Here is a 56,567-nt window from a genome sequence, read left to right as displayed (position 1 = left end):
TCAGCGGCCTGATCATCAGCGGCTTCCTCGCCGGCGGCATCCTCGGCGCCTGGCTGTTCATGCGCTGGCAGTACGACGCCCTGCTCGCCCCCGCCCTGCTGACTGGCCTGACCGGGCTGGGTTATGTGCTGTACCAGCAGTGGGCGCGTTGGCGGCATTGAATCAAGGACATCCACGCATGGCGTGGATCTACCTTCCCCTGCGGGACCACGGCACAATCAACCGATGAGCCCGACCACTCCCGTTTCCGCCCTCACCATCGCCGGCTCCGACTCCGGCGGTGGCGCCGGCATCCAGGCTGACCTCAAGGCCTTCGCCGCACACCGCGTGCATGGCCTTTCCGCGATTGCGGCACTGACCGCGCAGAACACCCGCGGCGTCATCGCCGTGCACGTGCCACCCGTCGAGTTCCTGCGCGCGCAGCTGGATGCCTGCTTCGACGACTTCGACATCCACGCGGTGAAGCTGGGGATGCTGGCCAACGCCGAGGTGATCAATGCCGTCGCCGATGCATTGGAGCGCCATCGCCCGCCACACGTGGTACTGGACCCGGTGATGGTCGCCACCAGTGGGGCACGCCTGCTGGAAGACAGCGCATTGCAGGCCATGCGTGAACGCCTGATCCCGCTGGCCACGCTGATCACCCCCAATACGCCGGAAGCAGAACTGCTGGTCGGCCGGAAGATCAGCAACGGCGAAGACGCAGAACAGGCCGCCTCGGCCCTGCTCGACCTCGGTGCCGGCGCAGTGCTGCTCAAGGGTGGCCACCTGCATGAGGGCAATCGCGTGATCGATCGCTACTTCGACGGCGTCAGCAGCGAAGAATTCATCCACGCACGCCTGCCCCTCGATGCTCATGGCACCGGCTGCACGCTGGCCTCGGCCATCGCCGCGCAGTTGTGCAACGGCTTGAGCCTGGCCAATGCCTGCGAAGCCGGTATCGACTACGTTGCACGCGGCCTGCAGCAGGGCTATGCCCCCGGCCGCGGCGAGGTGCTGGTGCTGGATCACTTCGGCGCGGCACCACACGCATGAGCCTCACACCCGACATCCTTGCCGTGCAGTGCGCTGATGGCCATCGCTTCGAGGTGATCGCCTGCGTGCCCGCACAGCCCATCGCACGCCTGCTGTGGCTGCCGGCACTGGGCGTGGCGGCGCGCCACTACCTGCCACTGGCTTTGGCGCTGGCGGCGAAGGGCGTGGCGGTGTACCTGCACGAGTGGCGCGGCAACGGCAGCAGTTCGCTGCGCCCATCGCGCACGCAGGACTGGGGCTATCGCGAGGTACTCGAACAGGATCTGCCGACCAGCCAGGCCGTCCTGGCCGCAGCGGATGACGAAGGCGACGCCCTGCCCTGGATCATCGGCGGCCATAGCCTGGGCGGGCAGCTGGCCTGCGTGCATGCCGGCCGCAACCCGCAGCGCTTCAACCGGCTGTGGCTGGCCGCCAGCGGCTCACCGTTCTGGCGCGGATTCCCACCACCGCGTGGCTGGCTGCTGCCGCTGGTCTACCGCTTCCTGCCGTGGATCGCACAGCGCCAGGGCGTGCTGCATGGCCGTCGCCTCGGCTTCGGTGGCACCGAAGCGCGCGGGCTGATCGCCGACTGGGCGCGCGTCGGCCTGAACAACCATTACGCCGCCGTCAGCATGGACGAAGACCTCGATGCGCAGATGGCGCGTGTGCATGGCAGCGCACAGGCGGTGCTGATGGAGCACGACTGGTTGGCCCCCACCGGATCGATGCAGACGCTGCTGGCGAAGCTGCCGAATGTGGACGCGCAGCTGCGCGTGCTGTCCGCGCAGGAACTGGGCACGCGCGCCGATCATTTCGCGTGGCTGAAGGCCCCTGATGCCGTGGCTGACAGCTTTTTCATTCAGTTGGATGAAAATTTTCACAAAACTGTTGACGGTACGCGCCGACATCCGCATAATTCCGCTCCTGTCGCAGGGCGCCCGTAGCTCAGTTGGATAGAGTACCTGGCTACGAACCAGGCGGTCGGGAGTTCGAATCTCTCCGGGCGCACCACTCGACAGGTTTCCAGCATCCGCCGCTGGAAATGCAGTAAAATTTGATTGTGTACCGCGCGCCCGTAGCTCAGTTGGATAGAGTACCTGGCTACGAACCAGGCGGTCGGGAGTTCGAATCTCTCCGGGCGCACCATACACAGTCAGCACAACAAGTTCATGTAATTGGCGCCCGTAGCTCAGTTGGATAGAGTACCTGGCTACGAACCAGGCGGTCGGGAGTTCGAATCTCTCCGGGCGCACCATTACACCGAAACAGCAGGCCTCGGCCTGCTGTTTTTTTATGTGTGTTTTTCGGCAGGGCTGTGCCCTGCACCCTGGTAGTGCCGGCCGCTGGCCGGCAACCTCAACGGCAACGGCAACGGCAACGGCAAAAGCTGGCATTCCGTGGGCTGGCGGGGCGGTGTCGGAGTGCGGGGACGCCGCAAGTACGTCCATGTAGGCTTGGCAGCCGCATCCATGCGGCTGACACCCCGCACTCCGACACCGCCCCACCTCTGACAGATTTCCGCGATCTGATGGATCCACGCCATGCGTGGATGAATCTCCATCGAGTTCGAACATTTCGACAATTGATCGAAGAGCATCCACGCATGGCGTGGATCTACCGTGTCGACCAAGGTCGACACCTACCAGAGCAGTACGGCGTTCCGACAGATCGCGGAAACTGTCGAAGGCGGGGTGGGTCCGGTTGCGGGAGTGTCCGCGGCATGGATGCCGCGGCCAAGCCCCCAAGGACGGGTTTACGGCGTCTCCCGCAACCGGACCCACCCCGCCATCCCTCAGGAAACCAGCTTCTGCTGTTGCTGTTGCTCTGGATCGTAGCGGGTGCAGGGCGCAGCCCTGCCAAACCCTACCCCCTGGCCATTGCCTGCCACCACTGCGACAGCAGCTCCGGCCTGCGCAGGCGCTCGCGCCACCAGCGCAGTGCGGCGCCATCCTCTCCGGTGCGCCAGGCCAGCCAGAAGGTCTCTTCCGGCTTGTGTTCCTCCACCTCACGGATCACCAGCTGGCCGCGCGCCACCGCAGCGCGCGCACACGGTTCGGGCAGGAAACCGAATCCCACGCCTTCGCACTGCAGCTTCAGTTTGCTGGCCATGTCCGGCACCGTCAGCATCTCCTGCCCCATCAACAAGCCGACCGTGCGCGGCAGCAGCCTGCGCGCGGAATCAGAGACCGCGATCGCGCAGTGCTCGACCAGCTGCTCGCGACCCAGCACACCCGGCACTGCGGCCAACGGATGACCGGGCGCGACCGCGAACACGAACTCCACCGTGCCCAGCGGCTCGACCACGTAACCACCGCCACTGGGGCCCTCACCCGGCGCGCCGACCAGCAGGTCGGCACGGCGGTCCAGCAGGGCCTCCCAGGTGCCGGACAGGGCCTCGCCGATCAATCGCAGCCGGGTCGGTGCCTCGGCCTCACGAAACGCGGCGATATCCGGGCCGAGCAGCCAGGTCGGGAACACCGAATCCACCGCCAGCGTCAGTTCGGTCTCCCAGCCCGACGCCACCCGGCGCACCCGCAGTTCCAACTCGCGGGCGGCGCGCAGCAGGTGCCGGCCCTCGTCCAGCAGCGCGCGGCCGGCCTCGGTCGGTTCGGCGCGCGGGCCGACCCGGTCGAACAGCTGAACACCCAGGTCCTCCTCCAGCTTGGCCACGGTGTAGGAGATGGTCGAGGGCACTTTGTGCAGGGCCTTGCCGGCGCCGGCAAACGAGCCGCGGCGGTCGATGGCATCCAGGATCTGCAGGGCATCGAGGCTGAGCTTGAGCATTCGAATTTTTCGATGATGGACGTCAAAACTATCCGTTTTTCAAACCCCGGGCGCAAGCGGATACTTCTCTCCAACGGGGAAACACAGCGGCTACTGGCCCACCCCGCCCCATCGAAACCATCGAACAAGGAGATTCCATCATGCTGCAGATCCGCAAGAGCGCTACCCGTGGCCTGGCCGAGCATGGCTGGCTGTCCTCGCGCCATACCTTCTCCTTCGCCAACTACTACGACCCGCGCTACGTCAGCTTCGGCCCGCTGCGGGTGATCAACGAAGACAAGGTGATCGGCGGCCAGGGCTTCGGCACCCACGGCCACAGCAACATGGAAATCATCTCCTACGTGCTGGGCGGTGCGCTGGAACACAAGGACTCGATGGGCACCGGCTCGGTGCTGCGTTACGGCGACGTGCAGCGCATGAGCGCCGGCAGCGGCGTCACCCACAGCGAGTTCAACCATTCCGCCGACGATACCGTGCACTTCCTGCAGATCTGGATCTTCCCGGACACCGAGAACATCACGCCGTCGTACGAGGAGACCCACTTCGCACCGGAGACCAAGCGCGGCCAGCTGCGCCTGATCGCTTCGCCGGACGGTGCCGACGGTTCGCTGCGCATCCACCAGGATGCCCGCATCTTCGCCACCATCCTCGATGGCGGCCAGAAGCTGCACCATGCGCTTGGCAACGGTCGTGGCGCCTATGTGCAGGTGGCCCGTGGGCAGCTGCAGGTCAACGGCATCACCCTGGAAGCCGGTGATGCGCTGCAGGTCAGCGACGAAGCCCAGCTGACGCTGGAAAACGGCAACGATGCCGAAGTGCTGGTGTTCGACCTGCCGCTGTAACCACATCGCCCGCGATGCTGCAGAGCATCGCGGGCGCATCTGCGTCAGAACCTGTAATTCAAGCTCAACCGCACGTTGCGCGGCTCACCCCAGGTGTAGGTGCTGTACCAGTTGAAGATCGTGTAGTAACGCTTGTCGAGCAGGTTGTTGACGTTGACCGTGGCCGACAGGCGATCGTTGAACTGGTAGCGCGCCATCGCATCGAGCAACCAGTACGGCTGCGTGCGATGCACCACCTTGGCCCGCGTGGCCGGGTTGGTGATCTCGCCGAAAGTCGAATCCTGCCAGCGTGCGCCACCACCCAGCGTCAGCGCCTGCCAGGCGCCACGCAGACGGTAGCGGGTGTGCAGGCTGAACTGGTTCTCCGGTTCCAGCGTGGTCACCTTGGTGCCCGCCTGGCGGGCAATCTTGTGGGAGAACCCACCCTGCACCTGCCAGCCCTCGGCCAGCTGACCCGACATTTCAAGCTCGTAACCCTTGGTGCGCACGCCCATCAAGGCGCGGTAGGCATCCAGGCCATCCGGTGTCTTGCCGCCGGTGGGCTGGGCGAAGTTGTCCTGATCAAGCTGGAACAGCGCCGCACTGGCATTGAGGCGTCCATCGAAGAACTCGGCCTTCAGGCCAACCTCGTAGCTGCGGCCCTCCAGTGGATCCAGTGCCTTGCCCTGCTCGTCACGCTCGCCCTGCGGCTTGAAGATGGTGCTGTAGCTGGCATACACCGAATAATGCTCGCCGAGGTCGTAGACCACGCCGGCATAGGGCACATGGACACCGGTCTCTCGCGTGTCCGGCGAGCGGTAACTGGCCAGGCGGCTGCCGACGATCAGCTTCAACGGATCGGCCAGATCGAAGCGGCCAACCACGTACAGCCCATTGTCGCGGGTCACTTCATTGTTGTCATAGGTGCGCTGCCACTGCGGTTCGGCAATGTCGCCATTCCAGGTCCTGTAGTCCGGCACGGTATCCGGGAACCCCGCCTGCGGGCCGTAGCCGGTATTGGTCCAGCGCTTGCGCGAGGCACTGCCACCGACCACCAGCTCATGCTCTCGCCCGAACAGGCCGAAACGCCCGCTCACATAGAAGTCGGCGGCATTGCTGACGGTCTTGCCAACGTACTTGCCGAGCCACAGGCTGACGCCCTCGCCGGTCAACGGATCAGGATTGCCGGCAGCGGCACCGGCCAGTGCGGCGTCATAGCCGTTGACCTGGTGGTTGAGCTGCAGCTTGGCAATCCAATCGTTGGCGAACGTGTGCTCCAACGTGGTGAAACCGGTACGCACGTACTGGCGCCAGCCGGCCCATTGCGCACCATTGTTGAACGAGCGCGGCATGCGGTTGAAGTTGCCGGCGCTGTCCAGCAGCGGAATGCCGCCCCACGTCGACCCCTTCGGGTCGCTGTCCATCACGTCGCCACCGACCGACAGCAGCGTGCGATCGCCCAGATCGGCTTCCACCACGGCATAGCCGACCTTGCTGGTGCGCTGGTAGTTGTCCAGGTTGGAGTGCTTGTCTTCCCAGGCACCCACGGCACGGCCACGCACGCGGCCATCGGCAGTCAGCGGGCCACCCACATCGAGCTCGGCGCGGTAGTCGTCCCAGCGGCCGACACCCAGTGAGGCGCTGCCGGCGAAGTCCTTGCCCGGCTTCTTGCGCACCAGGTTGATGGTCGCACCCGGATCGCCCATGCCGGTCAACAGGCCGGTCGCGCCCTTGAGCACCTCGATGCGGTCGTAGATGGCGGTATCGCTGAGCGTGTTGCCGGCGGAGTACGCCGAATTGCGCGACATCGGAATGCCGTCGTACTGGAAGTTCTGGATCGCAAAGCCGCGCGCGTAGTACTCGGTGCGTTCGCTGTCGTAGGTGACGATGCTGATGCCGGGGGTCACCCGCATCACGTCGTCGATGCCGTGCAGGCCGAAGTCATCCATCTGTGCGCGGGTGATCACGCTGATGGTCTGCGGGGTCTGCCGTGGCGTCAGCACCAGGCGGGTCGCGGTGGCAATAGTGCCGGGCGTATAGGCGCCGCTGCCCTCGGTGATGGTACCGAGCAGGTTGGCCGTGACCTGCACGGTCTGCAGGGTCTGTGATGCAGGCGCCTGCGAATCCTTGGCTGGATCCGTACTGGACTGCGCAACAGCAATACCGCTGCTGCCCAGAGCAGCGATCAGCAAACCCCGGGCCAGCGCCTGCGGCAACGCGCGGCGACGCGGCAAGGGGGACGGCGTATGGACAACAGGCACAGACAGCACGGCGGGACCTCCACGATAGGGTGGGATCCTCTGGCGGCGGCTGGAGGGAAGAGAGGGACGCGGCCGGACAGCCGCGGCGCAGGAGTGTACTCCCCTGCGCCGCGGCTGTCGTGCGGAGTGCTGGCGCGGGATCAGCCGCCGATGGCGGCGCAGGCCTCCAGGATCAGCGCGGTCACTTCCTTCGGCTGCGAAGCCAGCGAGGCATGGCTGGCATCCAGCTCCAGCAGGCGCCTGGGCTGCATCCTTGCGGCCATGGCCTTCTGGTTTTCCGGCGCGATCATGCGGTCCTGGCGGGACAGCTGGTACCAGCTCGGCATGTGCTTCCACGCCGGGTCGCTGACCGCATCACCGAAGGTGCTGGCCAGCGGTGCCTTCTGGGTAACGGCCATCACCCGGCCTTCGTCCTCGCTCAGATCCTGGCAGAAGCTCTCATGGAACTTGTCCGCACGCAGCCACAGGTAGCCATCGCTGTCCGGCGCAAGGTTCGGCGCCGCCTCCGGCAGGTGCTGCTGGGTGATGCCACCGGGACTCTCGCCGGCATCGGGCGCGAACGCGGCGATGTAGACCAGGCCCTTCACGTTGGGTTCGTTACCGGCCTGGCTGATCACCGCGCCACCATAGGAGTGGCCGACCAGCAGCACCGGCCCGTCGATCTGCCGGATCATTTTCCGGGTGCGCCCTGCGTCGTCGGCCAGCGAGGTCAGCGGCAGTTCCACCGCCTGCACACGGTCGTGGCCGTTGCGATGCAGTTCCAGGATCACCTTGGCCCAGTGTGCGGCCCCGCCCCAGAATCCATGGACGAGGAGGATGGTCGGTGTCGTGCTCATGTACGGATCTCCGGCAGCGGCCGGCGGGATGCCGACCGTGCAGCCACTGTCCGCGCGTGGCGTTAATCGCTGGTGACGCAATCGGGTCACTGCAATCGTATGCGTCGCCCGATGTCACGCATGGCACTTGCCGAGCCGACCTGAAAACGTTTCCATAAACGTCCCTTGGAGCTTCGCATCGCGCATGACGCCTTCATCCCCACGTGCCCAGCAGCACGCCACCCGCGCCGCCTTCTTCATTCCCGGATTCGCCACCGCCGCGTGGGCGCCCATGGTGCCCTACGCCAAGGCCAAGGCCGGGCTGTCCGACGCCAGCCTCGGCGCCGTGCTGCTGTGCCTCGGGCTCGGCTCACTGCTGGCGATGCCGTTGGCGGGTGCGCTGACCGGGCGACTGGGCTGCCGCCGGGTGATGGTGATCACCTGCGCGATGATGCTGTGCGCCCTGCCCTTGCTGGTGCTGGCGCCCTCGCCGGTGGCGCTGGGTGCGGCGCTGTTCGTGTTCGGCGCCGGCGTCGGTGCGCTGGATTGTGCGATGAACATGCAGGCGGTCGCGGTCGAGCGCGACGCCGGGCGCGCGATGATGTCCGGCTTCCACGCCTTCTACAGCATCGGTGGCTTCGTCGGCGCAGGCTGCATGACCGGCCTGCTGATCCTGGGTACACCGCTGTGGCTGGCCGCGCTGGTTTCGGTGGCGGCACTGCTGCTGGTCGCGGTGCTGTCGGCGCCGCACTGGCGCCCGCAACGGATCCTGCACGACGGCCCACTGCTGGCGCTGCCGCACGGCGTGGTGCTGTTCATCGGCGTGCTGGCCTTCGTGGTGTTCCTCGCCGAAGGCTCGATGCTGGACTGGAGCGCGGTGTTCCTGGCCGAAGTGCGGCAAGTGCCGCGTGACCAGGCCGGCGCCGGCTTCGCGCTGTTCACCCTGGCGATGACCGCGATGCGCCTGTTCGGCGACGGCATCGTCGAGCGCCTCGGCCGCACCCGCACCCTGGTCTTCGGCGGCATCACCGCCGCAGCAGGCTTCACCCTGGCCACGTTGGTGCCCTCGTTTCCGGTGGCGCTGGCGGGGTATGTACTGGTCGGGCTGGGCTGCGCCAACATCGTGCCGGCACTGTTCTCAATGGCCGGCCAGCAGCGGGTGATGCCGGAGAGCATCGCAATCACCGCAGTCACCACGCTGGGTTACGCCGGCATCCTCGCCGGCCCGGCAGCGATCGGTGCACTGGCACACGCCACCAGCCTCGGCTTCGCCTTCCTGTGCGTGGCCGCGCTGCTGCTGGGCGTCGCAGCGTCTGCCCGCTCGCTGGCACGACGGGTGGCCTGACAGAAAAAGGGGACGGAGGGGATTAAGTCGTTTATGGCCCAGCTGTGCGGGAAACGACTTAATCCCCTCCGTCCCCTTTTTTCAGCGGTGGGCCAGCCACTCGGCCTGGGCCGGCAGCTGTGGGGCCGGGCAGGCGCTCTTCGGGTGGTGTTCGTCGCGCGCCATCCAGTCATCGACCACGCCGGCCAGCAGGTCCAGCCGCAGCGGCAGGGTGATGTGGTCCTCGCCGCGCATCTCGATGTAATGCGCGCGCGGATTGGCCTGGGCCAGTTCGCGGCCCTGGCTGACCGGAATGTGCTGGTCGCCCTGCCCGTGCAGCAGCAGCACGCAGGCGTGGGTATCGGCCAGCGCGCGCGCTACATCCACGCGGTCCAGATCGACGTCGATACGGCGGCTGGCGGCGGCGATCACCTGGTTGATGTCCTGGCCGCCGTAGCGCCAGCGCGCGTACGACGCCATCGCCTGCGCCTTCAGGCCTTCCGGCTGCAGTCCCATCAGGTGTGGAATCATCGTGCGGATCGCCACACCGGCATTGGCGAACGATTCCATCGCCACCACCCCTTCCACCTGGTCGCCGAGCTTGTCGGCGGTGAATACCGCTGTGGCGGCGCCATAGGACACGCCGAACAGGTACAGCGGGCCGGTGACTTCACCACGCGCGCGCAGCTCGCCGATCACATCCACCACATCGTCGGATTCATAGGTGCCATAGCCCGACGGCCCGGTACCGGACTGTCCATGGTTGCGCAGGTCGAGCGTGACCACGCGGTAGCCGGATTCGGCCAACTGCAACGACCACGGCAGCATCGAATCACCGTTCATCATCCAGCCGTGCAGCAGCACCACGGTACCGCGCGGTGCCTGCGCGCGGAACGGCTGCGGTACTGCCAGGCTCAGGCCGGTATCCAGCGGCAGGCCGTTCTCGTGGCGCTGCGGCAGGTAGTGGTAACGCGCGCCGTAATCGCCAGGATCGAACACACGCCAGAAGATCGGCACGCCATCGCGGCCCGGCGCGAAGCCGTGGCGATTGGGCAGTTCGGCAATGGCCGCGGCAATGCGCGGACGATCGAGCAGGGTCGATACGCCACCCGGCGCGATCAGCCGATCGGCAAGCGAGGTGGACGAGGCATTGATCGAGGACGAGCATGCAGCCAGCCACAGGCCGGCGCACGCCAGCAACAACAGCAGCAGGCGCTTCATGGGCAATCGGGGAAAAGGTGCGACAGCGTGGCAGGTTAGCGACGCGCGCGTGGGCCATCTATCGCGCATGGATGACGGCTTGATGACAGCGCAGGAACGATTCAGCTTGGTGTACAAGCTGTATCTGTTCAGTCATTGATCCGGATCAATGAACGCGCGCGCGGGATTGCCCACAGTGCCGCCATGCGCACCTCGTTCAAGCTCGCCATTGCCCTGGCCGCCACGCTGGCCGCCGCCTACGGCGTCGCCCGCACCACGCCCTACTGGTTCGCACCGCGACAGGCCGCGCAGGTCGACATCCACGATCCGGCATTGATCGCGCAGGGACAATACCTGTCGCGCGCGGCCGACTGCGCGGCCTGCCACACCGCGCCCGGCGGCAAGCCGTTCGCCGGTGGCCTCGGCATGCAGACGCCGATGGGCACGATCTACTCGACCAACATCACGCCCGATCCGGACACCGGCATTGGCGCCTACGACTACGCCGACTTCGAGCGTGCGGTACGTCGCGGCATCCGCCACGATGGGCAGCCGTTGTATCCGGCCATGCCGTACGCCTCGTACGTGATCGCCAGCGACGCCGAGATCAAGGCGCTGTACGCCTACTTCATGGGCTCGGTGCAACCGGTGAAGCAGGACAACGCCGACAGCACGATCCCGTGGCCGGCCAACATGCGCTGGCCACTGGCCTGGTGGCAGCTGCTGTTCGCACGCCCGCGCACGTTCAACCCGGATCCGTCGCTGGATGCCAGCCAGCAGCGCGGCGCCGAACTGGTGGAAGGCCTGGCCCACTGCGGCGCCTGCCACACGCCACGCGGGTTGGCGTTCCAGGAAAAGGCGATGGCCGATGATGGCAGCCGCCAGTTCCTGTCCGGCTCGGTGCTGGAAGGCTGGTATGCGAAGAACCTGCGCAATGAATCGACCGGCCTGGCCAGCTGGAGCGAGGGCGAGATCGTCGACTTCCTGCGTACCGGCCGCACCGATCGATCGGCGGCGTTCGGCGGCATGGCCGACGTGGTCGAGCACAGCACGCAGTACCTGTCCGACGCCGACCTGCTGGCGATGGCCCGCTACCTGAAGCAGCTGCCGGCGCGTGAGGGCCGCAGTACGCAGTGGTCCCCCGGTACCGACACCACCACCGCCGCACTGCGCAGCGGCGACTACCGCGTGGCCGGTTCGCTGGCCTATGCCGAGCACTGCCAAGCCTGCCACCGCGCCGACGGGCGCGGCATGCCGCGCGTCTATCCTGCCCTGGCCGGCAACTCGATCGTGTTCGCCGATGACCCCAGCTCGCTGGTGCAGGTGACCCTGATCGGAGGCCGCACGCCGCATACCCCGCATGACCGCATGGCCTTCACCATGCCCGGCTTCGAGCAGCTGCCGAATGCGCAGCTGGCACAGATCCTGACCTTCATCCGCAGCAGCTGGGGCAACCAGGCCAGTGCCGTGAGCGAGGTCGACGTGGCGCGCATGCGCCGGGTGGTGCGCGACAAGCCGGTGCACTACGTTCCGCAGGAGGCCGCACGATGAAACGTTCGCGCAAACGCTTCCGCCTGCTGATCGGCAGTGCGATCACCCTCGTGATGCTGGCCGGGGCCGGCACCCTCGCTTACCGTCATCTGTTCCCGGACCTGGATGCCGCCGTGGCCAGCACGATCGATATCCTCGATGCGCAGGGCAAGGTGGTCGGGCACTACCATGCGCCCAGCGCCGAAGAAATCACCGGGCTCGGCAATGCCGAATCGGTGATGCTCGGCCGCCGTATCCTCAACGAGACCGCACGGCTGCTGCCGGACAATGTCGGCAACGATCTGAACTGCAACTCGTGCCACATGGCCGAGGGCAAGCGGCCTTTCGGCAATCACTACTTCAATACCGGCGGCGGCGCCTATCCGCGCTACATGCCGCGCCCGGGCAAGGTGATCGGGCTGACCGAGCGCATCAACGGCTGCCTGCAGCGTTCGATGAACGGCAAGCCGCTGCCGAAGGACTCGCCGCAGATGCGCGCGATGCTCGATTACATGGCGTGGTTGAGCAGTCCTGTGCCAGAAGGTGCAAAGGTGGCCGCCCCCAGTGAGGGACCGATCGACAGCACGCTGACCCCGGACCCGATCCGCGGCCAGGCGCTGTACGCCGTGCAGTGCGCCGCCTGCCATGGCGACAACGGCGAAGGACGGCGCGACGCCAGCGGTGACATCGCCTTCCCGCCGCTATGGGGCGACCACAGCTTCAACATCGGCGCCGGCATGGCGCGCCTGTACAAGGCCGCCGGCTTCGTCAAGCACAACATGCCACCGGCGGTGACCCGCGAGCCCCCGCTTGGGCAGCAGATGATGCCCGACCAGGATGCGGTGGACATCGCCAGCTACTTCATCAACCAGCCGCGCCCGGACTTCGCCAACAAGGCCAAGGACTGGCCACGCGACCCGAAACCCAAGGACGCGCGGTACTGACAGGCAGGCGGCCGGGGGCGTCGGCCGTCACACAACACGGTTCCTGCATCTCTACGTCATGTCGATGTCATTGGTGCTGTCGACACTCGGGGGCTTCTCTCCCCCCAAGGTCCGGTATCGATGCGAACGATTGCGCGCTTTCCCCGTGTTTCGCTGCTTGCCCTGCTGATCGCCCCCACCCTGGACGCCCTCGCAGAAGCACCGCAGGGCGATACGGGCGAAGCGCGCAGCAGCGATGCGCGTACCCTCGACCAGGTACAGGTGATCGGCCAGGCCACCAGCTATGCGAAGACTTCGGTGCGTGCGGAAACGCTGAACCGGCAGACCGTGATGAGCAGCGTCAACGACGCGCTCAACGAGGTACCTGGCGTGGTGGTCAGCGAAGCCGATGCCACCGGCTCGTCGGTGTGGGGTACGCAGATCAGCATGCGCGGGTTCGTCACCAACCGCGACACCCAGCAGATCGGCACCACCATCGACGGCCTGCCCAACGGCGGCTCCGGCTACGGCGGCGGCTCGCTGGCCAACCGCTACATCGACACCCTCGACCTGGAGACGGTGGAAGTCAGCCAAGGCACCGCTGACATCTCCTCGCGCTCGAACGAAGCACTGGGCGGCACGCTCAACTTCCTCACCAGCGATCCGCTGCAGGACAGCCGCCTGCGCTTCGTGGTCGGCGCCGGTGACAACGATGCGCGCAAGTACTACGTGCGCTACGACACCGGCCTGCTCGGCGGCCACACCCGCGCGTGGATCAGCGCCTCCTCGTCGAAGGTGCACGACTGGATCGACGGCACCGGCCACGCCAGCAACGACCACATCGCCGGCAAGTTCATCACCGAACTGGATCGCTGGACCCTGACCGGCTACCTGTCCTACAACGATGCCGACGAGCCGGAATACACCAGCGTCTCACCGAAGGGCTTTGCCACCAATCCGGATCGCGACAACCTGGTCGGCACCCTCACCGGCATTCCGTATCTGGACCAGAACTACCGTTCCGGCTCGCGTGCGCTGCGCGAGAACACCTTTGGTTACCTGCGTGCGGCCTTCGACGGCGGCAACGGGTTCAAGGCCTCGGTGGCCGCCTACGGGCACCGCATGCAAGGTCGTGGCGACTGGCTTCCACCTTACCTGGCACAGGTCAGCGATGAGGGTGCGGGCCGCCCCGAATCGGAATATCTCGGTGGCAAAACCGTGTACGGCGGCAGCAACCGTGGCCAGATCTTCTTCGTCAATCCCGATGGCAGCGCCGCGCAGCGCCTGGCCAGCTGCACCCCGCGCCTGGGCTTCACCGCCGAGTACGATCCGAACTGCTACGCGGGCAACGTGCTGGGCGCGCAGTCCTACCGCCACACCCACTACGACAACGACCGCATGGGCGTGACCGCCGACGTCGAATGGCGGCAGACCTTCGGTGCGATCGACAACACCATCCGTGGCGGCCTGTGGGTGGAGAAGCTGGACCGTTCGGCACGCCGTGACTGGCACCGCCTGCTCAATGTCGGCCAGGACATCGCCTTCGACCATCAGCCGTACTGGGTGCAGTTCGAGGACAAGTACAAGGTTGACGAGCAGATGTACTACGTCGAGGACGTGGCCCGCTTCGGGCCGTTCAGTGCCCGCCTGGGCGTGAAGCAGTTCTTCGTCGACCAATCGCGCCGCCGCGTGATCGGTGCCAGCGAGCACGTGAAATCCGATTCCAGGTCCGATCCGCTGCTGTCCACCGGCTTCACCTGGGCACCGGGCGTGGAAGGCATGGAGCTGTTCGCCGGCTTCTCGCAGAATTTCGCCGCCATTCCTTCAGGCGTACTTGGCGAAACCGACCCGCAGCGCTTCCGCAATGTCGAACCGGAGACCGCCGACAACATCGAAGTGGGCATGCGCATCAGCCGCTGGCCGCTGACCGCCTCGGTGACCCTGTACAACATCAAGTTCGACAACCGCATCGTCTACCTGCCGGCGGGCTTCGTCAGCGGCATCGACTACCTGGGCGAGACCGACGGCGTCTACGAGAACTTCGGTGGCGTGGAAAGCAACGGCCTGGAAGCGGCGTTCGGCTATGGTTGGGACAATGGCTGGCGGATCAACGCGGCCTACACCTACAACCGCTCCAAATACCTGGGCAGTGGCAATGCCGCACGCGATACGCAGCTCGGCATCGTCGACGGTGCCAAGGTGATCGGCCAGCCGGAGAACACCCTGGTGCTGTCGGCCGACTGGCAGGGCGCCAACTGGAACTTCGGCCTCTCCGGACGGTACCTGGGCACGCGCTACCTTGATGCCGCCAACGTCAACAAGCTGCCCTCGGCCACCGTGTTCAATGCCAACATCGGTTTCGACCTGCAGGGCCTGTCGCCGCGCCTGAAGGGCATGGGTGCCAACCTGGTGGTGAGCAACCTCACCGATAAGCGGTATCTTGCGGGGGTGGACGGCCGCGACAACGCCTTCATCGGCGCCCCGCGCACCGTCGGCATCTCCTTCCGCGTGGACCTGTGAGTGAGCCCGTGACCGATATCGGCCGACGCCGGTTGTTGCAGGCCGGCGTTGCCGCCGGCCTTGCCCCGCTGCTGCCCAGCATCGCCCGGGCCGCAGCGATCGCCCCCGCCGCGCAGACGCGCAGCCTCGAAGACCTGCAGCACATCGTGGTGTTCATGCAGGAGAACCGTTCGTTCGACCACTACTTCGGCACGCTGCCGGGCGTACGTGGTTTCGGTGACCGCTTCGTGGCCCCGGCCGCCTCGCTGCAGGCCGGCGGCCGCGCGCGCAGCCTGTGGCTGCAGCCCGATGCCAGTGGCACGCGGGCGATCGCACCGTTCCCGCTGGATACCGCCGCGCACTTCGGCTACATGCGGGTGGAAGGCACGCCGCACACCTGGGCAGACGCCCAGCGTGCCTGGGACCACGGCCGCATGGGGCACTGGCCGAAGGCCAAGCAGAACCACTCCATGGGCTACTTCCAGCGCAGCGACATGCCGTTCCAGTTCGCGCTGGCCGATGCGTTCACGATCTGCGACGCCTACCACTGCGCGATGCAGGCCGGCACCAATCCGAACCGGGTGTTCCTGTGGACCGGCCACAACGATGCACGGGCCCGCGCCGGCGGCCCGGTGATCGCCAACTCGCATGACAACTTCCCCGAACACGGCGGGCATCCGGCGTCCTACCGCTGGACCAGCTATGTCGAGCGCCTGCAGAAGGCCGGCGTGTCCTGGCAGATCTACCAGGACATGGCGGACAACTTCACCGACAACCCGCTGGCCGGCTTCGAGGCGTTCCGTCGGGCGTACAGTGCTGCACCCGGGCATGACCCGCAACTGCGCGCACGCGGGGTCAGCACACGTGGCCTGCCACAGCTACGCCAGGACGTACTGGCCGGGCGCCTGCCGCAGGTCAGCTTCATCATCGCCGACGCGGCCGGCAGCGAGCACCCCGGACCCTCCAGTCCGGCGCAGGGCGCGGCCTATACCGCGCGCGTGCTGGATGCGCTGACTGCCGATCCGGAAGTCTGGAGCCGCACCGCCCTGCTGCTGATGTTCGATGAGAACGACGGCTTCTTCGACCACATGCCGCCACCGGCACCGCCTTCGCCGGTGGATGGCGGCTGGGCGGGTGCGTCCTCGGTCAGTACCGAGGGCGAGTACCACCGCCATCCCGCACCGGGCGACGAGAAGTACGATGCCGCCGAACTGCGCGGCCGCCCGTATGGACTGGGCCCGCGCGTGCCGCTGTATGTGATCTCGCCGTGGAGTCGGGGTGGCTGGGTCGACTCGCAGGTCTACGACCACACCTCGGTCATTCGACTGATCGAACGCCGCTTCGGTGTGGCGGCACCGGACATCTCGCCGTGGCGCCGCGCGGTCTGCGGTGACCTGACGGGTGCCTTCGACTTCGCCCAGCGCGATACCCGCCCGTTCGTACGCGGCCTGCCCGACGTGAGCGCGGTGGCCGCACGCGCCGCTGCGTTGCCAGGGCGAACCGTGCCGGCGCTGCCGGAGGGGCTGAAACCAGCGAAGCAGGAAGTCGGCGTACGCCCTGCACGCGCCCTGCCCTATCGGCCGCAGGCATCGATGGCTGCGGTCGACGCCTCGGGCGTGGATCTGGCGCTGGCCTGCGAAGGTGCGGCGGCGGTGCTGCATGTCTACGACCGGCTGCGGCTGGATGCGGTGCCACGCCGCTACACGCTGCTGCCGGGCATGGCGCTGCGCGAGCGCTGGCCGCTCGATGCCCAGGACCGCTATGACCTGTGGCTGCTGGGCCCGAACGGCTTCCACCGCCACTTCCAGGGGGCGGCCAAGGATCCTGCGCTGCAGGCTTCAATTGATCGCACGGATGGCCAACTGCGGCTGCGGCTGCGCAACCTGGGTGACGGCGCGCAGCAGGTGCGTGTGCAGCCTGGTGCCTATGCCGGGCACATGCCCGATCAGGCGCTGGTACTACCCGCACACGCAGAAACCGCGTTGGCGTGGGACGCAACGCCCACGGCGGGCTGGTATGACCTGCAGATCGGCGCGGGCGAGAGCATGCTGCGCCTGGCCGGTCGCGCCGAGGATGGGCGCCCCGGCACGAGTGACCCGGCGATGGGCAGCGAACCACTGCGGTTCGAGCAGGATTGAAGGATCTCTGTAGAGCGGTAGATTCAGGCCTCCTGCAGCCCCGGCCGGCCGTGCTCCACCGCATAGCGCTTCCAGCTCTGCACCGCGCCATTCGGCTGCATCACGGTATCCAGCGTCTTCATGTCGCCGATCCACGCATCGCGGGTGACATCGCACAGCACGTAGCCACGCTTGTCGGTGGTCGCCTTCAGATAGGGGCTGTGCGCAAGCTGGTTCCTGGCATACGCGTCCACACCCTGGCCATCGGCGCCGGAGGTGATCGACGTGGCGAGGAACTCGCTGGAGACCACGCCCGAGTCACGGTGGTCCTGTACCAGATCGCTGGCATAGTGGCGATGCGCGTCGCCGCAGGCGGTCACCACGTTGCCGAAGCCCACCTTCTGGATGTGGTCGAGCAGGCGCCGGCGGCTGTCCAGATAGCCCGACCACTGGTCGTCGGACGACTGCACCACCCCGTCCTTCTCGCGCATGTAGTTGCCCAGCGCCACCTGGTGGGCGATGGTGTGCCAGCGCGGTGCGGCATCGGCCAGGCCGTCGAACAGCCAGCGCTCCTGCTTCGCCCCCACAATGCTGCGCTTCGGCGATTCCACCTCGTCACGCAGCGCCATGTTCACCTGCTTGCTGCGGTACTGGCGGGTGTCGAGCAGGTGCAGGTCCATCAGCGTGCCGTAGCGTGCACGTCGGTACATCTGCATGTGGCCATCGCGCGGGAATGCCGAACGGCGCAACGGCATGTTCTCGTAGTAGGCCTGGAACGCCTGTGCGCGGCGCAGCAGGAATACTTCGCTGGGCGTGTCATCCTGGTCTTCGGCGCCGGCCCAGTTGTTGTCCACTTCGTGGTCGTCAAAGGTGACGAACCACGGTGCCGCCGCATGCGCGGCCTGCAGGTCGGCATCGCTCTTGTACTGGGCGTAGCGGCGGCGGTAATCATCCAGCGTGTAGATCTGCGGGCCGACGTGGTTGCGCAGGTTGGTGAACGGCTGGCCGTTCATCTTCCGCAGGCCCGGCTGGCTTTCGCCTTCGTAGATGTAATCACCATAGTGGAAGACGAAATCGAGCGGTTCCTCGGCAATGCGCCGCCACGCGGTGTAGTGGCCTTCTTCGTAGTGCTGGCAACCGGCCACCGCAAAGCGCACGCGATCCACCGCGGCCGTGGCTGCGGGCAGCGTGCGGGTGCAACCGACCGCGCTGGCGTGGCCACCGACGCTGAAGCGGTACCAGTAGGGCCGTCCGGGCGCCAACCCGTCCAGCTCCACGTGCACGGCGTGGCCGAGTTCGGGATGCGCCATCGCCGTCCCCTGGCGTACCACCCTGCGCATGCCTTCGTCTGCGGCCAGTTGCCACTCGACCAGCATCGGCCGGGTCGGCATGCCGCCGCCGAACACCAGCGGTTCGGTCGCCAGGCGCGTCCACAGCACCATGCCATCGGCCGAGGGATCACCCGAGGCCACGCCCAGGGTGAAGGGTGTGCTGGCAAAGCGCGGCTTGGCCAGCAGGTTGCGCGGGTTCAGCGCGGTGGCATCGGCCTGCGCGGCCAGCGCGTGTGCCGTGCCCATCCAGGCACCGGCAGCGGACAGGCCGGCCAGGGCCAGGAATCGCCTGCGATTGATCGTCTCCACGGCTGTGCCCTCAGTTGTAGATGATGTGGAAGTAGAAGAAGCGGCCGTAGTCGTCGATCTCGGTACGGAAGCGCCCGTTCGGGCCGGTGCTGTAGGTCGGCTGGGTGTTGAACAGGTTCTTGGCCTCGTACTTCAGCGTCACGTGCTTGCTGACCTTGTGGCTGAAGCCCATGTTGAAGGTCATGTACGGGTCGTAGTACGAATCCAGCCACCGGGTGTCGCCGAAGTCGACCAGCATCCGGCTGCGGTAGGTGCCGGACAGGCGCAGTTGCGCGCTCTTCCACGGCATGCGCCAGATCACCGAACCGTTGAGCGACCAGTCCGGCTGGTACAGCAGCCGGTCCAGGCGGCGCTCGGTGCCATCACTGATGCGGTAGTTGGTCTGGCCTTCCAGCCGCGTGGCGTTGAAGTACATGTCGAAGCGCTGGCGGCCCCACTGCAGGTTGCGGTTGGCCACCGCGAACTCGACACCGCGCAGCTTGGACTCATCGGTGTTCATCGGCTGGGTCACCCGGTAGCGGGTATCACCCACGTTCTCGAAGGTGGTCAGGGTGTAGATGTCGTCCTTGATCACCTTGTCGAACAGCGCCACCGAGACCAGGCCGTTGTTGCCGTTGAAATACAGGTCCCACGCCAGGTCGATGTTGGTGGAACGGCGCGGCTGCAGGTCGGCATTGCCCTGCTTGATGCTGCAGAAGCCCCTGCCCTCCTCGTCATCGCCACAGCTGGTGCTGGTGGCCTGGGCGATGTTGCTCGGCGTCGGCCGGCCCAGCGTGCGGCTGGCGGAGAAGCGCAGGCGCTGGTCCTCGGTGAGCTTGAACGTCGCATTCAACGAGGGCAGCAGGTTGTTGTAGCCACCACTCGTATTGCGGAAGGCGGAGGTATAGGTGGTGCCGCCATCATCGCTGAACGGACTGTAGGCATCGAAGCGGGTGTGGTCGTAGCGCAGGCCGCCGATCAGCAGCAGCCGATCCCAGGCGTAGTGCGCGGACACATAGGCATTGGTGATGTCCTCCACGTACTTGTAGTCGCTGGTGAAGTTGGCATTCGGATAGGCCTTGTTGTTGCTGCCCAGTTTCGGCAGCAGTTGCTCGTTCCACTTGCGGTTGTCGATCAGCGGGAAGCCCGGCACGCTGCCCAGCAGCGTCGAACCCGGGTACAGGTAGTCGTTGAGCGTGGCACTGCTCTTGAAATAGTCGAAGTCGATGTCCTGCCAGATCTTCAGGTGGCGGTACTCGGCGCCGGCGGCCAGGCCGAAACCTCTCGCATCGGCGTCGATGTTGTAGCTGAAGTCGGCGCGCAGGTTGTCGATGCTCTCCTTGGCATCGCGCGGGGAGACGTAGGCCTGCGCCGGATTGAGCTTGAATGCGGAACTGGTCAGCAGGCTGGAATCGGAAACGGCCACCGCGTTGGGGAATCCGTGGCTGTCGTTCTCGTAGTCGACGAACAGATTGCTTGGATAGGCGCGCACGCCCCAGTAGACCTGGCTGTTGTGGAAGGTCTCTTCGGTATGGCCACCGCGCAGGGTCAGCCGCGAACGGTCACCCATGTCCCAGTTGAAGCTGGCGATGGCGCCACGGTTGCTGCGGTCCCAGCGGTCGTGGCGGTTCTTGATGTAGATGCTGTTGATCTGGGTGGTGCCGCTGTCTTCGGTCTGGTTGCGGACCGGAAACTTGGCGTTGCCGTACAGATCCGTCTTGTTCATCGTCGAGTTCTCGTAGAACCGGTACGAATACAGCAGCAACGATGCGTAGAACGGATCATCCGAGGGCTTCCACTCAAGCTTGGCGGAGCCACCGAAGTTGGTGATGAAGTTGGTATAGGTGCCAGTGCTGAAGTTGCCAGGCGCACGCAGCCCGTTCCAGCCCTTGGCCTGGTCCGGGCCCGTGGTACCGTCGGTGAGGTATTTGCCAGCGTCGTTGTAGTAGTAGTTCGACTCCACCCAGCGCTTGACGCTGTTGCGCGAACGCTGCTCGTAGCGTGCCACCGCAACGATGCCAAACTCCTGGTCGACACCAAACTGGTTGGAGAACACCATCTTGGCGCTCTTGCCGAAGTGACCCAGGGTCTCGTGGTTGCCGCCTGCGCTGCGCTCGACGTTGGTCTCGGCGGTGGAATAGATGCCTGCCACATCGGCAAACACGTACTTGCCTGACCGGTCGAAGGCACTGCGGCTGATGATGTCGATCACGCCGCCGATCGCATCCGGTGCCTGCTCGGCACTGAAGCTCTTGTAGATGTCGGTACGGGTGCCGATGTCGCTGGGAATCAGCTGCAGGTTGTTCATGCGCTCGCCCGAGCCACTGCCCCCCACGCTGGCAATCGCGATGCCATCGATGGTGGTGTAGTTGAGGTTGGCCTGCACGCCGCGCACGGTCACGTAACGTGGCTCGCCAGCATCCTCCACCGCACTCAGCCCTGGAGCGGCCATCAGGCTCTCGGCCAGGGTCTCGTCGCCGTAGCTGTCCATCTCGTCATACACCACCGAATCCTTGATCACCGGCGACGACTTCTTCTGGTCGATGACCTCATGTGCGGCAATCACCTTCACCGTGTCCAGGGTCGGCGCCACCATTGCCTCGGCCTCGCGCGGCTTCGGCGCGGCCGGCTTCGGTTGGTTGCGAGCTGGCGCCGGATCGATGGCGATGACATTGCCATCCACCACGGTGTACCCCAGGCCGGTACCGGCCAGCAGCGCGTCCAGCGCCTGCCTGACGGTGGCACCGCGCGGCACCGCACCGGCCATGCGGGCATCACCGCCGGCCGAGTACAGGAACTGCACCCCGGAACCGCGCGACAGCTGCTCCAGCGCACGCGCCAACGGCTGCGCCGCGATCGGCGTGGATACACGCGCCTCCAGGCCATCGGCACCGGCGGCGAAGGCTAGCGGCACGCTGCAGGGAGACAGGGCGAGGATGATCGACAGGTAGAGCGTGTTGCGCATCACGGGTCCTTGGAAGAGAGAAGGCAGCAGGTGCCACTGCGCGGATCGGCAGCGGCTTCTCCCAAGTAAGAGCCGGCATCCACCGAAGTGGAGAACGCGGATTCGATGAATTTTTTCTGACAGTCCACGACCGCACGGGCCTCAGCGGCTGCCAACCCGCACGGTGTCGCCTTCGCGCCTCACCACGAAGCGCGGGTCGCGTTCGAGGAAGGCCTGCAGCGCACCGATGCGATGCGCATCGAGGCTGCCGGACAACCGTGCCGATGCCGCACCTTCGTCCAGCACGCGTACCTGCACCTGGTTGTGCCGGTTGAAGGCAGCGGCCACCTCGTCCAGCCGCTCGTCGAGGAAGGACACTTTGCGCTGCTGCCAGTCCAGCAGCATCGACAATGGCAGGTCCAATGACTCGACCGCATGGCTGCGCGCGTCGACCTGCACCACCCGGCCTTCGCCCAGTTGCGCAAGACGCCGGGGGTCCACACCCTGGCTCCATACCTCCACCTCGCCGGAGACCACGCCGACGCGCGTGCTCTGCAGCCGTCGCGATACATCGAACACCGTGCCGATGTCGCGGATCTCCAGGCCGTTCACCGCCACCTCGAACGGACGGCGGTCGCGGGCGATGTCGAACGTTGCCTCACCCTGCAGCAGCTCCACCTTGCGGCTGAACCAGCCCATGCGTACCCGCAGGCGGCTGTCCGCGTTGAGCCGCACCTGGGTCTGGTCGGGCAGCACCAGGTCGCGAAGTTCACCCTGTCCGGCACTGTAAAGCTGCTCGGTGGGCATCACCTGCGGAACCAGGCCCACGCCGAGCAGGGTGATACAGGCTGCGGCAGCCGCCACCCACCAGCGCGCACGACCGCGACGCGGCACAGCGCGCGGCGGCGCGTGCACGCTACCGAACAGCGGCACCACCTTGGCGGCGACCTGCCGCGGTGGAACCGCCGCGTCGTCAGGCAACGGCGATTGCAGCGCCTCGCCCACCTGCCGGTGCAACGCAAGGGCGTGCATGTAGGCGCGCACGTGCTCCGGCGAGCGCTTCATCCAGTCCAGGAACGCGAGGCGCCCGGCCTCATCCAATGGCCCCTCGCGATTGCGCAGGAACCAGGTCATGGCCTCGCAGGCGATCGTGTCGTCGGCCACGGGCGATGAGGTCCGGTTCATGTGAGCTCCCTGGCGCCCAGCGCCTTCCTGCAGGCCTCCAGCCCCTTGCCGATGTGCTTGCGCACCATGTGCACCGACACCTGCAGCTGCTGGCTGATTCGCGGGCAGTCCAGCCCGTCGCGGTAGTGCAGTTCCATCACCCGCCGCGTGGTCGCCGGCAGTCGTGCGATGGTGCTGCGGATATCATTCCAGCGCTGCGCTCGCTCGAATTCACCTTCGATGTCTTCTTCGCTTTTCAGCACTTCGGCCAGCAGGTCGACGTCTTCCAGCGGCGGCAGCGACGACCGCGCGCGCGCATGCTCGCGCGCCAGGTTGGCCGCCACGGTGAACAGGTAGGCTTCCGGGTTCTCGACCGCATCGGCATCCTCGCCGGTGCTGCGCAGCAGGCGCAGGTAGACCTCCTGCGCCAGGTCTTCGGCATCCTCGCTGGCCGAACCGCGACGCAGGAAGAAGCCACGCAGCAGCCGGCGCCGCAGCGCGTAGCTCTTCTCCCAGATCCTCACGCTGTTCACGGCCGGCCAACCACCCCGAGGCTGGAAAGCCCCGCAGGGTGACCGCCATCGATGACAGTGACGTTTCAACGACCGGCAGGCAGCCGCTAGAATGCGGCCCCTGCAATGTCCGGGCAGCCCGCACAAGGAGTGCTCCCATCAACGCACGCACCGCCATCAACACCCTCAGCAGCCTGCTGTTCCTGCTGCTGGTCGCCCACACCACCGCCTACCAGCAGCAGATGTGGCCGCCCAGCCGGGTCATCCATGTGCATCCGGTGATCGTCGTCCTCGCCTATGCGCTGGGTGTGCTCACGCTGCTGTTGTGGATCGGCGGTCGTCGTGCACCGGAACCCGCCCAACGCCTGGCGCGCTGGTTGCCCATCGTCGCCTGGTGCCTGCTGGGCGTCGGCGTGGCGATCATCCCGGTGTTCCTGCCGGGGCTGTCCCCGGCCTGATCAGCGGCCGCGCCCAGCGCATCGGCCCATGATACGGCGCGCGGCACCAACCCTTGCTTGCCAGAGACCCAAGCCCCGCCCGCCTACCGAAGCGTGGGGGGCAGGCCTACGCTTGTCTTCTCGGTGGCCGCCACGGTCGCCCTTCGCGTCACGGCGCCCGCCGTTGCGACCCCGCTCCAGTGCCGTGCGCCCTGCCGGTGTTGTCGCCCAGGCAGACGTCCGACCGGCGCCCTCTGGAGACAGCCATGAACCAAGCCCTCATTCCCTTCGATACCGATCCACTGGAAACCCAGGAGTGGCGTGAATCGCTGGAGGCGGTGATGCAGGCCGGCGGCCGGCCGCGCGCGCACTACCTGATCGACCAGCTCAGCGATCTGGACGCCCGGCAACACGGCGAACTGCATACCCGTGCCTGGACCGCCTACGTCAACACCATCCCGCCCGAGCGCCAGCCGGCCTACCCGGGTGACCTGGCCATCGAGCGCCGCCTGAACGCAATGATCCGCTGGAACGCGATGGTGATGGTGCTGCGTGCCGGCAAGCATTCCAACGTCGGCGGCCACATCGCCACCTACCAGTCGGCGGCAGTGCTGTACGACGTGGGCTTCGATCATTTCTTCCGTGGCCGTACTGACACCTTCGACGGCGACATGATCTACATCCAGGGCCACTCCGCGCCGGGGATCTACGGCCGCGCGTACGTGGAAGGCCGCATCGATCCGGCACGGATGGACAACTTCCGCCGCGAAGCCGGCCGCGAAGGCCTGTCCTCGTATCCGCACCCGCGCCTGATGCCGGAGTTCTGGCAGTTCCCCACCGTGTCGATGGGGCTGGGCCCGCTGACCGCCGCCTACCAGGCGCGCTACATGCGCTACCTGGAATACCGCGGCCTGAAAGAACACCAGGGCCGCAAGGTCTGGGCCTTCCTCGGCGACGGCGAGATGGACCAGCCCGAATCGCTGGCGGCAATTTCCCTGGCCGGCCGCGAGCGGCTGGACAACATCGTGTTCGTGGTCAACTGCAACCTGCAGCGCCTGGACGGGCCGGTACGCGGCAACGCCAAGGTCATCCAGGAACTGGAAGGCACCTTCCGCGCGGCCGGCTGGAACGTGATCAAGCTGATCTGGGGCAATGGCTGGGACGACCTGCTGGCCCGCGACCACAGCGGCCTGCTGCGCCAGCGCATGATGGAATGCGTGGATGGTGACTACCAGACCTTCAAGTCGCAGAGCGGCGCCTACGTGCGCGAGCATTTCTTCGGCCGCTACCCGGAGCTGCTGGAGCTGGTCGCGCACATGAGCGACGACGACATCTGGGCGCTGGCACGTGGTGGCCACGATCCGCAGAAGGTGTACGCCGCCTACCAGCAGGCGGTGAACACCAGCGGCCGGCCGACGGTGATCCTGGCCAAGACGGTCAAGGGTTTCGGCATGGGCGAAGCCGGCGAAGGCCAGAACATCAACCACCAGCTGAAGAAGATGAGCGCCGACGCGGTGCGCGCCTTCCGTGACCGCTTCAACCTGCCGGTCAGCGACGAGCAGCTGGAGGAGATGCCCTATCTGCGCCCGGAACCGGGCAGCGCCGAAGCGGTCTACTTCGCCGAGCGCCGCCGCATCCAGGGCGGGCAGCTGCCGGCGCGCCTGGCCAAGGTCGATCCGCTGCCGCTGCCGCCGCTGTCGATCTTCAACACCCAGCTGCAGGGCAGCGGCGATCGCGGTCAGTCCACCACCATGGGCTTCGTGCGCATCCTCACCAGCCTGCTGAAGGACCCGGAACTGGGCAAGCTGGTGATTCCGATCGTGCCCGATGAATCGCGCACCTTCGGCATGGAAGGCCTGTTCCGCCAGATCGGCATCCACTCCTACCTGGGCCAGCTGTACACCCCGCAGGACGCCGGCCAGCTGAGCTATTACAAGGAAGCCAAGGACGGCCAGATCCTGCAGGAAGGCATCAATGAATCCGGTGCGATCTGTTCGTGGATCGCCGCCGGTACCGCCTACAGCAACCACGGCCTGGCCACGATCCCGTTCTACATCTTCTATTCGATGTTCGGCCTGCAGCGCGTCGGAGACCTGGCCTGGGCCGCTGCCGATGCGCGTACCCGCGGCTTCCTGCTCGGTGCCACGTCGGGCCGCACCACGCTGATGGGCGAAGGCCTGCAGCACGATGACGGCCACAGCCACGTGCTGTCGTCGGTGATTCCCAGCTGCGTGTCCTACGACCCGACCTACAACTACGAGCTGGCGGTGATCATCCATGACGGCCTGCGCCGCATGTATGTCGACCAGGAAGACATCTACTACTACATCACCGTACTCAACGAGAACTACCCGCAGCCGGCACTGCCCGAAGGCGCCGAGGCCGGCATCCTGAAGGGCCTCTACCTGCTGCACCCGGCGGCCGCCGACAGCGACTCGCAGCCACGCGTGCAGCTGATGGGCAGCGGTTCGATCCTGCGCGAAGTGGAAGCCGCGGCAGAACTGCTGCAGCAGGACTTCGGCATCGCCAGCGATGTGTGGAGCGCGACCAGCCTGACCGAGCTGCGCCGCGATGGCCTGGCCGCCGAACGCTGGAACCTGCTGCACCCGGCTGAGGAACCGCGCGTACCCTACGTGCAGGAGTGCCTGCAGGGCCATGATGGCCCGGTGGTGGTGGCCACCGACTACATGAAGATCGTCGGCGACCAGATCCGTCCCTTCATCAACGACCGCCGCTTCATCGCACTCGGTACCGATGGCTTCGGCCGTTCCGACACGCGTGAGTCGCTGCGCACGTTCTTCGAAGTGGATCGCCACTTCATCGTGCTGGCCGCCCTGAAGTCGCTGGCCGACGAAGGCCGCATCGAGCGCTCGCGGATGCAGGAGGCCATCGACAAGTACGGCACCGACACCGGCAAGCGCGACCCGGCCTCGGTGTAAGGCTGCCGGTGCCATGCCCGCGGATTCCCTCCCCGTGGGCATGGCGCAGGCGGCGCCGCTACGGTATCCGCTTGAACAGGTTGGTCTGCAGGATCGGCGTGCCGTCGTGGCCGTAGAACGCCTTGGTCTCGGTCATCGTCGTACGGTCCGCCGCCACGGTATAGATGCGGGTGGAGGCCGGCGTGCCATGGTCCACCAGCTGCATCACCAGGGTATTCGGCGCCGGCAGTTTCAGGTTGGCCTTGTCCGCGCCGTAGGTGCCGGACAAGGGCCCGGGCGTACCGTCCAGCGCCAACGTGCCGTCGGATTTCATCGTCTTGCCGTCGTGCAGGACGATGTCAACGTGTGAACTCCACCGCCCCGCACCGGCGTCCTTGAACTCCAGCACCACCTGCTTCGGGCGCTGTGCTTCGGGTAACGCAGACGTGGCGATATCCAGCGACCAGCGCCCCAGCAACGGTGAGGGCCAAGCTTCCACCGCCAGCGCCGGAACGGCGGAGAGCGAAAGCGCAGACAACAACACAGCGGACAACAGCTTCATACGGGGCTCCGTTTGAATGAGGAAGCTCTGCGTGGGGCGTTGCGGGGCAGTGCCCAGATCGTGCCGGTCGCCAGCAGCACGCGCAAGGCGGTGCGCTGAACGAGGGAGACTCCGTCCCATCCCGAGAGGCCAAAGCACCCTGCCCCATTGAATCGAGGCGGTTTCCGCTCTTGTTGACCTGAACGGTTACGTTATAACATTTCACGTCAATTTCACGGACCGTGCCATGCGTCGCCATCTCCTTGCTACCGCCCTTCTGTTCGCCGTCCACAGCGCCCAGGCCGCGGACGAACCCACCCTCCCCACCCTCCAGGTCCAGGCCAGCCAGCCCTCCCGTATCGACAGCCGGGTCACCGTCGACAACCCACAGGCGCAGAACCGCACCCTGGGCGGCCTGCTCGAACACGTCTCCGGCGTGCAGAACAGTGCTTTCGGGCCGAACGCGGGGGCCCCGGTCATCCGCAGCCTCAGCGGCAACCGCGTGCAGATCCTGCAGGACGGCCAGTCCATCCTCGGGATGAACGCGATCAGCGGCGACATCAACATCCCGTTCGATCCGCTGTTCGTACGCAGCGTCACCGTCAACAAGTCTTCCGACACCGTGCGCTACGGCGGCAATGCGATCGGCGGCAGCGTGGAGATCGATTCGGGCCTGATCTCGCGCAGCATGGAAGACAAGGACCAGTCGATGGAACTGGTCCTGCGCAAGGGCTTCAACGCCGCCGACGCGCAGGGCTTCCGCATGAACTTCAACAACCAGCGCAACTTCTCGACCAACCTGCAGGTCTCGCGTCAGCGCATCTCGCACTACGACATCCCCGGCAACAGCAAGGCCAGTGTCTGCAACACGCGCCTGTTCCCGCCGACCGGTGGCGTGAACTCTGCGCTGGCCGACAGCTGCCAGAAGGAAGCGCGCGTCCAGCAGATCTACAACAAGGCGTCGCAGCCCTACATCGACCAGTTCATGACCGAAAACCCGGACTGGGCCGAAGGCGATTTCTCCTTCTACACCAACAATCCGACTTCGGTCTGGCAGCGCCGCACCTACATCAATCCGGTCAACCCGGCCTACGTACCCGGCACGCCTTCGTACGTGCAGAAGCAGATCAACAACGACGTGACGCCCGATTACCATCACCGGTTGGGCAACAGCTACGCGAGAAATTCGCAGGTGGCGCTCGGGTCGACCCTGTTTTTCGACCGTGGTTACGTGGGTATCAGCATCGATGCCAAGGACAGCGAGTACGGCGTGCCGGGGTTCTCGATGCAGAACCTGTCGTTCGGTTCCAACTATGCCAACGGGCTGCCGGTAGGGGTGGTGATCAAGCAGGAACGCTATGCACTGGAAGCCCTGCTGCGCGATCCGCTGCCGTGGTTCGAGCGCGCCGAACTGCGCGTTTCCAAGCTGGACAACACCTCGGGCGAGCGGCTGGGTGCCACCCGCGCCAACGACTACGATTTCGAGAGCACCCAGGCCGAGCTGCTGCTCAGCCATCAGCGCGTAGGTCCGCTCAGCGGCATGCTGGGTTTCAGCCACCAGTCGCGTGATGTCACCGGCAGTGGCTCGCTGCGCTACCTGCCTGACGTCGACACCCGCAGCAACGCGGTGTTCCTGAAGGAGACGCTGGACTTCGGCTGGGCCAGTTTCGACGCTGGCGTGCGCCACGAGCGCGTTGACCATGACCTGCAACCAAGCCGCTTCAAGACCGCGCGCAATGCCGCCAACACGAAACTGCAGGACCGCGACTACCGGCTCAACAGCTACAGCCTGGGATCGTATGTCGAGCTCGGTCCGTTGTTCGCCGCCAAGGTGCGCTACTCGTCCTCCCAGCGCGCACCGGAGATCAACGAGTTGTATGCGAGCAATGCCCACTATTCGGTGATGACCCAGGAAGAAGGCAACCAGAACCTCGAGCCGGAACGCGCGAAGAACCTGGAACTGACCGGCCTGTTCCACCTTGGTGGTTTCGAACTGTCGGCCACCGCGTACCGGATGAAGTACGAGAACTATCTGTACCTGGGTTACTCGGGCGTGCAGACCGCCAACCGCCTGCCGCTGAAGTACTGGAAGCAGACCGACACCACGGTGAAGGGCTTCGAGATCGATGCCTCGCAGGCATTGGACCTGGGCCGCTACGGCACGTTGAACGTGTCCGCCTTCGCCGACCTGGTGAAGAACAAGGCCGATCACCCCGATTCGTTGCGTGCCCACAATGACGGCGAGTACCTGCCGAACATGCCGACCAACCGCTGCGGTGCCACCCTGCAGTGGCAGCGCGAAGGCTGGAAGGCGCAGCTGTCCAGCACCTACTACGACACGCAGAAGTACCTGGGCCGCAATGTCAGCGAGGAAGTGCCGCTGGATGCGTTCAACCTGGTCGACCTGCAGGTCAGCCGTGAGCTGCCGGTACGCAGCAGCTACATCGCCGGCATGGAGGTGTTCGTCAACGGCAGCAACCTGCTCAATCAAGAAGCACGGCCGCACAACTCGCCGCTGAAGTACATCGCGCCGCTCCCCGGGCGCGGTTTCCAGGTGGGCGTGACGGTGAAGCTCTGACGATCGAACGCGTCGGTACGCGCCTGCGGGCAAATTGCCTGCAGGCGTTCTCCCCCGTCCCCCTGCGGGGTTGCGCCACATTCACCGGTTGATTCACCATCGGCAAAAGAGGAGAGCGTGATGAACTGGAAGCATGCAGTTTCACTGGCGCTGTTGTTGTCCGTTTCATCAGCCGCAAGTGCTGCGTCTGCGATCACCTACGACAAGGATGGCCGCTACGGCTATTCGATGAACCAGTCTTCCCTCACCACTGCGATGCAGCAGTCGCTGCACTACTGCGCAGCGCGATCGCGCAATTGCGGTCAGTCCGCCAGCACCACCAGCGAAGGCTATTCGGCCATAGCGACCGGCACGATTGCGTTGGGCTTTGCACTGGGCGAGAAGACGGCGGACGCCGCGCAGCGGAAGGCCGAAAGAATGTGCAGGGAACGTGCCAACGACTGCACGCTTGCGTTGCTGTGGCGGGAAATTCCACCTCGCCACATTGAACCGCCACAGCTGCCGGGTACACCCGCTCCGGCACCGGCGACGACACCCGCGCCCATGCCAACGCCTGCCTCCCGCACCGATCAGCCAGGATAGTCAGCTCCACGCTGCGAGTGTCGGATAAAGAAAAACGCCTGCAGATCGAGGATCTGCAGGCGCTTCTTTGTATCTGGCGGAGTGAGAGGGATTCGAACCCTCGATAGAGCTTTTGACCCTATACTCCCTTAGCAGGGGAGCCCCTTCGGCCACTCGGGCATCACTCCGGGGTTTTCTCCGCGTCTGGTGCGTTGCACCTCAGCGGGGCGTGAATCATAACGTTAATCGAGTGCGAAGGTAAAGCGTTATTCGGCAGAATTTTCGCTACCGGTGCCACCGGCTTCGTCACCGCGCTGGATGCGCTGATAGATCTCTTCGCGATGCACAGCAACGTCCTTCGGCGCGGTGATGCCGATACGCACCTGGTTACCCTTGACGCCAAGCACGGTGACGCTCACCGAGTCTCCGATCATCAGGGTTTCGCCGACGCGGCGAGTCAGGATCAACATTTTTGTAAGTCTCCATGGAACCGTGTGGAAGGGTATCCCCCACCGGCTTGACGCTCCGTCAAGAAGCGCTACCACGACAAAGGGAAAAGATTCGCAATGGTACCGTCAGCCGTCCCGCTCCTACAAGGAGGGGGACGGCCAGGTTCATCACAGGCGGGGGCTGACCCATTCGACGACTGCAGCCAGCGCAGTGGCAAGGGCGGGCCCGTCCTCGCCACCACCCTGGGCGAGGTCCGGGCGTCCGCCGCCCTTGCCCCCGATCTGACTGGCGATATGGGACAACAGTTCCCCGGCCTTGACCTTGCCCATTGCACTGCCGTTCACACCCGCGACCAGGGCGGCCTTGCCGTCCTGGGCGCCGGCCAGCACGATCACCGCGTCGCCCAGCTGCTGCTTGAGGCGGTCCATGGCGTCACGCAGGGCCTTGGCGTCGAAGCCCTCCAGGCGGGCAGCCAGTACCTTCACGCCAGCAACCTCGACGGCCTGGCCGGACAGATCGGCCGTGGCACCGGCGGCGACCTTGGCCTTCACGGCCTCCAGTTCCCGCTCCAGCTGCTTCTGGCGCTGGCCGAGGGCACGGATCTTCTCAACCACGTCGGCAGCGCTGCCACCGAGCAGTTCAGCGGCCTCGGCCAGGCGGGCCTCTTCGGCGTCCACGTAATCCAGCGCACCCTGGCCGGTAACAGCCTCGATGCGGCGCACGCCCGCGGAGACGCCGCCCTCGGAGGTGATCTTGAACAGGCCGATGTCGCCAGTACGGTTGACGTGGGTACCACCGCACAGCTCGGTGGAGTAGTCACCCATCTTCAACACGCGCACGTGCTCGCCGTACTTCTCGCCGAACAGGGCCATCGCGCCGAAGTCCAGCGCTTCCTGCATGCCCATGTTGTGTACTTCGGCGGCGTTGTTGGCGCGCACCTGCTGGTTGACCTTGCGCTCGATCACGGCAAGCTCTTCCGCGCTGATCGGCTGGAAGTGCGAGAAGTCGAAACGCAGGCGGTCCGGAGCGACCAGCGAGCCCTTCTGCTGCACGTGGGTGCCCAGCACTTCGCGCAGGGCGGCGTGCAGCAGGTGGGTGGCCGAGTGGTTGAGGATGGTGGCGCCACGGCGCTCGCCATCGACCTGGCCGGAGAGCACGTCGCCGACCTTCAGGCCGCCTTCGGACAGGGTGCCGACATGGCCATGGAACTGGCCGGCGAACTTCTGGGTGTCGTCCACCGCCAGGCGCACGCCGTTGCCGGTCAGTACGCCGGTGTCACCGACCTGGCCGCCGGACTCGGCGTAGAACGGGGTCTGGTTGGTGATGACGATGACTGCGTCACCGGCATCGGCCGACTGCACCGGACGGCCGTCCTTGAGCAGGGCCAGCACGGTCAGGCCGTCAGCCTGCAGGCGGTCGTAGCCCAGGAACAGGGTCGGGCTCAGGGTCGCCACCAGCTCGGCGGGCAGGGTCACGCCACCACCGAACTTGCCGGCCGCGCGCGCGGTCTCGCGCTGCTGCTCCATCGCGGCATCGAAGCCGGCAATGTCGACGGTCAGGTCGCGCTCGCGGGCGATGTCCTGGGTCAGGTCGAGCGGGAAACCATAGGTGTCGTACAGGCGGAAGGCGTCAACGCCCGGGATCACGCCATTGCTGGCCTTGCCCGCGACGTCCTCGAAGATCTTCATGCCGGCATCGAGGGTTTCGGCGAAACGCTCTTCTTCGGCCTGCAGCGCACGGGTGACGGTGTCCACCGCAGCCGGCAGTTCCGGATAGGCTTCGCCCATCTGCTCGACCAGGGTCGGCACCAGCTTGCTGAAGAACGGCTGGCGCACGCCCAGCATCCAGCCGTGGCGCAGTGCGCGGCGGATGATACGGCGCAGCACGTAACCGCGGCCTTCGTTGGACGGCAGCACGCCATCGACGATCAGGAACGAACAGGCACGGATGTGGTCGGCGATCACGCGCAGCGACTTGTTTTCCAGGTCGGCGGTGCCGGTCAGCTCGGAGGCCTTGCGGATCAGGGCCTGGAACAGGTCGATCTCATAGTTGGTGTGCACGTGCTGCAGGATCGCCGCCAGGCGCTCCAGGCCCATGCCGGTATCCACGCACGGCGCCGGCAGTGGCACCAGGGTGCCGTCGGGCTGGCGGTCGAACTGCATGAACACCAGGTTCCAGATTTCGATGAAGCGGTCGCCGTCTTCATCCGGGGAACCCGGGGGGCCACCGGCGATATGGTCACCGTGGTCGTAGAAGATCTCGGTGCACGGGCCGCACGGGCCGGTGTCGGCCATCTGCCAGAAGTTGTCCGAGGCGAACGGTGCGCCCTTGTTGTCGCCGATGCGCACGATGCGCTCTTCCGGCACGCCGACCATGTCGCGCCACAGCGCGTAGGCTTCGTCATCGGTCTGGTAGACGGTGACCAGCAGGCGTTCGGCCGGCAGCTTCCAGACCTGGGTCAGCAGTTCCCAGGCCCAGGCGATCGCGTCCTTCTTGAAGTAGTCGCCGAACGACCAGTTGCCCAGCATTTCGAAGAAAGTGTGGTGGCGCGCGGTGTAGCCGACCTGGTCGAGGTCGTTGTGCTTGCCGCCCGCGCGCAGGCAGCGCTGGACGTCGGCCGCGCGCACGTAGCTGCGCTTTTCCGCGCCAAGGAACACGTCCTTGAACTGCACCATGCCGGAGTTGGTGAACAGCAGGGTCGGATCATTGCCCGGCACCAGCGGCGCCGACTGCACGATGGTGTGGCCTTTGCCCTTGAAGAATTCAAGGAAGTCGCTGCGGATCTGGGAAGTCGTGAATTTGGCGGATGCGTTCATTGGGGGCTGGCAGTCTGCGGGCCGGCGGACCCGGACCACCGGCCGCGTTGGCCAGGGTCGCGAGGGACCGCCGAAAACCTAAAGGGTATCAGGCCCGGCGCCGCCAGTCTCAGTCATCCGGGTCGTAGCGGGTCGCGCGGCGGATGCTGTCGCCGTCGAAGCCCCGTCGGGCCAGCAGATCGGCGGCCTTGCGCCGCTGTGTCAGGTCCTGCGGGCCGGCCTCGCCAAAGCGTCGGCGGACCAGATCACGGGCGTTTTCCTGCCAGTCGCCTTCGTAGCTGTCCATCGCTGCGGCAATCGCGGCACTGTCCAGGCCGTGGGTCCCCAGCTCGGCGCGGACATGGATCGGCCCATAACCGGTGTTGGCGCGCATCCTCACCAGGTTCTCGGCAAAACGGGTGTCGTCCTGCCAGCCGGCCTCGGTCAACTTGGCGACAGCGGCCTGCGCGGCTTCGTCTTCGATGCCACGGGCGGTCAGCTTGCGGGTGAGTTCCTTGCGCGAGTGCTCGCGGCGGACCAGCAGGCCCAGTGCCCGTTGCACGGGGGTCTGCTCACGCGGCCGGCGCTTGCGGCCGGTCGGAATGTCTTCGGCGTCGGACATGGGTACTCCAAGGGTGGCGCCATCCGTGGCGCCCAGCCCATCCCTGGGCGATTCGAACCTGCGGGACAGGGCGACGTCACTGACGGCGCCACCCTGCCCCACAGCAAGCCTTATTCGTCTTCGCCTTCGTCGTCGCCTTCCTCGCGGGCCGCTTCGGCCGGCTGGAATTTCTCGCGCAGCTCGGCCTCGAGCTTGGCGGCGACAGTCGGGTTGTCGCGCAGGTAGCCGCGGGCGTTGTCCTTGCCCTGGCCAATGCGTTCTTCACCGTAGCTGTACCAGGCGCCAGCCTTCTCGACCAGCTTGGCATCCACACCCATGTCGATCAGCTCGCCTTCACGGCTGATGCCTTCGCCATACAGGATCTCGGTGATGACCTGCTTGAACGGAGGTGCCAGCTTGTTCTTGACGACCTTGATCTTGGTCTGGTTACCGATGATCTCGTCACCCTTCTTGATCGCGCCGATACGGCGGATGTCCAGGCGGACCGAGGCGTAGAACTTCAGCGCGTTGCCACCCGTGGTGGTTTCCGGGCTCTGGCCCGGCATCATCACGCCGATCTTCATGCGCAGCTGGTTGATGAAGATCACCAGGGTGTTGGAGCGCTTGATGTTGCCGGTCAGCTTGCGCAGCGCCTGGCTCATCAGGCGGGCCTGAAGGCCTGGCAGCTGGTCGCCCATCTCGCCTTCGATTTCGGCCTTCGGGGTCAGCGCGGCAACCGAGTCGATCACCAGGATGTCGACCGAACCCGAACGGACCAGCATGTCGGCGATTTCCAGCGCCTGCTCACCGGTATCCGGCTGCGACAGCAGCAGGTCGTCCACGTTCACGCCCAGCTTGGCGGCGTAGATCGGGTCCAGCGCGTGCTCGGCGTCGATGAAGGCCGCGGTACCGCCCATCTTCTGGCATTCGGCGATGGCCTGCAGGGTCAAGGTGGTCTTGCCCGAGGATTCCGGCCCGTAGATCTCAACGACACGGCCCTTCGGCAGACCACCAATGCCCAGCGCGATGTCGAGCATCAGCGAACCGGTCGGGATGGCTTCGACGGGTTCGACCACGCGGTCGCCCATGCGCATCACCGAGCCCTTGCCGAACTGCTTTTCGATCTGGCCCAGAGCTGCAGCGAGGGCGCGCTTCTTGTTCTCGTCCATCGGATTGGTCCTTGCAGAGGTCGTGTCGTTGGAGGTGCTGTCTTTGGGGGTCTTCTTTGCCATGGGTTCACTTTAAGTCGGACGTATCGCACAGGCTGAGATTCTGCCCGGCGCTCTGAAAAGAATTATCGGACATCCGTACCAACCTCAGTGGAACCAGAGAATCGCCACAAAAGACCGCGGGGTAATGCGCTATGGAACGGGTCAACGGTTGGGCCGCAGCAGGCCGCAATAGAGGCCCTCGATCGCGAAGTCCTGATCCGGCAGCACCTCGATCGGCTTGTAGTCGGGGTTGCGCGGCAGCAGGCGGATACGATCCTTGGCGATCTTCAGCAGCTTGACCGTGATCTCGTCATCGATGCGGGCCACCACGATCTGCCCGGAATGGGCGTCGCGGGTACGATGCACGCCGATCAGGTCACCGTCGAAGATGCCCTCGTCGATCATCGAATCGCCCTGCACCTTCAGCAGGTAGTCCGGCGCTGGCGAGAAGAACACCCGGTCCAGCACCACGAAATCGTCCGAGCCGATGTCGGCGCCGATCGGGAGGCCCGCCGCAACCCGGCCGAGCACCGGCAGGCGCAGCACACTGTCGGGCAGGTCCGGCTCGGCCAGCTTCTCGACCGGCGGCGCCTGCACCAGGCGGATGCCGCGGGCCTGGCCCGGGATGCGACGGATCGCACCGGCCTGCTCCAGGGCTTCCAGGTGGTACTGGGCCGCGCGCACGCCCTTGAAGCCGAACGCACGTGCGATTTCAGTCTGCGAGGGCGGCGCGCCTTCGCTCTCGATACGCTCGGCGATCAACTGCAGGATCGCCTGCTGGGTGTCGGTCAGGTCCATGTTTAGTAGTATTACTACTAATATCCGGGACTGCAAGTGCCGCAAACGACATGGAGTGGTGCGGGCCTGTTGGGCCGAGGCATGCTCGGCAAGCGTCGCCGGGTATGGCCCAGCACCAGGAGCAAAGGCAGCCGACCAGCGGTCGGCTCTACAGGAATCGCGCAGCGATTCCGCGGTTCCCGTTGGGAACCGCTGCGGTAAACACACTCACGTGTGTTTACCGCTTCTCCATATCGAGAACAGGATCCACACGCCGCAGAAGCCGGCGCCGATGAAGCCGCAGACGCCCAGCGCCAGCAGCCAGCGGCTGGAGACGCCGCCGACGCTGTGCATCACGATCGAGGAACCGATGATCAGCGCAGCAGTGACGATGCCCATCACCAACCGGTTCGCTGCGCGGTTCACCTGTTCGCCGAAGCCCTGCAGCGCCGTGGTTTCCACCTTCAACTGCAGGCGTCCCCGGCGCGCCGCCTGCACCAGCTTGCGCAGGTCGCGGGGAAGCTCACCGGCGAAGTCGACCAGGCCCAGCAGGCTGCGGCGGCCGCGCTTGAGCAGCGCCTTGGGCGCATAGCGCTGCAGCACCACCCGCTCCAGGAACGGGCGCGCGGCACTGGCCATGTCGAAATCCGGGTCCAGCTGCCGGCCCATGCCTTCCAGGGTCAGGAACGCCTTGATCATCAGCGCCAGGTCAGCCGGCAGGGTCAGGCTGTAGCTGCGCAGCAGCTGGGTGATGTCGCCCAGCATCAGGCCGATGCGCAGGTCCTTCAGCGGCACGCCACGGTATTGATCTACGAACTGGCTGATGTCGTGCTGCAGCCGGTTCTCGTCCACCTCAACACCGCCGGCCCAGTCCAGCAGCACGTCGGCCACGCCCTGCGGGTCCTGCTCGACCAGCCCGTGCAGCAGCTGAGCCACCTGGAAACGCCGCACTTCCGACAAGGCGCCGACCATGCCGAAATCGATCACGCCGATGCGGCCGTCACGCAGGTAGATGATGTTGCCGGGGTGCGGGTCGGCGTGGAAGCTGCCGTCCTCCAGCACCATCTTCAGCACGATGCCGGCGCCACGCCGTGCCAGCTCGCGCCGGTCCAGGCCCGCCGCATCGACGCCGGCCAGGTCTCGGCCAGGAATGCCGTCGACGAAGTCCTGCACGTTCAGGCTCTCGCAGGTCCACTGCCAGTGCACCTTCGGAATCAGTATGTCGTCACGGCCGCTGAAGTTGCGCGCGATGCGCTCGGCATTGCGGCATTCGGCAGCGAAATCCAGCTCGCGGCGCAGCGACACGGTGAACTGCTGCACGACCTCGGCCGGGCGGTAACGACGCAGGTCCGGCAGTCGCGCTTCAACGATCTCGGCCAGGCGGGCCAGCAGACGCAGGTCGGCCTCGACCACATCGCGGATGCCGGGGCGCCGCACCTTCAGCACCACCTCGCGACCATCATGCAGGCGCGCGCGATGGGCCTGCGCCAGCGAGGCGGCAGCCATCGGGGTTTCATCGAGGAACGCGAACACCTCTGCAGGCGGTGCGCCAAGGTCGGCCTCGAGCTGCTCACGGATGTCCGCATACGGCAGCGCAGGTACCGCGTTCTGCAGTTCGGACAGCTCAGCGATCCATTCCGGCGGCAGCAGGTCAACGCGCGTCGCCAGCACCTGCCCGAGCTTGACGAAAGTGGGACCGAGATCCTGCATCGCGCTGCGCACGCGCACCGGTGCGGTCATCCGCAGCAGTTCCTGCCGCTCCTCGTTCCAGTGCAGAAGGCGCCCTGCCCGCTCCAATGTGCTGGCCAGGCCGATGCGCCGCACCACGTCGCCGAAGCCATAGCGGATCAGGACGACGGCGATTTCCTGCAGTCGGCCCAGGTCACGGACCGTGCCCAGCGTTTCCCACATCATGCGTGCTCCGGACGATTACCGGAGCAGCATGTCACAGCTGGGCGTCGATACCGCGCAATGCCGCCGCCACGGTTTGCCGGCGGATGGCTTCGCGGTCGCCATCGAACTGGAACAGCTCGGCGCGGGCATAGCCGCCCCGGCGCTTCCAGCCAATCCAGACGCTGCCGACCGGTTTGTCCGGGCTGCCACCGCCGGGACCGGCGATGCCCGTCACTGCGACGGCGATGCCGGCACCCGAATTGACCAGCGCACCGGACACCATTTCCAGCACGGTTTCGCGGCTGACCGCGCCGAACTGCTCCAGGGTCTGCGCGCGCACGCCCAGCAGGCGCTGCTTGGCTTCGTAGCTGTAGACCACCATGCCGCAGTCGAAAAACGCCGAGGAACCGGCGATGTCGGTCATGCATTTGGCAATCCAGCCGCCACTGCAGCTTTCAGCGGTCACCAGCTGCAGCGAGGCCTGCTGCAGGCGCTGCCCGAGCGCGGCGGACTGGGCATTGAGTTCAGCGTCGGTGGGAATGGACATCGGCATGACGGTGGGGTGAAGAACCTGCACGTTGTACCGCAGATGACAGGCGGATGTCGCGCCCCTCCGGCACGGTTGCGTTGCCGGCCAGCGGCCGGCACTACCAGGCATCGGCCGCTAGCTCACCACTCCGGCAGTTTTTCCGGCAGCAGCGCCCGGATCGGCGCGCCGTCGGCACTGGCGGCCAGCTTTTCGGCTTCGGCAATCGGCAGGTCGACCTGCAGCAGCCAGCCGTCTTCGTCGGCCTGCTCGCTGCGGATCACTTCCAGCTGGTGCAGGCGCGCACGCAGGCGGCCGGCATCCGGCGGCAGGCGCAGTTCGCCGGTGACATGCTGCAGGCCCAGGCGCTTGCCCAGCACCGACTGCAGCAGCTCCAGGCCCTGCCCGTCACGCGCGGAAATCCACACCCGCTCGCGACGCGACTCATCCGGGATACCGTCCTGGCCATCGTGGCGGACGTCGGCACCGTCGATGCGGTCGATCTTGTTGAACACCAGCAGCTGCGGCAGGTCGCCGGCACCGACCGCGGTCAGTACCTCGTCGACCTGGGCGATGCGCTCCTCGCGGTGCGGATCAGCAGCGTCGACCACGTGCAGCAGGAAATCGGCCTCGCGCGCCTCGGACAGGGTCGAGCGGAACGCGGCAACCAGGTCATGCGGCAGGTCACGGACGAAGCCGACGGTATCGGCCAGCACCACGTTGCCACCCGGCACCGCGATGCGGCGCACGGTCGGATCCAGTGTTGCGAACAGCTGGTCGGCGGCATAGGCCTCGGCGCCGGTCATGGCGTTGAACAGGGTCGACTTGCCGGCGTTGGTGTAGCCCACCAGGGCCACGCGCGGCAGCTCGCTGCGCACACGCGCACGGCGCATCTGGGTGCGCTGCACTTCGACTTTTTCCAGGCGCTTCTGCAGCTGCTCGACCCGCTTCTGCAGCAGGCGCCGGTCGGTTTCCAGCTGGGTTTCACCCGGACCGCGCAGGCCGATCGAACCGCCGCGCTGGCGCTCCAGGTGGGTCCAGCCGCGCACCAATCGCGTGGCCAGGTGACGCAGCTGCGCCAGTTCGACCTGCAGCTTGCCTTCGTGGCTGTGCGCACGCTGGGCGAAGATGTCCAGGATCAGGCCGGTACGGTCGATCACCCGGCGCTCGAGGAAGCGTTCCAGGTTGCGTTCCTGGCCCGGGCTCAACGCATGGTTGACCAGGATCAGGTCGGCACCGCTGGCGTCAGCCGCGGCCTTGATCTCGTCCAGCTTGCCGCTGCCGATCAGGGTCGACGGATTTGGACGGTCCAGGCGCGCAGTGATCGTCGCGGCGATGCTGGCCCCAGCCGAGCGAGCCAGATCACCGAACTCTTCCAGCACATCGTCTTCCAGCTTGCCGAAATGGGGCTGGATCAACAGGGCGTGTTCGCCCTTTTTCGAGCGGTCAAACATTCACCGCTCCGGTATTACTCGTCTGCTTCATCACCTGCCTGACCACCTTCACCCGACTGCACGTAACCACCGCCCGGACCGACCTTCACGTTGCGTGCCGGAACGACCGTGGAAATGGCGTGCTTGTAGACCATCTGACTGACCGTATTGCGCAGCAGGACCACGAACTGGTCGAACGACTCGATCGTGCCCTGCAGCTTGATGCCGTTGACCAGGTACACCGAAACCGGCACGCGCTCGCGCCGCAGTGCGTTCAAGAAAGGATCCTGCAGCGATTGCCCCTTGGACATTGCACACTCCTGATTATTGTTCTTATTGGGTTGCCGACGGCTGCCACGGCCCCCGAGCCGCCCGCCGACCGATGATGTTACACGGCTGGCGGGGGTTCAGCGTGCGACGAAGGTCGACACCGCGCCGGCCAGGCGCTCGTGGTCGATATGGGGGTCGAACCAGCGCGCATCAAGTTCGCCGCGCAGCCAGGTCAGCTGGCGCTTGGCCAGCTGCCGGGTGGCGAAGATCGCCTTGTCCCGGAAGCGGGCGGCATCGCCCTCCCCGCCCAGATACTCCCAGGCCTGGCGATAGCCGACCGCGCGCACTGCCGGCAGGTCCAGCGGCGCCTCCACGGCGGCCATTTCCGGCATCGCGCGCAATGCCCGCACCTCATCCAGAAAGCCCTGTGCCAGCATGGCGTCGAAGCGCGCCTCGATACGCTGGTGAAGCACCGCGCGGTCACGCGGCGCCAGGATCAGCTTGAGCGTGCGTACCGGCAACGGCGCCACGCCCGGCCGACGCTGCCATTCAGTGATGGGGGTACCGGTCAGGCGATAGACCTCCAGCGCCCGCTGGATGCGTTGCGGGTCGGTGGCATGGATGCGTGCCGCTGCGGCCGGGTCGACCTTGGCCAGCTCTGCGTGCAGTGCCGCCCATCCGCGTTCGGCGGCTTCGGCAGCCAGCACCGCACGCATCTCCGGATCGGCCTCCGGCATCGGCGACAGGCCCTGCAACAGGGCGCGGAAGTACAACCCGGTACCGCCGGCCAGGATCGGCATCTTGCCGCGCGCCACGATGTCGGCCACGACCCTGCCGGCATCGGCGGCGAATTCGGCCGCCGAGTAGGTCTGCCAGGGATCGCGCAGGTCCAGCAGATGATGGGGTGCCTGCGCGCGCTCGGCCGCATCAGGCTTGGCCGAACCGATATCCAGGTAGCGGTACACCAGCGCCGAATCGACGCTGACGATTTCGCCATCCAGCTGCTTCGCCAGGGCGATCGCGGTGGCGGTCTTGCCACTGGCGGTCGGCCCCATCACGGCGATCGCCAGTGGCCGCCGGTCGATGCCCATCAGTCTTCGTCCGGCCAGCGGATCGTCGGCGTGGCGTCGGCGCGCGGCGTTGGCACGGCCTCGACTGCCTGCCAGATCTTCAGTGCATCAACGGTGGCGGCCACGTCATGCACGCGCACGATGCGTGCGCCGCGCTGCACCGCGATCAGGTGCGCGGCCACCGAGGCGGCCACGCGCTCGGACGGCGTGTCGCGACCGGTCAGTTCGCCCAGGCTGCGCTTGCGCGACAGGCCAGCCAGCATCGGCACGCCCAGCTCCAGGAACCGCTCGGAGCGTGCCAGCAGGGTCATGTTGTGGGCAGTGGTTTTGCCGAAACCGAAACCGAGATCGATCAGCAGGTTCTTCTTCGAAATGCCCGCCATCTCGGCAGCGAACAGGCGCTGGACCAGGAAGCCGTGCACCTCGGCGACCACGTCGTCGTAATGTGGATCGGCCTGCATGTGGCCTGGCTCGCCCTGCATGTGCATCAGCACCACCGGCACGCCGGTTGCAGCGGCGGCGTCCAGCGCCCCCTCCTGACGCAGGCCGAAGATGTCGTTGATCATGCCGGCGCCAGCGGCCACCGCCGCACGCATCACCTCCGGCTTGAAGGTATCGATGCTGATCGGCACCTGGGTACGGGCGGCCAGCTGCTCGATCACCGGAATCACCCGGCGCACCTCCTCCTCCACCGATACCGGCGCAGCACCCGGGCGGGTGGATTCGCCGCCGATATCGAGCAGGTCCGCGCCCTCCTCGACCAGCTTCAGGCCATGGGCGACTGCGGCCTCGGTGGTGTCGTGCGCGCCGCCATCGGAGAACGAATCCGGGGTGACGTTGACGATGCCCATGACCCGGGCACGGTCGAGGCGCAGGATGCGGCCGGCGCAATCGAGCTGGGGCGAGGTATCGAACATGGGCAATCCTGCAGGGACAACGGCGGGTAGTTTAGTTCGGCAGGGCGGCGCCCTGCACCCGCAGAGGCCAGAGCAACAGCAACAGCGGGTTTCCTGTGGGATGGCGGGGTGGGTCCAGTTGCGGGGGACGCCGTAAATACGTCCATGTAGCAACTGTGTTGATGGAGGGACTTGGCCCCTCCATGAGACGGGCACGGTAGTGCCGGCCGCTGGCCGGCAGCCTTTGGTCTTGCGCCCTGGCTGGCCTTAGGCAGGGACCAGCCCGTTTTCAGCGTCGCGCACCCGGGCGTTGAGGATCACCAGCATCTTCCTCATCACCGCCACGATCGCTACTTTTCCTTCCTTGCCGCGGGCCCGCAGCGACCGGTAAAAGTCCCGCAATCGTGGCTCATGTCGCATGGCCGACATGGCTGCCATGTAGAGCACCTGGCGGATCTCGGCCCTGCCGCCATGGATGCTTCGCCTCCCTCGCATGGCTCCGCTGTCGTGGGAGATCGGCGCCACGCCGACCAGGCTGGCAATGGCTTTTCCGCTGATCTGACCCAACTCAGGCAGGTAGCTGGCCAGTACCGCCTGCAATGCCGGGCCGACCCCTTTCATTGACTTCAGCACTGCCAGTTGAGGCTGCTGCGCGACCTGTTCAGAGATCTGCTTGCCCAGCCGCTCGACCAGTGTTTGCAGGCGAATGATGTTGCCTTGCATCTGCCGGCGTAGCTCGCGGTCAGTCACCATTTCCTGCTGTTGGCGGGCTACGGTCAGTGCCTGCATCGTTTGTCGACGCGCCCGCACAAACTCACGCAGTTTCCGCTGCCAGGGCTCCAGCGGCTGATAGGAAGGCAATTCCACCAGCGCGGCCATCTGCGCCAATACAAGAGCGTCCAAGCGGTCCGTCTTGGCCACTTTACCCAGCCCCTGAGCCAGTCTACGCGCTCGCAGTGCGTTGGCACGGATCACCGGATGGCCGGCCTTGTGAAGGAAGTCCAGGACAGTCTGCTCATAGCCGCCGGTGGCTTCCAAAACGATCTGAATGGCCGGCCGCGTACTCAACCAAGTGCTCAACTCGGCATAGCCAGAGGGGCTATTGCTGACCTGCAGGGTCTGGCCGTCTGTCGTGCCGATATCCAATCGGCGCTTGCTCACATCGATCCCGATCCCGTTCATTGCCCGACTCCGTATAGTCTGGAAGGGTCGAGAGCTCCCCCGCTTGCCCAGTCTTATCGCTTCGAGTGTCAGCTCCAGCAACTGTTCGGGCGGATCAAGGGAGATTCCGGCGTGGGCGCCAAGCTACATGGCGATCGTCGAGATCCAGGCTCGTACGGCGGCCCACGCCGGCTCTCGACACCTACGCTGACAGATTTTCATCAGATAAGGCTCGGTCGCCGCATCCATGCGGCTCACGCCCCCGCAACCGGACCCACCCCGCCTTCGACAGATCTCCGCGATCTGCAGTAGATCCACGCCATGCGTGGATGAATCTCCATCGGAATCGAATATTTCGAATTGGAATCGAAATGCATCCACGCATGGCGTAGATCTACCGTGTCGACCAAGGTCGACACCTACCAACAGCAGCAGGAATCTGTCAGAGGTGGGGCGGTGTCGGAGGGCGGGGTGTCAGCCGCATGGATGCGGCTGCCAAGCTTACAGGGACGTACTTGCAGCGCCCCCGCACTCCGACACCGCCCCGCCATCCTACGGAAAGCCCGCTGTTGCTGTTGCTGTTGAGGTTGCCGGCCAGCGGCCGGCACTACCACGGGTGCAGGGCGCAGCCCTGCCGACACCCCCTCAACGGCGGCGGCGCTTGCGGTCCACGTACAGGGTCTTGGCGATGCTCAGCACGATGCCGACCCCGATACCCACCACGCAGCCCAGCAGCAGGTTGTCGGCCCCCAGGCCCACACCCACGCCGACCACGGTGGCGATCACCATTTCGGCAGTGTGGGAAATCGGTTCGGGCTTCGGGGCGGACATGCGGGCTCCAGCGTCAGATCGGTTCTTCGGGATGGGCCAGTGGCCCGGAAACGACGAAGCCGGGTTGCCCCGGCCTCGTCTGGTGTCACCTGCAGCGGGCCGTCAGTGCGATTCGGCCGGGCCTGCGATCGGCGGCAGCGGACGGGCGTCGCCGCCCTTGTCGTTGCCGCCATCCTTGTTCGACTTGCTCCAGCCCGCCGGCGGCGGCGGATCGCGGCCTTCCATGATCGCGTCGATCTGCGGCGCGTCAATGGTCTCGTACTGCAGCAGCAGCTGCGACATCGCGTGCAGCTTGTCGATGTTCTCGGTCAGCAGCTGGGTCGTGCGGGCGTAGGCCTTGTCGAGGATGTTGCGCACTTCCTCGTCGATCCGGCGCGCCGTGTCGTTGGACACGCTCTTGTGCTGGGTGACCGAACGGCCCAGGAACACCTCGTCGTCCTCTTCGCCATAGGCGATCGGGCCGAGCTGCTCGGACAGGCCCCACTTGGTGACCATGTTGCGGGCCATCTTGGTGGCACGCTCGATGTCGTTGGAGGCGCCGGTGGTGACCTTGTCCTCGCCGAAGATCAGCTCTTCGGCGACGCGGCCGCCGTACAGCGAGCACAGCTGCGACTGGATCGCCACGCGGTTCATCGAGTACTTGTCGCCTTCCGGCAGGTACATGGTCACACCCAGCGCGCGGCCGCGCGGAATGATGGTGACCTTGTAGACCGGGTCGTGCTCGGGCACCAGGCGGCCGACGATGGCGTGGCCGGCCTCGTGGTACGCGGTCAGGGTCTTCTCGTCCTCGCTCATGGCCATCGAGCGGCGCTCGGCACCCATCAGGATCTTGTCGCGGGCACGGTCGAAGTGGTCCATGCGGACTTCCTTCTCGTTGCCACGCGCGGCGAACAGGGCCGCCTCGTTGCAGAGGTTGGCCAGGTCGGCACCGGAGAAGCCCGGGGTACCACGCGCGATCACCATCGGCTCGACGTCGTCGGCCAGCGGCAGCTTGCGCATGTGCACCTTCAGGATGTGTTCGCGGCCCTTCACGTCCGGCAGGCCGACCACGACCTGGCGGTCGAAGCGGCCCGGACGCAGCAGCGCCGGGTCCAGCACGTCCGGACGGTTGGTCGCGGCGATCACGATCACGCCTTCGCCGCCTTCAAAACCGTCCATCTCGACCAGCAGCTGGTTCAGGGTCTGCTCGCGCTCGTCGTGACCGCCGCCCAGGCCGGCGCCACGGTGGCGGCCGACGGCGTCGATTTCGTCGATGAAGATGATGCACGGCGCGTGCTTCTTGGCCTGCTCGAACATGTCACGCACGCGGCTGGCGCCGACGCCGACGAACATTTCCACGAAGTCCGAACCGGAGATCGAGAAGAACGGCACCTTGGCTTCGCCGGCGATGGCCTTGGCCAGAAGCGTCTTGCCGGTACCCGGCGGGCCCACCATCAGCACGCCGCGCGGAATCTTGCCGCCCAGCTTGGTGAACTTGGACGGGTCGCGCAGGAAGTCGACCAGTTCGCCCACTTCTTCCTTGGCCTCGTCGCAGCCGGCGACGTCGGCGAAGGTGACCTTGATCTGGTCTTCGCCCTGCAGCTTGGCGCGCGACTTGCCGAAGGACATCGCGCCCTTGGCACCGCCGCCACCGCCCTGCATCTGGCGCATGATGAACAACCAGAAGCCGATGATCAGGATGACCGGCAGGAAATTCATCAGGATCGCGCCGAGGGAAATGCCGCTGGACGGCTCCTCCTGCACGATCTCCACGTTCTTGGTACGCAGCACGTTGATCAGGTCACGATCGAACGGCGCGGTGATGGTGGACGACTGCCCACCGCGGGTGGTGTAGGTCAGCTGGCTGGTGCCGCCACGCATGTCGCCGCCAAAGGCGACCTTCTGCACGTTGCCGCTGTCCACCTGGTCCAGGAACTGCGAGTAGGACGCGCCCTGCGCCCCGGCCCCGGAGGACTTCGGCGAGAAGCTCTGGAAGACCACCATCAGCACGACGGCGACGACCACCCATAGCAGGAGGTTCTTGGTCAAGTCGTTCATCCTCATTGGCTCCGGTGTTCCTCTCAGTGCTGGCGTTGCGTTGGGGTCGAACTTGCGTACGTTGCGAGCTTACTTCATGTGGGCGCGTTTTCCCTGACCCAAGGCATACACCTCGGGAGAGCGCTTGCGCGACGCTTCCGGCTTGCGGATGGAGACCTTGTCGTACCGGCGGCGCATGTCGCGCACGTAGTCGTCAAAGCCTTCACCCTGGAACAGCTTGATCAGGAACGCCCCACCGGTCTTCAGGTGGTTGTCGGCAAAATCCAGGGCCAGCTCCGCCAGGTGCATCATCCGCGGCTGGTCGACCGCGCCTACACCACTCTTATTGGGGGCCATGTCCGACAGCACAAGGTCTACTGGCTGATCCCCGAGCATGGCTTCAAACTGCGATAGGACGGCTTCTTCCCTGAAGTCACCATGAAGGAACTCCACGCCGGCCAGCGGCGGCATGTCCAGGATGTCCAGCGCCAGCACGCGACCGGTGTCGCCGATCTGTCTCCGCACCTGCTGAGACCAGCCGCCCGGGGCGGCACCGAGGTCGACGACCACCATATGCGGCTTCAGCAACCGGTCACGTTCCAGCAGCTCTTCGAGCTTGTAGGCGGCGCGCGAGCGCATGCCTTCGGCCTGGGCCTTCTTCACGAAGGGGTCGGAGAAGTGTTCCTTGAGCCAGCGCTGGCTGCTTTTGCTGCGGGTAGCCATTGAAAATAGGGGCTGATGGGGTCCTCATGATACCCTGATCGCCCCATTCAACCGTGTTTTCCTGCATGTCCATCGCCCTGACCGCCTCCCAGACCCGTTTCCTGCGCGGCCAAGCCCACGACCTGAAGGCCCTGCTGCAGACCGGCGGCAAGGGTGTGACCCCGGCCTTCATCGCTGAGCTGAACGAAGTGCTGGAGCGCCACGAGCTGGTCAAGGTGAAGGTCGCTGCCGAAGACCGCGACGCCCGTGACGTGATGATCGGCGAGATCGTCGAAGCCACCGAAAGCGCGCTGGTGCAGCGCATCGGCCACGTCGCCGTGCTGTACCGCCCGAGCAAGGAACAGCGCCAGATCGTGCTGCCGCGCGGCTGATCGCCCTACTGCCATGCAGCTGAACCACGAACCGCCGGATTACGCCTATAGCCTCCGTGCCGCCGATGGCCGCTCGGCCAAGGTGAATGACCAGGCGCTGGGCAGCAGTTTCTTCCTGACCCCGGACCAGCTGGTCACGCAATGGCCGGTGGTGAGCGCCACTGCGCTGCAGCTGGCTGACCTGGAGCCGATCCTGGCGCTGAATCCGGCGCTGATCGTGCTCGGCACGGGTGACCGTCAGGTGTTCCCGCCGGCGGTGGTGATGGCCGCCTGCCTGTCACGCGGCATCGGTCTGGAAGTGATGAACAATCCAGCCGCCGCGCGCACCTTCAACATCCTGGCCGGCGAAGGCCGCAAGGTCGCCGCCGCCTTCATTCTGGAAGGCTGAGTTCGAGTCGCCGGGTGGCTCCCGGCTAGCTGCGCGAAGGTGTGCAGCGGAATGCCGAGAACGCCTTGAGCCGGCCAATCAGGTTGCCGCCCTGCCCCCAGCGGATATCCATGACCTTCCAGTCCCGGTCCTGCCGCTGCAGCAGGACCCGGTCGGTCCAGCGATAGTCGCCCACGGCCATGTCGACATGGATCCAGGTGGCGTCACCGCTCGATCCGGGCATTCCCACGGATATCGTTTCCGGTCGATCCGGCGCCAGCAGATACGGGCTCTGGTCCAGCATGTGCGGCTTTTCATCAGGCGCCGCCAGTGCGGTGCAGGCCTGTTCATATGCACGCTGCCCAGCGATGGCTGAGCGGAGGGCCTCACCCAGCAGCGGGGAAATGGCCGTTTCGTTCGACGTCGGTGCCTGGATGGCGTCGTAGAGGCGGGTGACCACGTCACGTGGATCGCTGCTGGCGGCGGCCGCCAATGGCGCGACGATGAGCAGCACGAAAAGGGCTGTTGGGCGAGACATGCGGCACCGGAGTGGGGGGGCCGTTGAAGCATGCCGCTTCCCTGGCTCGCCGGGAAGCTTGAGATGCGCCACTCATGGTCGCAAATGGCCACCCACGGCGGCCAGCGTACAGCGAGTCGAGCATGGCTCGACGCTACAGGTCGGCAACGCCGAGCATTGCCCGGCGCCACCCGATCCCACAGTCTCAACGCGCCGGCAGGTATTGCTGCGGGTCCACCGGCTTACCGTTGTAACGGATCTCGAAGTGGACCATGTCGCGGTTCGCACCGGTGCGGCCCATCTCGGCGATCTGCTCACCGGCCTTCACGCTCTGCCCTTCATTCACCAGGCGCTTGCGGTTGTGGCCATAGGCCGACAGCCACTGGTCGCTGTGCTTGATGATGATCAGCTCGCCGTAGCCAACCAGGCCGGCGCCGGAGTACACCACCACACCGTTGGCGGTGGCCTTGACCGGCTGGCCGCTGGTACCGGCGATGTCCACGCCCTGCTTGGTCGCGTCACCGGCCACGTAGCGACCGACGATCGCGCCATCGGCCGGCCAGCGCCAAGCGATGTTGCTCTTCACCGGACCCACCGGCGCCGGGGCCGGGGTCGATGTGGTGCTGCCGCCGCTGCTGCCACCCGAGCGTGGCGGGGTGACCACCGTGGTCGGCGCGCGGCCGCCGCTGGCACCGGCCGGATACAGTCGGATCACCTGCCCCGGATGGATGGTCGAGGGGTTGTCCAGGCTGTTCCAGGCAATCAGGTCGGCCGGGGTGATGTCATGGATGCGGGCCAGCGCATAGATGGTATCGCCCTTGCGCACCACCACGGTCTGCCCGGGCTTGGGCACCGAGGTCTTCGGCGTGGTCACACCGCCACCGGTGCTGCCACCACCAGGACGAACCACGGTTGCGGTGCCGCAGGCGGCCAGGGTGGAAACCAGCAACGCCAGCGCGCCGATGCGCACTCCCTTGCTCAGACGATCAGGATTCATGCGAACTTCGACCTCCATACAAGCCAGGCGATCAGCACCACCACCAACGCGGTGGCGATCCAGCCCAGCGGTTCAATCCAGCGACGCAGTGCCGCTTCAGCACGCGCACCACCGATACGGATGACCGCAGCCAGCACGAACACGCGCTTGCCGCGACCGATCAGCATGCTCAACAGGTACTGCGGCATCGGCACGCCGACGATACCCGATGCCCACGTGAAGACCTTCATCGGGATGGGCATGAAGCCGCCCAGCACCAGGAAGGTGAACACCGCCCACGGCGACTCGGCCATCTTGGCCTGCACGGTGGTGATGCCCTGCTCGATGGCCGGCAGCATGCCCAGTGCTTCGAACAACGGCTTGATCGCTTCGAAGGCGTAATGACCCAATGCATAGCCAATCAGCGCGCCGACCATCGAGCCGGCCAGACTGAGGGTGGCGAACCACCAGCCGCGTTTCGGCTGGGCCACGCACATCGGCGCCAGCATCACTTCCGGCATCACCGGAAAGATGATCGCCTCGAAGAAGCTCAACACCGTCAGGTAGGTCGGCGCGCGTTCGTGCGCCGCCCACTTCATCGCCCGCTCGTACAGCGGCCCGAAAATCTTCATGCAACCCTGCTCCGTGGATTAGTCGAGCATGCCGGACAGCAGCGGCACAAAGGTGACCGGCGCAAGCACGCGTTGTTCGATGCTGCCGTCAGCCCTGCGGTCCAGCTGCACCAGCGACTGCCCACCCGGCCCGCCGACCGGCGCCACCAGGCGGCCGCCCTCGGCCAGCTGCCCGACCAGTTCATCGACCAGTGCAGGCGCCGCGGCGGTGACGACGATGGCATCGAACGGGCCGTGCTCGGCCCAGCCCGCGCGGCCATCATCATGCTTGGTGCGGATATTCATGCCCAGCGCACGGAAGCGCTTGCGCGCCTGTCGCAGCAGGTCGCCGATGCGTTCGACGGTGTAGATCTCCAGGCCCAGCGCGCCGAGCACGGCGGCCTGGTAGCCGGAGCCGGTACCGACTTCCAGCACTTTCTTCGGCGAGACCTGCAGCACGGCTTCGGTCATGCGCGCCACCACCCACGGCTGCGAGATGGTCTGGCCGTGGCCGATCGGCAGGGCGGTGTCTTCGTAGGCGCGTGACGCAAGCGCTTCGTCGATGAACAGATGACGTGGCACCACCCGGATCGCATTCAAGGTCGACTCGTCGACGATGCCAGCCTCGCGCAGGCGATCGACCAGGCGGTCGCGCACACGCTGCGAGGTCATGCCGATGCCGACGGCTTCCGGTTGCAGGCGCAGGCGTGGACTCATGCCGGCTGGTCCAGCGCGGCGCTGAGGCCGCCGACCCAGCTGGCCACTTTCTCCAGTGCCTGGTAGCGGGTCAGGTCGACCTGGATCGGGGTGATCGAGATATGCCCGGTGCGCACCGCGTGGAAGTCGGTGCCGGGGCCGGAGTCCTGCTCACGACCGGCCGGGCCGATCCAGTACACCTCGTTGCCGCGTGGGTCCTTCTGCGCGATGCAGCCTTCTGCACGATGGCGGTTGCCCAGGCGGGTGACCTCGAAGCCCTTGACCTCGTTCCACGGCAGGTCCGGCACGTTGACGTTGAGGATGGTGTCAGCCGGCAACGGATCGGCCTTGAGCCGGGCGACGATCTCCACCGCAGCGCGCGCGGCGGTCTCGAAGTGTTTCGGATCGTGGTTGCGGGTAACCAGCGAGACCGCCACCGCCGGCAGGCCGAGGAAGCGACCTTCCATCGCCGCCGAGACGGTGCCGGAATAGATCACGTCATCGCCGAGGTTGGCGGCGTTGTTGATGCCGGACACGACAATGTCGGGTTCGAACTCGAGCAGCCCGGTCAGCGCCAGGTGCACGCAGTCGGTCGGGGTACCGGCCACCGAGACGGTGTAATGGTCGATGCGCTTGAGGCGGATCGGCAGGTCCAGGGTCAGCGAATTGCTGGCGCCGGAGCGATCGCGGTCGGGCGCGACCACCGTGACTTCGTGACCGGCCTCACGCAGCACCGAAGCAAGCATCCGGATGCCTGCGGCGTCGACGCCATCGTCGTTACTGACCAGGATTCGCATCTTCGATTTAACCGCTTGATTTTCCAAGAATTCGATTCCATCACCGTGCAGTGTGGGCGGGACCGTCGTACTCCCCTGCGGAAGCCGTCGACCCTGCAAGGGCATCGTCTATTGTGCCGCATGCGAGCCGCCGGTCCTACCCTGCCGGCGGTCACGGCCGACATCGAACCGTCATAGGCAGACCTGCGCCAGCGGTTTACCCTGTGCGCATGTCGCACCCTGAAGACGAAGATCCGGCCGCGTTGTTCCGCGCGGCCATCGGCGAAGTGACGCCGCTGCGCAAGGATGCCGAGCCGGCACCGGCTGCGCCCCGGCCGAAGCCGCGCGCGCGCATGGCCGAACGTGACGAGGCCGAAGCCGCCGGCGAGTTCGCCCGGCTGCTGCGCGACAGCACGCCATTGGAAGCCGGCGACGTGGCCAGCTATCGCCGCGACAACCTGCCACCACGCCTGTTCCAGCGCCTCAAGCGTGGCCAGTATTCGGTGCAGGACGAACTGGACCTGCATGGCGCCACCGCCGCGCAGGCCGAGACGCTGCTGCGCCAGTTCCTGCTGGAAGCCCATGCACACGAGTATGGCTGCGTGCGCATCATCCACGGCAAGGGATTGCAGTCCGACGGCGGTGCACCGGTACTGAAGAACCTGGTCGACCGCCTGCTGCGGCTGCGCAACGACGTACTGGCATTCCATTCGGCGCCGACCGGGCAAGGCGGCACCGGCGCGGTGCTGGTGCTGCTGGCACGGCGCTGAAAAAGGGGGACGCCATGAGTCCAGGTAGAGTCGACTGTCAGTCGACTGCTCTTCCAGCGGCAAGCGAATACCCCGCGCTGCGCGCGCAAGTCGACTGACAGTCGACTCTACCGCGCGCCCTGCTCAGGCCTGCGAGGCGTCTTCGACCGGGCCGAGCTCGTGCAGTACGGCGGTGGCGTAGCAGCCCGGCGGCAGCGCGAACGATAGCTCCAGCACGTCATCGCCCAGCCACTGGTGCTGCAACAACGCGGGGCGCAGGCGCAGCGCGCGGCGCTCCTGCTTCAGGCGCGCGTCTTCCAGCCCGGCCCGCAGTGCCTTCGATTCCTCGTCGTCGAGCGCGGCCAGCTCCAGCTCGCGTGCCGCTTCGGTGCTGCGCAGCTCGCCTTCACCCCACAGCGGTGCGCTGGGATGGATGTCGAACCGCGCGAGGCGCTCGGCCAGCACGTCGGTGTACGGCTCCGGGCCGAACACGCTGCGGCTGCCGTCCAGCATCCACACCTCGCCGTCCAGTGGCTGATCCCAGTTGCCCTGCTCCACGCGCGCAGCCAGCACGCGGTTGAACAGCGCCGATCGGGCGGCAGACAGCAGCAGTGAACGCTGGTCCTTGCGCATGCGGCGGCCACCGAACATCGCCAGTGCCGCCGGCACGTTGCCGCCATCGCGGCCAAAGCGCTGCTCGCCAAACCAGTTCGGCAGGCCGCGCCCGGCAATCTGCTGCAGGCGTTCGCTGATCGCCGTGGCATCGCCCTGCACCTCGCGCAGCACCAGCTTGAAGCGGTTGCCGGCCAGTGCGCCACGCTGCAGCTTGCGGTTGTGCCAGGTCGCTTCGAGCACTTCGATCTCGTCACTGGCCAGCTCGGCCAGGTCCGGCGCAATGCGCTTGGGCAGGTGCACGCTGAAACGCTGGGTGGTGACCGCGTGGCGGTCTTTCATGCCAGCGTAACTCACCGCCATTTCCGGCAGGCCCGCCCACTTGGCCAGCACCTTGGCCACATGCACGGTGTTGGCACCGCGCTTTCGGATGTGCAGCAACAGGTGCTCGCCTTCGCCGGTGGCCTCGAAGGCCGGCAGCTCGTCAACCTGGAAATCGTCTGGCGTGGTGCGGATGCGCGCCGTCAACAACGGCGCACCAAATGCCAACGGCAGCGGAATCATGCCGCCACCAGCAACACGACCGCCTGTGCGGCAATGCCTTCACCACGGCCGGTGAAGCCCAGCTTTTCCGAGGTGGTGGCCTTGACGCTGACTGCATCCAGCGGCAACTGCAGCAGGCCGCCGATGCGCTCACGCATCGCCAGCGCATGCGGGCCAACCTTCGGCCGCTCGCAGATCACGGTGATGTCGGTGTTGCCGACGCGCCAGCCGCGCTCGCGCAGCAGGCTGTCGCAATGACGCACGAAGTCGCTGCTGTCGGCGCCCTTCCAGCGGTCGTCACTGGGTGGGAAATGCTGGCCGATGTCGCCCAGCGCAAGCGCACCGAGCATCGCATCGCACAAGGCGTGCAGGATCACGTCGCCATCGCTGTGCGCAAGCACGCCACAGCTGTGTGGAACGTTCACGCCGCCAAGCATGATGTGATCGCCTTCGCCGAAGGCATGGACGTCGTAGCCCTGGCCGATGCGGACGGGCGGGAACGGTGCGGTGCTCATGGATGCAACCCTTGCAGCAGGGCCACGCGGGCGGTCAGCCGGCGCGGCGGGAAAGTACGAATTCGAACCGGTCCAGATCGGCCGGGGTGGTGACCTTGAAGTTGTCCTCGCTGCCTTCCACCAGCAGCGGGCGCTGGCCCTGGCGCTCCATGGCCATCGCCTCGTCGGTGACTTCAACACCGGCGGCAGCGGCGTCGGACAGCGCGCGGCTGAGCTGATGGCGGCGGAACAGCTGCGGGGTCAGTGCACGCCAGAGGCGCTCACGCGGCTCGGTGCCATCGATGCCACCGTCGTCGCCTGCACGCTTGAGCGTGTCACGTACCGGTGCGGCCAGGATCGCCCCCACCGGGTCGGTACGACCGACTTCAAGCAGGCGGCCGAGATCGGCCGGCGACAGGTTCGGCCGCGCGGCATCGTGGACCAGTACGAACTCATCAGCGCGCACCGTCTCCGGCAGCGCCTGCAGGCCAGCCAGCACCGAAGCGGCACGGGTCGCGCCACCGATGCAGGTCAGCACCGGCTTGCCCGCCCACTCGTTCCAGCCGGGCCAGTCGGCGTCGTCCTGGCCGATCACCACCATCGCCCCGGCCACGGCCGGGTGCGCCAGCAGGGCGTCCAGGGTATGGGCAAGCAGGATCTGTCCCCCTGCCTGCAGGTATTGCTTGGGCAACGGCGCGCCGAAGCGGGTGCCACGGCCCGCAGCCGGAACCACGACCCAGATGGCCGCACTCATGGCACGTCCGCCGGGTGGTCGCCAACCTGCGCACTGACACCTGCCGCAGGCTGCGCCGGGTGGACCGGCGCATCCTCGACCACACGATAGAACTTCTCGCCGGGCTTGATCATGCCCAGCTCGCTGCGTGCGCGCTCCTCGATGGCGGACTGGCCTTCCTTGAGGTCCTTCACTTCGGCAGCGAGCGCGTCGTTGCGCTGCTGCAGACCCTCATTGTCCCGCTCCTGGTTGGCGACCTGGGCTTCGAGCATCATCACTTCGCCCGAATTGCCCGGACCGAACCAGAAGCGGTACTGCAGCCAGCCCAGCAGCAGGGCCAGCACCAGCAGCATCCAGCGCCAGTCGCGCATCGGCTCAGCGCTTCAGCGAAACGAACGCGTCACGACCGGCGTAACGCGCGCCGGCACCGAGGGCTTCCTCGATGCGCAGCAGCTGGTTGTACTTGGCCACGCGATCGCTGCGGCACAGCGAACCGGTCTTGATCTGGGTGGCGGTGGTAGCCACTGCGATGTCGGCGATGGTGGTGTCTTCGGTTTCGCCCGAACGGTGCGAGACCACCGCGGCATAACCGGCGCGGTCGGCCATGGCGATCGCTTCCAGGGTTTCGCTCAGGGTGCCGATCTGGTTGACCTTGATCAGGATCGCGTTGGCGGTGCCCGAGTCGATGCCTTCCTGGAAGATCTTCGGGTTGGTCACGAACAGGTCGTCACCGACCAGCTGCACCTTCTTGCCGATGCGGTCGGTCAGCAGCTTCCAGCCAGCCCAGTCGTTCTCGGCCAGGCCGTCTTCGATCGTGATGATCGGGTACTGCGCGGCCCAGTCGGCGAGGAAGTCGACGAACTGCTCGGAGGTCAGGCGCTTGTTCTCGCCGACCAGGTTGTACTTGCCGTTCTCGAAGAATTCGCTGGAGGCGACGTCCAGGCCCAGCAGCACGTCTTCACCGGCGGTGTAGCCGGTCTTGCCGATCGCTTCAAGGATGGTGTCCAGCGCTTCGACGTTGCTGCGGAAGTCCGGAGCAAAGCCGCCTTCGTCGCCGACCGCCGTGCTCAGGCCGTGGCCCTTCAGCACCGACTTCAGCGAATGGAAGATTTCGGTACCGGCACGCAGCGCTTCGGAGAACGAGGTGAAGCCGACCGGCAACACCATGAATTCCTGGAAGTCGACGTTGTTGTCGGCGTGCGCGCCGCCGTTGATGATGTTCATCATCGGCACCGGCAGCGACGGGGTCACGCCGGTCCTGGCGGCCAGGTACTGCCACAGCGCCTGCTTGTTCGATGCGGCGGCGGCGTGCGCAGCGGCCATCGAAACACCCAGCAGCGCGTTGGCACCCAGGCGGCCCTTGTTCTCGGTGCCGTCAAGGTCGATCAGGCGACGGTCGAGGCCGGCCTGGTCGGTGGCCTCAAAGCCCTTCAGCGCGGCGGCAATCGTGGTGTTGACGTTGTCGACGGCCTTGCGCACGCCCTTGCCCAGGTAACGGGTCTTGTCGCCGTCACGCAGCTCGACCGCTTCCTTGGTGCCGGTCGAGGCGCCGGAGGGAACCGCGGCACGACCGAACGAACCGTCCTCCAGGATGACTTCGGCTTCCAGCGTGGGGTTGCCACGACTGTCGAGGATTTCACGGGCGTGGATGCTGCGGATCGTGCTCATGGTCGGACCGGTTACCTGTCTGGAGAGGGGGCGACAAAACGAATGCCGCGTGATTATCCCCGGCTGCCCGCCACTTGCCAAATGGCGTGGGCGGCTTCAGCCCCAGCTGGACCCGATCACGATCAGGACCATCGACACCAGCATCACCAGCAATGCACCAGCAACCGCCGCCAGGATGGGGCCACGCCGCCGTCGCCAGGCCAGCACCATCGCCACCGGGCTGCCCAGGAAGGACAGCA

General features: G+C 66.2%; 51 protein-coding genes and 4 tRNA genes (2 of these 55 running past the window's edge). 19 read left to right on the top strand and 36 right to left on the bottom strand.

The window, feature by feature from the left end:
* The 6 genes from Q9Q79_RS07960 to Q9Q79_RS07935 form a co-directional block, all read left to right on the top strand.
* Positions 1-161, top strand: the end of a protein-coding gene (locus Q9Q79_RS07960) for a YoaK family protein (RefSeq protein WP_012479756.1). 508 nt of this gene lie to the left of the window's left edge; only the last 161 of its 669 coding nucleotides appear in the window; the start codon falls outside the window, past its left edge; it ends in the stop codon at positions 159-161.
* A 64-nt stretch (positions 162-225) separates the two neighbouring features.
* On the top strand, positions 226-1,035 hold the full coding sequence (thiD, locus tag Q9Q79_RS07955; protein ID WP_012479755.1) for a bifunctional hydroxymethylpyrimidine kinase/phosphomethylpyrimidine kinase: 810 nt from the start codon (positions 226-228) through the stop codon (positions 1,033-1,035).
* Complete coding sequence (locus Q9Q79_RS07950; RefSeq protein WP_012479754.1) at positions 1,032-1,958, top strand: alpha/beta fold hydrolase; 927 nt, start codon at positions 1,032-1,034, stop codon at positions 1,956-1,958. Before thiD ends, Q9Q79_RS07950 begins: the two co-directional genes overlap by 4 nt.
* Positions 1,949-2,025, top strand: a tRNA-Arg gene (locus Q9Q79_RS07945). Before Q9Q79_RS07950 ends, Q9Q79_RS07945 begins: the two co-directional genes overlap by 10 nt.
* A 58-nt stretch (positions 2,026-2,083) precedes the next feature.
* Positions 2,084-2,160, top strand: a tRNA-Arg gene (locus Q9Q79_RS07940).
* A gap of 32 nt (positions 2,161-2,192) precedes the next feature.
* Positions 2,193-2,269 (top strand) — tRNA-Arg (locus Q9Q79_RS07935).
* 608 nt (positions 2,270-2,877) lie between these two features.
* On the opposite strand, the gene Q9Q79_RS07930 is transcribed toward Q9Q79_RS07935, so the two are convergent.
* Positions 2,878-3,798: a LysR family transcriptional regulator gene (locus Q9Q79_RS07930; RefSeq protein WP_005409044.1), complete on the bottom strand. Its 921-nt coding sequence runs from the start codon at positions 3,796-3,798 to the stop codon at positions 2,878-2,880.
* Between the two features lie 140 nt (positions 3,799-3,938).
* On the opposite strand from Q9Q79_RS07930, the gene Q9Q79_RS07925 reads away from it, so the two are divergent.
* Positions 3,939-4,640 carry a pirin family protein gene (locus Q9Q79_RS07925; RefSeq protein WP_012479752.1) on the top strand — a complete coding sequence of 234 codons (702 nt, stop codon included), beginning with the start codon at positions 3,939-3,941 and terminating at the stop codon, positions 4,638-4,640.
* Between the two features lie 44 nt (positions 4,641-4,684).
* Here the strand turns inward: Q9Q79_RS07925 and Q9Q79_RS07920 are convergent, their stop codons facing one another.
* Positions 4,685-6,889 carry a TonB-dependent siderophore receptor gene (locus tag Q9Q79_RS07920; protein WP_201863894.1) on the bottom strand — a complete coding sequence of 735 codons (2,205 nt, stop codon included), beginning with the start codon at positions 6,887-6,889 and terminating at the stop codon, positions 4,685-4,687.
* 131 nt (positions 6,890-7,020) lie between these two features.
* A complete protein-coding gene (locus Q9Q79_RS07915; RefSeq protein WP_005412954.1) occupies positions 7,021-7,716 on the bottom strand; it encodes an alpha/beta hydrolase in 696 nt (231 codons plus the stop codon).
* 184 nt (positions 7,717-7,900) lie between these two features.
* Here Q9Q79_RS07915 and Q9Q79_RS07910 point away from each other — a divergent pair, with 184 nt between their 5' ends.
* Positions 7,901-9,040: an MFS transporter gene (locus tag Q9Q79_RS07910; RefSeq protein ID WP_049459637.1), complete on the top strand. Its 1,140-nt coding sequence runs from the start codon at positions 7,901-7,903 to the stop codon at positions 9,038-9,040.
* Positions 9,041-9,121: 81 nt separating this feature from the next.
* On the opposite strand, the gene Q9Q79_RS07905 is transcribed toward Q9Q79_RS07910, so the two are convergent.
* Positions 9,122-10,240, bottom strand: coding sequence for an alpha/beta fold hydrolase (locus tag Q9Q79_RS07905; RefSeq protein ID WP_060380366.1), 1,119 nt, complete (start codon positions 10,238-10,240; stop codon positions 9,122-9,124).
* Between the two features lie 183 nt (positions 10,241-10,423).
* Here Q9Q79_RS07905 and Q9Q79_RS07900 point away from each other — a divergent pair, with 183 nt between their 5' ends.
* The 4 genes from Q9Q79_RS07900 to Q9Q79_RS07885 all read left to right on the top strand — a co-directional run bounded on the left by Q9Q79_RS07900 (position 10,424) and on the right by Q9Q79_RS07885 (position 17,309).
* Positions 10,424-11,770, top strand: a complete 1,347-nt coding sequence (locus tag Q9Q79_RS07900) for a cytochrome c (protein WP_111196823.1) — start codon at positions 10,424-10,426, stop codon at positions 11,768-11,770.
* Positions 11,767-12,693, top strand: coding sequence for a c-type cytochrome (locus Q9Q79_RS07895; protein WP_049397316.1), 927 nt, complete (start codon positions 11,767-11,769; stop codon positions 12,691-12,693). The genes Q9Q79_RS07900 and Q9Q79_RS07895 overlap by 4 nt, the downstream gene beginning before the upstream one ends.
* Before the next feature lie 120 nt (positions 12,694-12,813).
* A complete protein-coding gene (locus Q9Q79_RS07890) occupies positions 12,814-15,192 on the top strand; it encodes a TonB-dependent receptor (protein WP_012479746.1) in 2,379 nt (792 codons plus the stop codon).
* 8 nt (positions 15,193-15,200) lie between these two features.
* Positions 15,201-17,309 (top strand): phospholipase C, phosphocholine-specific, encoded by a 2,109-nt coding sequence (locus Q9Q79_RS07885; RefSeq protein WP_044569819.1) that lies wholly within the window; start codon positions 15,201-15,203, stop codon positions 17,307-17,309.
* A gap of 23 nt (positions 17,310-17,332) precedes the next feature.
* Here the strand turns inward: Q9Q79_RS07885 and Q9Q79_RS07880 are convergent, their stop codons facing one another.
* From Q9Q79_RS07880 to Q9Q79_RS07865, 4 genes are all read right to left on the bottom strand, one after another.
* Complete coding sequence (locus Q9Q79_RS07880) at positions 17,333-18,928, bottom strand: alkaline phosphatase D family protein (protein ID WP_060380462.1); 1,596 nt, start codon at positions 18,926-18,928, stop codon at positions 17,333-17,335.
* A gap of 10 nt (positions 18,929-18,938) precedes the next feature.
* Positions 18,939-21,872, bottom strand: coding sequence for a TonB-dependent receptor (locus tag Q9Q79_RS07875; protein WP_201863895.1), 2,934 nt, complete (start codon positions 21,870-21,872; stop codon positions 18,939-18,941).
* Between the two features lie 141 nt (positions 21,873-22,013).
* The gene (locus tag Q9Q79_RS07870) at positions 22,014-23,036 is read right to left on the bottom strand and encodes a FecR domain-containing protein (RefSeq protein WP_201863897.1); all 1,023 of its coding nucleotides are present in this window, start codon (positions 23,034-23,036) and stop codon (positions 22,014-22,016) included.
* Complete coding sequence (locus tag Q9Q79_RS07865; protein ID WP_005412945.1) at positions 23,033-23,548, bottom strand: sigma-70 family RNA polymerase sigma factor; 516 nt, start codon at positions 23,546-23,548, stop codon at positions 23,033-23,035. Before Q9Q79_RS07865 ends, Q9Q79_RS07870 begins: the two co-directional genes overlap by 4 nt.
* Positions 23,549-23,586: 38 nt before the next feature.
* Here Q9Q79_RS07865 and Q9Q79_RS07860 point away from each other — a divergent pair, with 38 nt between their 5' ends.
* Positions 23,587-23,985, top strand: coding sequence for a hypothetical protein (locus Q9Q79_RS07860; protein WP_201863899.1), 399 nt, complete (start codon positions 23,587-23,589; stop codon positions 23,983-23,985).
* 245 nt (positions 23,986-24,230) lie between these two features.
* Positions 24,231-26,903 carry a pyruvate dehydrogenase (acetyl-transferring), homodimeric type gene (aceE, locus tag Q9Q79_RS07855; RefSeq protein WP_201863900.1) on the top strand — a complete coding sequence of 891 codons (2,673 nt, stop codon included), beginning with the start codon at positions 24,231-24,233 and terminating at the stop codon, positions 26,901-26,903.
* Positions 26,904-26,961: 58 nt separating this feature from the next.
* On the opposite strand, the gene Q9Q79_RS07850 is transcribed toward aceE, so the two are convergent.
* Complete coding sequence (locus Q9Q79_RS07850) at positions 26,962-27,444, bottom strand: hypothetical protein (protein WP_005409028.1); 483 nt, start codon at positions 27,442-27,444, stop codon at positions 26,962-26,964.
* A gap of 226 nt (positions 27,445-27,670) precedes the next feature.
* On the opposite strand from Q9Q79_RS07850, the gene Q9Q79_RS07845 reads away from it, so the two are divergent.
* Positions 27,671-30,001, top strand: coding sequence for a TonB-dependent receptor (locus Q9Q79_RS07845; protein WP_201863903.1), 2,331 nt, complete (start codon positions 27,671-27,673; stop codon positions 29,999-30,001).
* 120 nt (positions 30,002-30,121) lie between these two features.
* Positions 30,122-30,583 (top strand): DUF4189 domain-containing protein, encoded by a 462-nt coding sequence (locus tag Q9Q79_RS07840; RefSeq protein ID WP_080353081.1) that lies wholly within the window; start codon positions 30,122-30,124, stop codon positions 30,581-30,583.
* A gap of 74 nt (positions 30,584-30,657) precedes the next feature.
* On the opposite strand, the gene Q9Q79_RS07835 is transcribed toward Q9Q79_RS07840, so the two are convergent.
* The 16 genes from Q9Q79_RS07835 to rlmE form a co-directional block, all read right to left on the bottom strand.
* A tRNA-Ser gene (locus Q9Q79_RS07835) sits at positions 30,658-30,750 on the bottom strand.
* 78 nt (positions 30,751-30,828) lie between these two features.
* Positions 30,829-31,032 carry a carbon storage regulator CsrA gene (gene csrA, locus Q9Q79_RS07830; RefSeq protein WP_004152909.1) on the bottom strand — a complete coding sequence of 68 codons (204 nt, stop codon included), beginning with the start codon at positions 31,030-31,032 and terminating at the stop codon, positions 30,829-30,831.
* 147 nt (positions 31,033-31,179) lie between these two features.
* Positions 31,180-33,828, bottom strand: coding sequence for an alanine--tRNA ligase (alaS, locus tag Q9Q79_RS07825; RefSeq protein WP_183153880.1), 2,649 nt, complete (start codon positions 33,826-33,828; stop codon positions 31,180-31,182).
* 109 nt (positions 33,829-33,937) lie between these two features.
* Complete coding sequence (gene recX, locus Q9Q79_RS07820; RefSeq protein ID WP_005409024.1) at positions 33,938-34,429, bottom strand: recombination regulator RecX; 492 nt, start codon at positions 34,427-34,429, stop codon at positions 33,938-33,940.
* Between the two features lie 110 nt (positions 34,430-34,539).
* A complete protein-coding gene (recA, locus tag Q9Q79_RS07815) occupies positions 34,540-35,577 on the bottom strand; it encodes a recombinase RecA (protein WP_005412937.1) in 1,038 nt (345 codons plus the stop codon).
* A gap of 204 nt (positions 35,578-35,781) precedes the next feature.
* A complete protein-coding gene (gene lexA, locus Q9Q79_RS07810; RefSeq protein WP_060380453.1) occupies positions 35,782-36,417 on the bottom strand; it encodes a transcriptional repressor LexA in 636 nt (211 codons plus the stop codon).
* A 207-nt stretch (positions 36,418-36,624) separates the two neighbouring features.
* Positions 36,625-38,307 carry a 2-polyprenylphenol 6-hydroxylase gene (ubiB, locus tag Q9Q79_RS07805; protein ID WP_012479735.1) on the bottom strand — a complete coding sequence of 561 codons (1,683 nt, stop codon included), beginning with the start codon at positions 38,305-38,307 and terminating at the stop codon, positions 36,625-36,627.
* Positions 38,308-38,341: 34 nt separating this feature from the next.
* The gene (locus tag Q9Q79_RS07800) at positions 38,342-38,836 is read right to left on the bottom strand and encodes a nicotinamide-nucleotide amidohydrolase family protein (protein ID WP_010484249.1); all 495 of its coding nucleotides are present in this window, start codon (positions 38,834-38,836) and stop codon (positions 38,342-38,344) included.
* A gap of 122 nt (positions 38,837-38,958) precedes the next feature.
* Positions 38,959-40,269, bottom strand: coding sequence for a ribosome rescue GTPase HflX (gene hflX, locus Q9Q79_RS07795; protein WP_201863910.1), 1,311 nt, complete (start codon positions 40,267-40,269; stop codon positions 38,959-38,961).
* 14 nt (positions 40,270-40,283) lie between these two features.
* Complete coding sequence (gene hfq, locus Q9Q79_RS07790; protein WP_004152891.1) at positions 40,284-40,559, bottom strand: RNA chaperone Hfq; 276 nt, start codon at positions 40,557-40,559, stop codon at positions 40,284-40,286.
* Positions 40,560-40,655: 96 nt separating this feature from the next.
* Positions 40,656-41,609, bottom strand: coding sequence for a tRNA (adenosine(37)-N6)-dimethylallyltransferase MiaA (miaA, locus tag Q9Q79_RS07785; RefSeq protein ID WP_201863912.1), 954 nt, complete (start codon positions 41,607-41,609; stop codon positions 40,656-40,658).
* Positions 41,609-42,505: a dihydropteroate synthase gene (gene folP, locus Q9Q79_RS07780; RefSeq protein WP_171956602.1), complete on the bottom strand. Its 897-nt coding sequence runs from the start codon at positions 42,503-42,505 to the stop codon at positions 41,609-41,611. The genes miaA and folP overlap by 1 nt, the downstream gene beginning before the upstream one ends.
* A gap of 246 nt (positions 42,506-42,751) precedes the next feature.
* A complete protein-coding gene (locus Q9Q79_RS07775) occupies positions 42,752-43,666 on the bottom strand; it encodes an IS110-like element ISStma7 family transposase (RefSeq protein ID WP_012479096.1) in 915 nt (304 codons plus the stop codon).
* A 624-nt stretch (positions 43,667-44,290) separates the two neighbouring features.
* Positions 44,291-44,476, bottom strand: a complete 186-nt coding sequence (locus Q9Q79_RS07770; RefSeq protein WP_005409016.1) for a hypothetical protein — start codon at positions 44,474-44,476, stop codon at positions 44,291-44,293.
* Positions 44,477-44,578: 102 nt separating this feature from the next.
* Positions 44,579-46,513 (bottom strand): ATP-dependent zinc metalloprotease FtsH, encoded by a 1,935-nt coding sequence (gene ftsH / locus Q9Q79_RS07765; protein ID WP_005409015.1) that lies wholly within the window; start codon positions 46,511-46,513, stop codon positions 44,579-44,581.
* Positions 46,514-46,582: 69 nt separating this feature from the next.
* Positions 46,583-47,215, bottom strand: a complete 633-nt coding sequence (rlmE, locus tag Q9Q79_RS07760; protein ID WP_005409014.1) for a 23S rRNA (uridine(2552)-2'-O)-methyltransferase RlmE — start codon at positions 47,213-47,215, stop codon at positions 46,583-46,585.
* Between the two features lie 65 nt (positions 47,216-47,280).
* Here rlmE and yhbY point away from each other — a divergent pair, with 65 nt between their 5' ends.
* Positions 47,281-47,586: a ribosome assembly RNA-binding protein YhbY gene (gene yhbY / locus Q9Q79_RS07755; protein WP_004152868.1), complete on the top strand. Its 306-nt coding sequence runs from the start codon at positions 47,281-47,283 to the stop codon at positions 47,584-47,586.
* Between the two features lie 13 nt (positions 47,587-47,599).
* Positions 47,600-47,974: an Mth938-like domain-containing protein gene (locus Q9Q79_RS07750; RefSeq protein WP_005412930.1), complete on the top strand. Its 375-nt coding sequence runs from the start codon at positions 47,600-47,602 to the stop codon at positions 47,972-47,974.
* A gap of 25 nt (positions 47,975-47,999) precedes the next feature.
* Here the strand turns inward: Q9Q79_RS07750 and Q9Q79_RS07745 are convergent, their stop codons facing one another.
* The 5 genes from Q9Q79_RS07745 to surE all read right to left on the bottom strand — a co-directional run bounded on the left by Q9Q79_RS07745 (position 48,000) and on the right by surE (position 51,550).
* The gene (locus Q9Q79_RS07745) at positions 48,000-48,491 is read right to left on the bottom strand and encodes a hypothetical protein (protein ID WP_088431984.1); all 492 of its coding nucleotides are present in this window, start codon (positions 48,489-48,491) and stop codon (positions 48,000-48,002) included.
* 184 nt (positions 48,492-48,675) lie between these two features.
* Complete coding sequence (locus tag Q9Q79_RS07740; protein WP_076739961.1) at positions 48,676-49,467, bottom strand: peptidoglycan DD-metalloendopeptidase family protein; 792 nt, start codon at positions 49,465-49,467, stop codon at positions 48,676-48,678.
* Positions 49,464-50,078 (bottom strand): YqaA family protein, encoded by a 615-nt coding sequence (locus tag Q9Q79_RS07735; RefSeq protein WP_005409010.1) that lies wholly within the window; start codon positions 50,076-50,078, stop codon positions 49,464-49,466. The genes Q9Q79_RS07740 and Q9Q79_RS07735 overlap by 4 nt, the downstream gene beginning before the upstream one ends.
* Before the next feature lie 18 nt (positions 50,079-50,096).
* A complete protein-coding gene (locus tag Q9Q79_RS07730) occupies positions 50,097-50,774 on the bottom strand; it encodes a protein-L-isoaspartate(D-aspartate) O-methyltransferase (protein WP_005409009.1) in 678 nt (225 codons plus the stop codon).
* Positions 50,771-51,550: a 5'/3'-nucleotidase SurE gene (surE, locus tag Q9Q79_RS07725; RefSeq protein WP_005409008.1), complete on the bottom strand. Its 780-nt coding sequence runs from the start codon at positions 51,548-51,550 to the stop codon at positions 50,771-50,773. Before surE ends, Q9Q79_RS07730 begins: the two co-directional genes overlap by 4 nt.
* Before the next feature lie 209 nt (positions 51,551-51,759).
* Between surE and Q9Q79_RS07720 the strand changes: the two genes are divergently transcribed.
* Entirely contained in the window at positions 51,760-52,299 is a 540-nt protein-coding gene (locus Q9Q79_RS07720; RefSeq protein WP_005409007.1) for a Smr/MutS family protein, read from the top strand.
* A 123-nt stretch (positions 52,300-52,422) separates the two neighbouring features.
* On the opposite strand, the gene truD is transcribed toward Q9Q79_RS07720, so the two are convergent.
* From truD to Q9Q79_RS07690, 6 genes are all read right to left on the bottom strand, one after another.
* The gene (gene truD / locus Q9Q79_RS07715; protein WP_012479726.1) at positions 52,423-53,454 is read right to left on the bottom strand and encodes a tRNA pseudouridine(13) synthase TruD; all 1,032 of its coding nucleotides are present in this window, start codon (positions 53,452-53,454) and stop codon (positions 52,423-52,425) included.
* The gene (gene ispF, locus Q9Q79_RS07710; RefSeq protein WP_005409005.1) at positions 53,451-53,948 is read right to left on the bottom strand and encodes a 2-C-methyl-D-erythritol 2,4-cyclodiphosphate synthase; all 498 of its coding nucleotides are present in this window, start codon (positions 53,946-53,948) and stop codon (positions 53,451-53,453) included. The genes truD and ispF overlap by 4 nt, the downstream gene beginning before the upstream one ends.
* A gap of 34 nt (positions 53,949-53,982) precedes the next feature.
* Entirely contained in the window at positions 53,983-54,681 is a 699-nt protein-coding gene (gene ispD, locus Q9Q79_RS07705; RefSeq protein ID WP_005409004.1) for a 2-C-methyl-D-erythritol 4-phosphate cytidylyltransferase, read from the bottom strand.
* The gene (gene ftsB, locus Q9Q79_RS07700; RefSeq protein ID WP_005412924.1) at positions 54,678-55,031 is read right to left on the bottom strand and encodes a cell division protein FtsB; all 354 of its coding nucleotides are present in this window, start codon (positions 55,029-55,031) and stop codon (positions 54,678-54,680) included. Before ftsB ends, ispD begins: the two co-directional genes overlap by 4 nt.
* A gap of 4 nt (positions 55,032-55,035) precedes the next feature.
* Complete coding sequence (eno, locus tag Q9Q79_RS07695; protein ID WP_201861765.1) at positions 55,036-56,328, bottom strand: phosphopyruvate hydratase; 1,293 nt, start codon at positions 56,326-56,328, stop codon at positions 55,036-55,038.
* Positions 56,329-56,424: 96 nt separating this feature from the next.
* Positions 56,425-56,567, bottom strand: partial view of a hypothetical protein gene (locus tag Q9Q79_RS07690; protein ID WP_044569798.1) — the end only. The gene runs 187 nt beyond the window's last position; the window shows 143 of its 330 coding nt (coding positions 188-330); its start codon lies off the right edge, out of view; it ends in the stop codon at positions 56,425-56,427.

Source organism: Stenotrophomonas sp. a6, from assembly GCF_030913325.1.
Classification (GTDB): Bacteria; Pseudomonadota; Gammaproteobacteria; order Xanthomonadales; family Xanthomonadaceae; genus Stenotrophomonas; species Stenotrophomonas maltophilia.
The sequence above is the reverse complement of the archived record's forward strand: the minus strand, read 5'-3'. Positions and strand labels throughout refer to the sequence as shown.

What these genes read in the sequence shown, in the direction of transcription:
- thiD (WP_012479755.1), top strand. Translation starts at nt 226, where the DNA reads ATGAGCCCGACCACTCCCGTTTCCGCCCTCACCATCGCCGGCTCCGAC.
- Q9Q79_RS07950 (WP_012479754.1), top strand. Translation starts at nt 1,032, where the DNA reads ATGAGCCTCACACCCGACATCCTTGCCGTGCAGTGCGCTGATGGCCAT.
- Q9Q79_RS07930 (WP_005409044.1), bottom strand. Translation starts at nt 3,798, where the DNA reads ATGCTCAAGCTCAGCCTCGATGCCCTGCAGATCCTGGATGCCATCGAC.
- Q9Q79_RS07925 (WP_012479752.1), top strand. Translation starts at nt 3,939, where the DNA reads ATGCTGCAGATCCGCAAGAGCGCTACCCGTGGCCTGGCCGAGCATGGC.
- Q9Q79_RS07915 (WP_005412954.1), bottom strand. Translation starts at nt 7,716, where the DNA reads ATGAGCACGACACCGACCATCCTCCTCGTCCATGGATTCTGGGGCGGG.
- Q9Q79_RS07910 (WP_049459637.1), top strand. Translation starts at nt 7,901, where the DNA reads ATGACGCCTTCATCCCCACGTGCCCAGCAGCACGCCACCCGCGCCGCC.
- Q9Q79_RS07905 (WP_060380366.1), bottom strand. Translation starts at nt 10,240, where the DNA reads ATGAAGCGCCTGCTGCTGTTGTTGCTGGCGTGCGCCGGCCTGTGGCTG.
- Q9Q79_RS07900 (WP_111196823.1), top strand. Translation starts at nt 10,424, where the DNA reads ATGCGCACCTCGTTCAAGCTCGCCATTGCCCTGGCCGCCACGCTGGCC.
- Q9Q79_RS07895 (WP_049397316.1), top strand. Translation starts at nt 11,767, where the DNA reads ATGAAACGTTCGCGCAAACGCTTCCGCCTGCTGATCGGCAGTGCGATC.
- Q9Q79_RS07890 (WP_012479746.1), top strand. Translation starts at nt 12,814, where the DNA reads ATGCGAACGATTGCGCGCTTTCCCCGTGTTTCGCTGCTTGCCCTGCTG.
- Q9Q79_RS07875 (WP_201863895.1), bottom strand. Translation starts at nt 21,872, where the DNA reads ATGCGCAACACGCTCTACCTGTCGATCATCCTCGCCCTGTCTCCCTGC.
- Q9Q79_RS07870 (WP_201863897.1), bottom strand. Translation starts at nt 23,036, where the DNA reads ATGAACCGGACCTCATCGCCCGTGGCCGACGACACGATCGCCTGCGAG.
- aceE (WP_201863900.1), top strand. Translation starts at nt 24,231, where the DNA reads ATGAACCAAGCCCTCATTCCCTTCGATACCGATCCACTGGAAACCCAG.
- Q9Q79_RS07850 (WP_005409028.1), bottom strand. Translation starts at nt 27,444, where the DNA reads ATGAAGCTGTTGTCCGCTGTGTTGTTGTCTGCGCTTTCGCTCTCCGCC.
- Q9Q79_RS07845 (WP_201863903.1), top strand. Translation starts at nt 27,671, where the DNA reads ATGCGTCGCCATCTCCTTGCTACCGCCCTTCTGTTCGCCGTCCACAGC.
- Q9Q79_RS07840 (WP_080353081.1), top strand. Translation starts at nt 30,122, where the DNA reads ATGAACTGGAAGCATGCAGTTTCACTGGCGCTGTTGTTGTCCGTTTCA.
- csrA (WP_004152909.1), bottom strand. Translation starts at nt 31,032, where the DNA reads ATGTTGATCCTGACTCGCCGCGTCGGCGAAACCCTGATGATCGGAGAC.
- alaS (WP_183153880.1), bottom strand. Translation starts at nt 33,828, where the DNA reads ATGAACGCATCCGCCAAATTCACGACTTCCCAGATCCGCAGCGACTTC.
- recX (WP_005409024.1), bottom strand. Translation starts at nt 34,429, where the DNA reads ATGTCCGACGCCGAAGACATTCCGACCGGCCGCAAGCGCCGGCCGCGT.
- recA (WP_005412937.1), bottom strand. Translation starts at nt 35,577, where the DNA reads ATGGACGAGAACAAGAAGCGCGCCCTCGCTGCAGCTCTGGGCCAGATC.
- lexA (WP_060380453.1), bottom strand. Translation starts at nt 36,417, where the DNA reads ATGGACCTGACCGACACCCAGCAGGCGATCCTGCAGTTGATCGCCGAG.
- ubiB (WP_012479735.1), bottom strand. Translation starts at nt 38,307, where the DNA reads ATGTGGGAAACGCTGGGCACGGTCCGTGACCTGGGCCGACTGCAGGAA.
- Q9Q79_RS07800 (WP_010484249.1), bottom strand. Translation starts at nt 38,836, where the DNA reads ATGTCCATTCCCACCGACGCTGAACTCAATGCCCAGTCCGCCGCGCTC.
- hflX (WP_201863910.1), bottom strand. Translation starts at nt 40,269, where the DNA reads ATGTTTGACCGCTCGAAAAAGGGCGAACACGCCCTGTTGATCCAGCCC.
- hfq (WP_004152891.1), bottom strand. Translation starts at nt 40,559, where the DNA reads ATGTCCAAGGGGCAATCGCTGCAGGATCCTTTCTTGAACGCACTGCGG.
- miaA (WP_201863912.1), bottom strand. Translation starts at nt 41,609, where the DNA reads ATGGGCATCGACCGGCGGCCACTGGCGATCGCCGTGATGGGGCCGACC.
- folP (WP_171956602.1), bottom strand. Translation starts at nt 42,505, where the DNA reads ATGTTCGATACCTCGCCCCAGCTCGATTGCGCCGGCCGCATCCTGCGC.
- Q9Q79_RS07775 (WP_012479096.1), bottom strand. Translation starts at nt 43,666, where the DNA reads ATGAACGGGATCGGGATCGATGTGAGCAAGCGCCGATTGGATATCGGC.
- Q9Q79_RS07770 (WP_005409016.1), bottom strand. Translation starts at nt 44,476, where the DNA reads ATGTCCGCCCCGAAGCCCGAACCGATTTCCCACACTGCCGAAATGGTG.
- ftsH (WP_005409015.1), bottom strand. Translation starts at nt 46,513, where the DNA reads ATGAACGACTTGACCAAGAACCTCCTGCTATGGGTGGTCGTCGCCGTC.
- rlmE (WP_005409014.1), bottom strand. Translation starts at nt 47,215, where the DNA reads ATGGCTACCCGCAGCAAAAGCAGCCAGCGCTGGCTCAAGGAACACTTC.
- yhbY (WP_004152868.1), top strand. Translation starts at nt 47,281, where the DNA reads ATGTCCATCGCCCTGACCGCCTCCCAGACCCGTTTCCTGCGCGGCCAA.
- Q9Q79_RS07750 (WP_005412930.1), top strand. Translation starts at nt 47,600, where the DNA reads ATGCAGCTGAACCACGAACCGCCGGATTACGCCTATAGCCTCCGTGCC.
- Q9Q79_RS07745 (WP_088431984.1), bottom strand. Translation starts at nt 48,491, where the DNA reads ATGTCTCGCCCAACAGCCCTTTTCGTGCTGCTCATCGTCGCGCCATTG.
- Q9Q79_RS07740 (WP_076739961.1), bottom strand. Translation starts at nt 49,467, where the DNA reads ATGAATCCTGATCGTCTGAGCAAGGGAGTGCGCATCGGCGCGCTGGCG.
- Q9Q79_RS07735 (WP_005409010.1), bottom strand. Translation starts at nt 50,078, where the DNA reads ATGAAGATTTTCGGGCCGCTGTACGAGCGGGCGATGAAGTGGGCGGCG.
- Q9Q79_RS07730 (WP_005409009.1), bottom strand. Translation starts at nt 50,774, where the DNA reads ATGAGTCCACGCCTGCGCCTGCAACCGGAAGCCGTCGGCATCGGCATG.
- surE (WP_005409008.1), bottom strand. Translation starts at nt 51,550, where the DNA reads ATGCGAATCCTGGTCAGTAACGACGATGGCGTCGACGCCGCAGGCATC.
- Q9Q79_RS07720 (WP_005409007.1), top strand. Translation starts at nt 51,760, where the DNA reads ATGTCGCACCCTGAAGACGAAGATCCGGCCGCGTTGTTCCGCGCGGCC.
- truD (WP_012479726.1), bottom strand. Translation starts at nt 53,454, where the DNA reads ATGATTCCGCTGCCGTTGGCATTTGGTGCGCCGTTGTTGACGGCGCGC.
- ispF (WP_005409005.1), bottom strand. Translation starts at nt 53,948, where the DNA reads ATGAGCACCGCACCGTTCCCGCCCGTCCGCATCGGCCAGGGCTACGAC.
- ispD (WP_005409004.1), bottom strand. Translation starts at nt 54,681, where the DNA reads ATGAGTGCGGCCATCTGGGTCGTGGTTCCGGCTGCGGGCCGTGGCACC.
- ftsB (WP_005412924.1), bottom strand. Translation starts at nt 55,031, where the DNA reads ATGCGCGACTGGCGCTGGATGCTGCTGGTGCTGGCCCTGCTGCTGGGC.
- eno (WP_201861765.1), bottom strand. Translation starts at nt 56,328, where the DNA reads ATGAGCACGATCCGCAGCATCCACGCCCGTGAAATCCTCGACAGTCGT.